At 67.7% G+C, this 57,671-nt stretch carries 40 protein-coding genes and 1 tRNA gene (1 of these 41 only partly in view); 11 read left to right on the top strand and 30 right to left on the bottom strand.

The window, feature by feature from the left end; genetic code table 11:
- From AC07NG_RS01645 to fdhD, 5 genes are all read right to left on the bottom strand, one after another.
- A protein-coding gene (locus AC07NG_RS01645) for a GIN domain-containing protein (RefSeq protein ID WP_487289601.1) crosses the window boundary here: on the bottom strand, positions 1-729 show its 5' portion. Its footprint begins 114 nt before the window's first position; the window shows 729 of its 843 coding nt (coding positions 1-729); the start codon lies at positions 727-729; its stop codon lies off the left edge, out of view.
- A gap of 102 nt (positions 730-831) precedes the next feature.
- Positions 832-1,737 carry a transcriptional regulator gene (locus tag AC07NG_RS01640; RefSeq protein WP_494591745.1) on the bottom strand — a complete coding sequence of 302 codons (906 nt, stop codon included), beginning with the start codon at positions 1,735-1,737 and terminating at the stop codon, positions 832-834.
- A 45-nt stretch (positions 1,738-1,782) separates the two neighbouring features.
- Positions 1,783-2,952: a GNAT family N-acetyltransferase gene (locus AC07NG_RS01635; protein ID WP_494591743.1), complete on the bottom strand. Its 1,170-nt coding sequence runs from the start codon at positions 2,950-2,952 to the stop codon at positions 1,783-1,785.
- A 52-nt stretch (positions 2,953-3,004) separates the two neighbouring features.
- On the bottom strand, positions 3,005-5,314 hold the full coding sequence (locus AC07NG_RS01630; protein ID WP_494591741.1) for an FdhF/YdeP family oxidoreductase: 2,310 nt from the start codon (positions 5,312-5,314) through the stop codon (positions 3,005-3,007).
- The gene (gene fdhD / locus AC07NG_RS01625; RefSeq protein WP_494591739.1) at positions 5,314-6,129 is read right to left on the bottom strand and encodes a formate dehydrogenase accessory sulfurtransferase FdhD; all 816 of its coding nucleotides are present in this window, start codon (positions 6,127-6,129) and stop codon (positions 5,314-5,316) included. Before fdhD ends, AC07NG_RS01630 begins: the two co-directional genes overlap by 1 nt.
- A gap of 357 nt (positions 6,130-6,486) precedes the next feature.
- On the opposite strand from fdhD, the gene AC07NG_RS01620 reads away from it, so the two are divergent.
- Positions 6,487-9,345, top strand: coding sequence for a TonB-dependent receptor domain-containing protein (locus AC07NG_RS01620; RefSeq protein WP_494591737.1), 2,859 nt, complete (start codon positions 6,487-6,489; stop codon positions 9,343-9,345).
- Between the two features lie 1,014 nt (positions 9,346-10,359).
- Here AC07NG_RS01620 and tuf read toward each other — a convergent pair.
- From tuf to rpsL, 4 genes are all read right to left on the bottom strand, one after another.
- Entirely contained in the window at positions 10,360-11,550 is a 1,191-nt protein-coding gene (gene tuf, locus AC07NG_RS01615; protein ID WP_101719590.1) for an elongation factor Tu, read from the bottom strand.
- A gap of 118 nt (positions 11,551-11,668) precedes the next feature.
- The gene (fusA, locus tag AC07NG_RS01610) at positions 11,669-13,747 is read right to left on the bottom strand and encodes an elongation factor G (RefSeq protein ID WP_110121625.1); all 2,079 of its coding nucleotides are present in this window, start codon (positions 13,745-13,747) and stop codon (positions 11,669-11,671) included.
- Positions 13,748-13,861: 114 nt separating this feature from the next.
- Positions 13,862-14,335 (bottom strand): 30S ribosomal protein S7, encoded by a 474-nt coding sequence (gene rpsG, locus AC07NG_RS01605; protein ID WP_007661568.1) that lies wholly within the window; start codon positions 14,333-14,335, stop codon positions 13,862-13,864.
- Positions 14,336-14,348: 13 nt separating this feature from the next.
- Positions 14,349-14,720: a 30S ribosomal protein S12 gene (gene rpsL, locus AC07NG_RS01600; protein ID WP_058350131.1), complete on the bottom strand. Its 372-nt coding sequence runs from the start codon at positions 14,718-14,720 to the stop codon at positions 14,349-14,351.
- Positions 14,721-15,063: 343 nt separating this feature from the next.
- Here rpsL and AC07NG_RS01595 point away from each other — a divergent pair, with 343 nt between their 5' ends.
- Positions 15,064-15,798 (top strand): hypothetical protein, encoded by a 735-nt coding sequence (locus tag AC07NG_RS01595; RefSeq protein ID WP_494591733.1) that lies wholly within the window; start codon positions 15,064-15,066, stop codon positions 15,796-15,798.
- Positions 15,799-15,815: 17 nt separating this feature from the next.
- Here AC07NG_RS01595 and AC07NG_RS01590 read toward each other — a convergent pair whose 3' ends face one another.
- The 5 genes from AC07NG_RS01590 to rpoB all read right to left on the bottom strand — a co-directional run bounded on the left by AC07NG_RS01590 (position 15,816) and on the right by rpoB (position 28,847).
- Positions 15,816-17,810: an alpha/beta hydrolase family protein gene (locus AC07NG_RS01590; RefSeq protein ID WP_494591731.1), complete on the bottom strand. Its 1,995-nt coding sequence runs from the start codon at positions 17,808-17,810 to the stop codon at positions 15,816-15,818.
- Positions 17,811-17,931: 121 nt separating this feature from the next.
- The gene (locus tag AC07NG_RS01585; RefSeq protein ID WP_494591729.1) at positions 17,932-19,728 is read right to left on the bottom strand and encodes a methyl-accepting chemotaxis protein; all 1,797 of its coding nucleotides are present in this window, start codon (positions 19,726-19,728) and stop codon (positions 17,932-17,934) included.
- A gap of 117 nt (positions 19,729-19,845) precedes the next feature.
- The gene (locus tag AC07NG_RS01580; protein WP_494591727.1) at positions 19,846-20,367 is read right to left on the bottom strand and encodes a hypothetical protein; all 522 of its coding nucleotides are present in this window, start codon (positions 20,365-20,367) and stop codon (positions 19,846-19,848) included.
- 119 nt (positions 20,368-20,486) lie between these two features.
- Complete coding sequence (gene rpoC / locus AC07NG_RS01575) at positions 20,487-24,677, bottom strand: DNA-directed RNA polymerase subunit beta' (protein WP_487292082.1); 4,191 nt, start codon at positions 24,675-24,677, stop codon at positions 20,487-20,489.
- Between the two features lie 99 nt (positions 24,678-24,776).
- Entirely contained in the window at positions 24,777-28,847 is a 4,071-nt protein-coding gene (rpoB, locus tag AC07NG_RS01570; RefSeq protein ID WP_494591725.1) for a DNA-directed RNA polymerase subunit beta, read from the bottom strand.
- A 354-nt stretch (positions 28,848-29,201) separates the two neighbouring features.
- Between rpoB and AC07NG_RS01565 the strand changes: the two genes are divergently transcribed.
- A complete protein-coding gene (locus AC07NG_RS01565; RefSeq protein WP_494591723.1) occupies positions 29,202-30,932 on the top strand; it encodes a tetratricopeptide repeat protein in 1,731 nt (576 codons plus the stop codon).
- Between the two features lie 66 nt (positions 30,933-30,998).
- The gene (locus AC07NG_RS01560; protein ID WP_492857391.1) at positions 30,999-31,529 is read left to right on the top strand and encodes a YcxB family protein; all 531 of its coding nucleotides are present in this window, start codon (positions 30,999-31,001) and stop codon (positions 31,527-31,529) included.
- 48 nt (positions 31,530-31,577) lie between these two features.
- On the opposite strand, the gene AC07NG_RS01555 is transcribed toward AC07NG_RS01560, so the two are convergent.
- The 9 genes from AC07NG_RS01555 to rplK form a co-directional block, all read right to left on the bottom strand.
- Complete coding sequence (locus AC07NG_RS01555) at positions 31,578-33,926, bottom strand: glycoside hydrolase family 31 protein (protein WP_494591721.1); 2,349 nt, start codon at positions 33,924-33,926, stop codon at positions 31,578-31,580.
- A gap of 327 nt (positions 33,927-34,253) precedes the next feature.
- Positions 34,254-34,634: a 50S ribosomal protein L7/L12 gene (gene rplL / locus AC07NG_RS01550; protein ID WP_487292085.1), complete on the bottom strand. Its 381-nt coding sequence runs from the start codon at positions 34,632-34,634 to the stop codon at positions 34,254-34,256.
- Positions 34,635-34,680: 46 nt separating this feature from the next.
- Positions 34,681-35,199, bottom strand: a complete 519-nt coding sequence (gene rplJ, locus AC07NG_RS01545) for a 50S ribosomal protein L10 (RefSeq protein WP_110117853.1) — start codon at positions 35,197-35,199, stop codon at positions 34,681-34,683.
- A 329-nt stretch (positions 35,200-35,528) separates the two neighbouring features.
- Positions 35,529-35,870 carry a hypothetical protein gene (locus tag AC07NG_RS01540; RefSeq protein WP_494591719.1) on the bottom strand — a complete coding sequence of 114 codons (342 nt, stop codon included), beginning with the start codon at positions 35,868-35,870 and terminating at the stop codon, positions 35,529-35,531.
- An 8-nt stretch (positions 35,871-35,878) separates the two neighbouring features.
- Complete coding sequence (locus AC07NG_RS01535) at positions 35,879-37,099, bottom strand: TIGR03862 family flavoprotein (protein ID WP_494591717.1); 1,221 nt, start codon at positions 37,097-37,099, stop codon at positions 35,879-35,881.
- On the bottom strand, positions 37,096-37,491 hold the full coding sequence (locus AC07NG_RS01530) for a type II toxin-antitoxin system VapC family toxin (RefSeq protein ID WP_494591836.1): 396 nt from the start codon (positions 37,489-37,491) through the stop codon (positions 37,096-37,098). The genes AC07NG_RS01535 and AC07NG_RS01530 overlap by 4 nt, the downstream gene beginning before the upstream one ends.
- Positions 37,491-37,730, bottom strand: coding sequence for a type II toxin-antitoxin system VapB family antitoxin (locus AC07NG_RS01525; RefSeq protein WP_494591716.1), 240 nt, complete (start codon positions 37,728-37,730; stop codon positions 37,491-37,493). Before AC07NG_RS01525 ends, AC07NG_RS01530 begins: the two co-directional genes overlap by 1 nt.
- A 139-nt stretch (positions 37,731-37,869) precedes the next feature.
- Positions 37,870-38,559: a 50S ribosomal protein L1 gene (gene rplA, locus AC07NG_RS01520; RefSeq protein ID WP_110117857.1), complete on the bottom strand. Its 690-nt coding sequence runs from the start codon at positions 38,557-38,559 to the stop codon at positions 37,870-37,872.
- Between the two features lie 4 nt (positions 38,560-38,563).
- A complete protein-coding gene (gene rplK, locus AC07NG_RS01515) occupies positions 38,564-38,995 on the bottom strand; it encodes a 50S ribosomal protein L11 (RefSeq protein ID WP_007661528.1) in 432 nt (143 codons plus the stop codon).
- Between the two features lie 501 nt (positions 38,996-39,496).
- Here rplK and AC07NG_RS01510 point away from each other — a divergent pair.
- Both AC07NG_RS01510 and ggt read left to right on the top strand, forming a co-directional pair.
- Positions 39,497-42,352, top strand: a complete 2,856-nt coding sequence (locus AC07NG_RS01510) for a TonB-dependent receptor domain-containing protein (protein WP_492857397.1) — start codon at positions 39,497-39,499, stop codon at positions 42,350-42,352.
- A gap of 184 nt (positions 42,353-42,536) precedes the next feature.
- On the top strand, positions 42,537-44,204 hold the full coding sequence (gene ggt / locus AC07NG_RS01505; RefSeq protein WP_494591712.1) for a gamma-glutamyltransferase: 1,668 nt from the start codon (positions 42,537-42,539) through the stop codon (positions 44,202-44,204).
- 153 nt (positions 44,205-44,357) lie between these two features.
- On the opposite strand, the gene nusG is transcribed toward ggt, so the two are convergent.
- From nusG to AC07NG_RS01490, 3 genes are all read right to left on the bottom strand, one after another.
- Entirely contained in the window at positions 44,358-44,915 is a 558-nt protein-coding gene (gene nusG, locus AC07NG_RS01500) for a transcription termination/antitermination protein NusG (RefSeq protein ID WP_110117861.1), read from the bottom strand.
- 14 nt (positions 44,916-44,929) lie between these two features.
- Positions 44,930-45,244, bottom strand: a complete 315-nt coding sequence (gene secE / locus AC07NG_RS01495) for a preprotein translocase subunit SecE (RefSeq protein ID WP_110117862.1) — start codon at positions 45,242-45,244, stop codon at positions 44,930-44,932.
- Between the two features lie 63 nt (positions 45,245-45,307).
- Positions 45,308-45,383: transfer RNA gene (locus AC07NG_RS01490), tRNA-Trp, on the bottom strand.
- A gap of 257 nt (positions 45,384-45,640) precedes the next feature.
- Between AC07NG_RS01490 and AC07NG_RS01485 the strand changes: the two genes are divergently transcribed.
- Positions 45,641-45,814 carry a hypothetical protein gene (locus AC07NG_RS01485; RefSeq protein ID WP_492857399.1) on the top strand — a complete coding sequence of 58 codons (174 nt, stop codon included), beginning with the start codon at positions 45,641-45,643 and terminating at the stop codon, positions 45,812-45,814.
- A 41-nt stretch (positions 45,815-45,855) separates the two neighbouring features.
- Here AC07NG_RS01485 and AC07NG_RS01480 read toward each other — a convergent pair whose 3' ends face one another.
- Positions 45,856-46,233, bottom strand: coding sequence for a hypothetical protein (locus AC07NG_RS01480; RefSeq protein ID WP_487292092.1), 378 nt, complete (start codon positions 46,231-46,233; stop codon positions 45,856-45,858).
- A 304-nt stretch (positions 46,234-46,537) separates the two neighbouring features.
- Between AC07NG_RS01480 and AC07NG_RS01475 the strand changes: the two genes are divergently transcribed.
- On the top strand, positions 46,538-47,371 hold the full coding sequence (locus AC07NG_RS01475; RefSeq protein ID WP_492857400.1) for a ferredoxin--NADP reductase: 834 nt from the start codon (positions 46,538-46,540) through the stop codon (positions 47,369-47,371).
- A gap of 60 nt (positions 47,372-47,431) precedes the next feature.
- On the opposite strand, the gene AC07NG_RS01470 is transcribed toward AC07NG_RS01475, so the two are convergent.
- Positions 47,432-48,577 (bottom strand): serine hydrolase domain-containing protein, encoded by a 1,146-nt coding sequence (locus AC07NG_RS01470; protein ID WP_494591708.1) that lies wholly within the window; start codon positions 48,575-48,577, stop codon positions 47,432-47,434.
- Between the two features lie 98 nt (positions 48,578-48,675).
- Positions 48,676-49,893, bottom strand: coding sequence for an MFS transporter (locus tag AC07NG_RS01465; protein WP_494591706.1), 1,218 nt, complete (start codon positions 49,891-49,893; stop codon positions 48,676-48,678).
- Positions 49,894-49,985: 92 nt separating this feature from the next.
- Here AC07NG_RS01465 and AC07NG_RS01460 point away from each other — a divergent pair, with 92 nt between their 5' ends.
- From AC07NG_RS01460 to AC07NG_RS01450, 3 genes are all read left to right on the top strand, one after another.
- The gene (locus tag AC07NG_RS01460; protein ID WP_492857403.1) at positions 49,986-50,780 is read left to right on the top strand and encodes an AraC family transcriptional regulator; all 795 of its coding nucleotides are present in this window, start codon (positions 49,986-49,988) and stop codon (positions 50,778-50,780) included.
- Positions 50,781-50,835: 55 nt separating this feature from the next.
- Positions 50,836-52,050, top strand: coding sequence for a molybdopterin molybdotransferase MoeA (locus tag AC07NG_RS01455; RefSeq protein ID WP_494591703.1), 1,215 nt, complete (start codon positions 50,836-50,838; stop codon positions 52,048-52,050).
- Between the two features lie 87 nt (positions 52,051-52,137).
- A complete protein-coding gene (locus AC07NG_RS01450) occupies positions 52,138-54,012 on the top strand; it encodes a polysaccharide biosynthesis protein (RefSeq protein WP_494591701.1) in 1,875 nt (624 codons plus the stop codon).
- A 176-nt stretch (positions 54,013-54,188) separates the two neighbouring features.
- On the opposite strand, the gene AC07NG_RS01445 is transcribed toward AC07NG_RS01450, so the two are convergent.
- Positions 54,189-57,539, bottom strand: coding sequence for an error-prone DNA polymerase (locus AC07NG_RS01445; protein WP_494591834.1), 3,351 nt, complete (start codon positions 57,537-57,539; stop codon positions 54,189-54,191).
- Between the last annotated feature and the right edge of the window lie 132 nt (positions 57,540-57,671).

The following is a 57,671-nucleotide window of genomic DNA, read 5'->3' as shown; positions in this document are numbered from 1 at the left end:
CTCGCCGCCGAAATTGACGTCGCCCGAGCCCATGATGCTGACGTCGAGGTCGCGGGCCCGGCCTTGAGTGATCTTGACCCCGCCCGAGCCGGCGATGCTGACGTCGATGTCGCCGCCGCGGATCGCCGCGGCCTTCACGTCGCCCGAACCGGCGATCGCCACTTCCAGCTCGCGCACTTCCTGCAGGCTGATGTCGCCGGACCCGGCCAGGCTGATCTCGACGCGGTCGGCGTTGCCGGCCTTGGTGTCGCCCGATCCCGCCAGGCTGATCTCAAGCTTGCCCTTGGTGTTGGCCACCGTCCAATCGCCGCAACCGGCGTTGGCCAGCTCGACGCTGTCGCTGCGGCCGATGCTGCCGTAGACCGCGCCGGAAGCCCCGACCGAGACGTTCTGCGGCACGCGCACGACCACCTGCGGGATGTCGGCCCACTTCACGACGCCGAGGTTGCGCACCTTCACCGAGGCGGCGTCTCCCGAGCCGTTGCAGCTCTGGATGCGCTTGAGGTGCAGGTTCCCGTCGATGATCGTCTGGCCGCCGACGACGCGGACCTCCAGCGGCAGCGACGAATTGCGGGTCAAGAACTCGACCTTCACGTCGCTGCGGGCTTCGGGAATGACCACGACGCGGGCGACGGCGTCCTTGATCTTCACATTGGCTTCGGAGGCCGAAGCGGTTCCGGCCAGGGCCAGGACGGCCGCACCGGCGGCCAGGCTGAAGAGTGCGCGCATCTGTTTGTCCCCTCGGATGGCGTTGCGTTGAGGGAACGCTAGTCGGCGAGACCCGCCAGGACGACTTAAATCGAGGTCATGACGCGGTTGTCACGTACCCGATCAAGCCGCCTTCTGGGCGTCGCCGATCTCGAAGGTGCGCTCGAAGGCCTTGATCCGGTCCTCGACCAGCCGCAGGCGCTTGAGGCCCAGCGAGGCCGCCCAGAGGCCGGCCCGGGCCGCCATAGGCGTCTTGTCCATGGCCGCCACCGTCAAGCCCCAACGGCGCAGCACGCCGTTGGCGTAGTGCGCGCCGTTGGTCAGGCGCGAGCCCCAGGTCTGGTAGTCCACCGACAGCGAGACGTTGAACGTGCCGAGGTTCTCGATCCGGTGCGGCGCGTGCAGCGGCCAGGCGGCGGCCGTGCCGGGCTCGAGGTCGTAGACCACGGCCCCGGCGTCCATGTCGCGGCGATAGGGCAGGTCCTCGGTCTGCTGCTTGAGCAGGATGTTCTCCATGCCCTGCTGGGGCATGTGGGCCTCGTCGGGCGGATAGATCCAGATCCGCTTGCGGCCACGCAGGTGGAACAGGATGACGCCGGGCGCGTCGGCGTGGAACGGCACCTTGGCGCCGGGGGCCGACATGATCAGCTGGCCGTTCAGCTGGACGGGCGAGAAGCCCCTCGCCTCGCCGGCGATCTCCGCGAAGGCCTGGTTCATCAGCGGGGTAAGGGCCGGATACCAGGCCTCGGCTCGGCGCAGCTGCACCCAGATGCGACCTTCCTTGACCCCGGCCAGCACCTCTCGGCCCGGCAGGCGGCCGCGGGCGCCGGTGCGCATGGTCGCCTGGCCCTCGGCGTCGAAGTCGAACAGGTTGATGTCGTAGAGCTCGGCCGGATAGGCGTCGAGCAGGCGCGCCAGGGCGTCATCGTCGAACAGGCCGGTTTCGGCGAGGTTGTGGCGGAAGGTGACGGGGGCCTTGCGGAAGCTCTGGATCTGGTCGGACGACCAGGGCGCGACGAGACGGGTCATTGGCGTTCCTCCCTCACTTCTAATCCGGGGCGCGATCGCCGCGCCCTAGTCGGCCAGCAGGCCGAGGCTCACTCCAAGTCCGATGACGCCGATGCCGGCGCCCAGCCCCGCCCCCACCTTCGGATGGCGACGACCCAGGCCGGTGACGAAACTGGCGCCGCCCTTGACCTGGCCGATCAGGCCGGGCTCGCAGGCGGCGATGCGGTCAAGACGGCGCGCCAGGCGCTTGCCGACCTCGTCGATGCGATCGACGCCAGGCGCGCCCTTCAGGTGCGCCATCAGCGACGGCCGGACGGCGATCGCGCCCTCCAGCACCGTCTCCATCGGATCGGCGAAGTCTTCCTTGTAGGCTTCCTCGCTGGGACCGAAGTCCACGCGGACGACGCCGCGCTCGGCCGCGACGCGCAGGGTCTCCAGCGTCATCAGCGCGCCCGGCGAGTAGCGGGCGAAGGCCGGGTCGTAGATCGGGAACCACAGGTGATGGCGATCGCCGGCGGTCAGGCCCAGTTCGGCGGCGACGATCGTCCCGCCCGCTCGCAGCACCGCCAACCGCAGGCCGAAGTCGGGCGCGTCGTGCTCGGCCAGGCGCAGCAGCAGGTCCTGGGTCCAGCCACAGGCAAAGATGTCGTGCTGATGGGTGCGGCGGATCTGCTCGCGCTTCTGGGCGACCAGCCAGGCCAGCAGATCCGGAGCCGGGCGCTCGAAGGTGAAGACCGTCTCGCCGTGGTCGCGCTCCAGCGCGCGGGCCCGCCGGCGCTTGTCCTTCAGGAAGGCGGCGCTGCGGCTGGCCTGGTAGGCCTCGAAGCCGCCCGAAAGGTCGGCGGCCATGGCGTGACGCACCGACAGCTCGCCGGCCGGCTCGCGGGTGACCAGGCCGCTGACCCGCATGCGTTCGGCGCCCAACAGGGCCAGCACCGTGGAAAGCTCGACATCAGGCTCGGCGACCAGGCCGTGGAAGTCGCTCATCGGCGCGCCCAGCGGCTGCAGCAGCGAGCCGCGCCGTTGGAACGGCAGGAAGCCGACGATGCGACCGCCGCGCTCCAGCACCGCGATCCGCGCGCCCGGGGCGCAGTCAGCGGCCGTCTCTATATAGCGAAGATCGAAATAGGGTCCGCCCAGCAGCGGATCGGCGGCGCGCAGGGCGTTCCAGCGCGCGCGCTCGGCCACGCCGAGATCGGCGGCCTCGATGACCCGCGCCTGCAGTGCTCTGTCCACCGCCCTGCTCCCTCGTCCTTGCGGACAACGCCGGACGGTGGAGACGGCCCGGTCAGCCGCCGTGCAGCGAAAGCCGCACCGGCGCCGACTTGTAGGCCGGCGTACCACTTCGCCGGTCGTGATCCTCCAGCGCTACCAGAGCATTGGTTTCCGGATAGTATGCGGCGACGCACCCGCGCGGAATTTTTCTAGCGACGGCCGTAAAGGATCGAACGACTCTCGCTCCGGTTTCATCGAAGGCGGCGGCCAGATCGATGGCGTCTCCCTCGCGGATTCCGCGCTCGGCCAGGTCGTCGGGGTGGACGAAGACCACGTCGCGCCGCCCGAAGACGCCTCGGTAGCGGTCGTTCTCGCCATAGATGGTGGTGTTGTACTGGTCGTGGCTGCGCAGGGTGGTCAACAGCAGGACGGAGGCGTCGCCCTTGCGCGGATCATCGAGCCCCGGATGGGTCAGGAAGTTGGCCTTGCCCGAGGGGGTGTTCCACTTCCGCTCGGCGTGCGGCAGCGGCAGGCGGAAACCGCCGGGCTGGCGGACGCGGGTGTTGTAGTCGGTGAAGGCGGTCGGAAAGACCCGTTCGATCAGGTCGCGGATGCGGTCGTAATCGGCGACCTGGCCTTCCCAGTCGACCGGATCCGCCTCGCCCAGAGCCAAACGGGCGATCCCGGCGACGATGGCCGGCTCGGACATCAGGTGCTCAGAGGCCGGCGGGTTCAGACCGCGCGAGGCGTGGACCATCGACATCGAGTCCTCGACCGTCACCGACTGGCGCACGCCGCCCTGCACGTCCATCTCGGTTCGACCCAGGCACGGCAGCAGCAGCACCTCGGGTCCGACCAGCAGGTGCGTACGGTTGGGCTTGGTGGCGATGTGGACGGCAAGGTCGACCTTGCGCATGGCCGCGTGGCTGCGCAGCGGATCGGGCGCGGCGACGGCGAAGTTGCCGCCCAGGCCGATGAACACCTTGATATCGCCCGCTTCCATGGCCTCGATGGCCTCGACCACGGTGTGGCCGTGATCGCGCGGCGGAGTGAAGCCGAACACTTGGCCCAGGCTGTCGAGCAGCGCCGCCGACGGCTTCTCCCAGATGCCGACCGTGCGGTCGCCCTGGACGTTGGAATGGCCCCGCAGCGGGCAGATCCCCGCCCCCGGCCGACCCATGTTGCCACGCAGCAGCAGCAGGTTGACCAGCTGCTGCACGGTGCTGGACGAGTTGCGGTGCTGGGTCAGGCCCATGCCGTAGCAGAGGATCACGGCGCTGGACCGCGCATAGATGGCGGCGGCTTCCTCGAGCTCGGCGCGCGACAGGCCGCCGACGGCGACGATCTCGTCCCAGGATGCGGCGTCCAGCTGGGCGACCAGGGCCTCGAAGCCGGCCGTGTGCTCGGCGATGAAGTCGTCGTCGAGGATCGCCGGCTCGCCGGCCTCGCGCGCGGCGCGGTCGAAGGCCAGCACGGCCTTCATCAGCCCCTGCAGCACGGCCGCATCGCCGCCGACGTTCACTTGATAATAGCGCGAGGCGATCGGGGTCGAGGACAGGGTCGCCATCTCGACCGGATCCTGCGGCGAGGCGAACCGCTCCAGGGCCCGCTCGACCAGCGGGTTGAAGGCCATGATCGTCGCGCCGCGCCGCGAGGCTTCGCGCAGGGTGGCCATCATCCGCGGGTGGTTGGTGCCGGGGTTGTGGCCAAAGCACAGGATCAGGTCGGCGTGGTCGAAATCCTCTAGGCTGACCGAGCCCTTGCCCATGCCCAGCGAGTCCGGCAGGCCGACGCTGGTCGGCTCGTGGCACATGTTGGAGCAGTCGGGGAAATTGTTGGTCCCGACCTTGCGGCCCAGGAGCTGGAACAGGAACGCCGCCTCGTTGCTGGCCCGGCCCGAGGCGTAGAACTCGGCCTGGTGCGGATTGTCCATGGCTTGCAGCGCCGCGCCGGCGCGGGCGAAGGCCTCGCCCCATTCGATCGGCAGGTAGCGGTCGCTGGCCGGATCATAGGCCATGGGATGGGTCAGGCGACCCAGGTCCTCGATGGCGTGGTCGCTCCAGGTCAAAAGCTCGCTGACCGTATGAGCGGCGAAGACCTCGGGCGTAGCGCGTTTGCTGGTCGCCTCCCAGGCCACGGCCTTGGCCCCGTTCTCGCAGAACTCGAACGACGAGGTGTGCTTGGGATCGGGCCAGGCGCAGCCGGGACAATCGAAGCCCTCGGGCTGGTTGGCCCGCATCAGGGTCTTGCCGCCCTCGACCACGGTTTCCTGGTCGGCCAGGGCGCCGGCCACGGCCTTAAGCGCGCCCCAGCCGCCGGCCGGGCCGCCATAGGGCTTCACGCCCGGGATCTTGGCGCCGGGATTGTTGGCGTCGTCGGCCATCACGCTTGCTCCAGAACCGCCTCGACCAGGCGGTCGGGACGGGAAAACACCATGTGGCCGTCGGCGCGGGCCAGGGCCACCAGGGTCAGGCCGGACTCCTCGGCCCGGCTCACGGCCAGGTCGGTCGGCGCGGACACCGCCACGATCATGCCCGCCCCCATGCGCACGGCCTTCTCGACCATCTCGAACGAGCAACGGCTGGTCACCAGCACGAAACCGGCCCCGGCGTCGCGGCCTTCGCGCGCCATGACCCCGGCCAGCTTGTCCAGCGCGTTGTGACGGCCGACATCTTCACGCAGCAGCACGACCCGGCCTTCGGCGTCGCAGAAGGCCGCCGCATGGGTGGCGCGGGTGCTGCGGCCCAGGGCTTGAGCCTCTTCCAGATTCGCCAGGGCGGCCGTCACGGCCTGGTGGGCGACGCGAACGCCCTCCCCCGCCGGCGGCAGCGGCCGGACGGCGTCGGCCAGGCGCTGGACGCCGCACAGGCCACAGCTCGACCGGCCTTCCAGGTTGCGCGGACGGGCCTTGCGGCGCGCCGCACCTTCGACCAGGCGGATGTCGACCAGCACGCCCAGCGCGTCCGGCTTGACCTCGACGGACAGGATGTCTCCAGGCCGGGCGACGCCTTCGGTGATGGTGAAGCCCCGCGCCAGGTCCTCGACCTCGGTGGGCGTGGCCATCAGCACGGTGTGGGGACGACCGTCGAACGACAGGCCCACGGCCGTCTCGTCCGGCGTCCAGCGGTCGATGCGCGCGGCCCGCCCGGACGCGCGCCATTCGAGAGCGGGGCGAAGGCGGGCGGAAGCATCGGACATGGGCGAAAGACTACCGTTTAGGCGCCGGCGCCGCCATGACGAAACGCGGACACGGGGTGTGGCCTTCCCGCCACGCGCGCCAACATTGCCACAAGATATCACCAGACCGAGAGAACGCCGGTTTGTTTCAGATAGGGAGGCATAGATTGCCGCAAATATTCCAATGACATCCAGTATACGTCGGTATGCGACTGAACCCTACTTTAGTTTATTCGATATTGTAATTCGTATACATTTTACAGAACCTTCATCTCACAATTGAGAAACAAAAGGCCCCCATCCCTCCCCTTACGGCGGAATTTTATTTCGCCATCACGACCATTGCGGCGACGCTTTGGCGAATACTGGGGACTATGAATGGCTAGAAATACCTATCTGCTGAGCGCGTCCGCGCTCGTCATCGCCATGACGGCAGCGCCCGCGTTGGCGCAGGCCCAGACGAAAGACGAACCGGCCGCCGTCGAAGAAGTCGTCGTCACGGGCTCGCGCATCGCGCGCCGCGACTACGTGTCGAACAGCCCGATCATGACCATGGATCAGGCCGCGATCGAGAAGACCGGTTCGGTCACCGTCGACACCCTGCTGAACCAGATGCCGCAGTTCGTGCCGGCCGTGTCGTCGACCTCGAACAACCCGTCGAACGGCGGTCAGGCCAACATCGACCTGCGCGGCCTGGGGAGCCAGCGCACGATGGTCCTGCTCGACGGCCACCGCGTGGTTCCGTCCAACTCGGACGGCACCGTCGACATCAACATCATCCCGCAGACCCTGATCCAGAACATCGAGGTCATCACCGGCGGCGCCTCGGCGACCTACGGTTCGGACTCGCTGTCGGGCGTGGTCAACTTCAAGCTCAACAAGAACTTCACCGGCCTGATGTTCGACTCCCAATACGGCGAGACCGAACGCGGCGACGGCAAGGAAAGCTCGCTGGCCTTCGCCGCCGGCGGCAAGTTCGCCGATGACCGCGGCCACGCCGTCCTGTCGGTCGGCTACACCCAGCGCGGCGAAGTGTTCAACTCCGCTCGCGACTTCGCCAAGGTCTCGGGCGCCTCGTCGACCACCCCGTACGGCCGCTACGACGCCACCGGCACCAACCTGCCGACCCAGGCCGCCATCGACGCCGTGTTCGCCAAGTACGGCTATACCGCCGGCACCGTGAAGGCGAGCGCCAACCTCGGCTTCAACGACGACGGCACGCTGTTCTACAACGGCGTCAACTACACCGGCTCGACCGCGATCGACTATTCGACGATCCCGGTGAACGGCACCTACAACACCGGCGCGCTGAACCTGATGCAGCTGCCGCTGACCCGCTACTCGGTCTACAGCGCCGCCGAGTACGAAGTGAACGAACACGCCGAGTTCTACGGCTCGTTCGCCTTCACCCACTACGACTCGCGCACCCAGCTGGCCCCGTCGCCGGCCGCCAGCTCGACCGGCTTCTCCGTGCCGGTCACCAACCCGTTCATCCCGGACGACCTGTCGACCATCCTGGCCAGCCGCGCGGACCCGACCGCCGACTTCCTGCTGCGCAAGCGCTTCACCGACGTCGGCGCGCGGATCTCGCAGACGACCTTCAACGTCTTCCAGATCGCCGGCGGCGTTCGCGGCGAGACCGGCTTCAAGGACTGGACGTACGACGCCTACGCCTCGTTCGGCCGCTCGGAGCAGAACGAGATCCAGTCGGGCAACGTCAGCCACTCGGCGGTCCAGACCCTGCTCGACGCGGCCGACGGCGGGGCCAGCATCTGCACCGGCGGCTATGACCCGTTCGGCAACAACGCCCTGACCGACTCGTGCCGCAGCTACATCTCGCGCACGACCAAGAACTGGACCGCCGCCGACCAGCGCGTCGTCGAGTTCAACGTCCAGGGCGGCCTGTTCAACCTGCCGGCCGGTGAAGTCCGCGCCGCCGTGGGCGTCGACTACAAGTTCGACAGCTTCCAGTACGTGCCCGACAGCCTGCTCTCGACCGGCGACGTCGTGGGATTCAACGCCGCCGACGCCATCGACGCCTCGACCGACGTCTATGAACTGTACGGCGAAGCCTTGGTGCCGATCCTGAAGGACCTGCCCTTCGTCAAGGAACTGAACCTGTCGCTCGGCTACCGCCTGTCGGACTACGAGACGGTCGGCAGCGTCGGCGCCTACAAGATCGACGGCGACTGGGAGGTCTTCGACGGCTTCCGTCTGCGCGGCGGCTACCAGCGCGCCGTCCGGGCCCCGTCGATCGGCGAACTGTACTCGCCGCAGAACCAGGGCTACCCGGCGATCGACGAGGATCCCTGCGCGATCGACAGCTCGGCCCGCACCGGCTCCAACGCCGCCAGCGTCCGCACCCAGTGCCTGGCGCAGGGCGTGCCGTCGGCGATCATCGACAGCTACACCTACGCCAACGGCCAGATCAACGCCCTCAGCGGCGGCAATCCGGACCTGCAGGAAGAGACCAGCAACACCTTCAGCGTCGGCACCGTCTGGACCCCGCGCCTGGAGAGCCCGCTGTTCGAAAAGCTGTCGCTGTCGGTCGACTTCTACTCGATCGACATCAAGGACGCGATCGGCACCATCGACGCCTCGACCGTGCTGGAGAAGTGCTACAACGGCGACGCCAACGCCTCGTACTACTGCAGCCTGTTCACGCGTAACACCTCGACCGGCGAAATCGACACGATGACGCTGACGAACCTGAACCTGGCCGAGTTCAAGACCTCGGGCGTGGACTTCCAGGTCGACTGGGGCTTCGGTCTCGGCGCCGTCGGCCTCGACGACAAGTACGGCTCGATCAAGCTGAACGTGGTCGGCACCTGGCTCAACACCTTCAAGATCCAGAGCCTGCCGGGCGAGGAGTTCGAAGAGCTGAAGGGCACGATCGGCAACACCTCGATCAGCTCGGTCGCCGTGGCCCACCCCGAGTGGAAGCACGCCACCACCCTGACCTACGCCATCGGTCCGGTGGATCTGGGCGTCCGCTGGCGCTACATCGGCGAAATGACCGACGCCGCGGTGGCCACCCAGAAGATCAAGGCCGTCAACTACTTCGACCTGAACGGCACCTGGCGCGTGACGGACACCTACTCCATCCGGGGCGGCGTCACCAACCTGGCCGACAAGGATCCGCCGACCTTCACCTCCTACGTCCAGGCCAACACCGATCCGTCGACCTACGACGTGCTCGGCCGCCGCTTCTACGTGGCGATCAAGGCCAAGTTCTAAGCCTGACGGCTTAGACCAGAACCTAGGTTGAAAACTGGGGCGGCGGGTTCGAAAGGACCCGCCGCCTTTTTCTTTGGGCGCCGCGCGGACGCGCGGCCCCCTCAGTCGCTCCGCGACAGCTCCCCCAGAGGGGGAGCATCCGAGGCGTCAAGATCCTCCCCCCTGGGGGAGGTGGCCCGGAGGGCCGGAGGGGGAAAGCACGGCGGTTCGTCCTCGCGCTTTCGCTACGAGTTGATCGGAGAGGGCGCGGGGCGTCCGGGCCTCGCCCGGAGCTGTGAGTTTGAATACCGTTTCGACGAAGCTCCGACGCCCCGCGCGATCGTTCTTGACCTCAGGCCGGGGCGCGCGGGCCTTTTCCGCCCTTCACCCCCTTCGGCGTGTGCCTTCCCCGGAACCGGGCTGTAAGCTTCGCTAGCCATCGCGTGCAGACAGAAGGCGCCGGAGCGGACCCTCGGACGGGCGGGAGCCTATTACAGGCAAGCTCCCGATGGATGGGTTTACGTCCCCCATCCTCATTTAAGCCTTCAGGCCCGGCTCTCGCCGCTCCTTCAGCCCCGCTCGATCGCATCGCCGTCGCACGCTTCGGGCCGGATCCTTGCGCCCTCTCCCCGCGACGGGACAGCTCTGATTATGCAGCGGGTTTCAGCGCGTCTGATCCAGAGCGCTGAGAAATTTGTAAGGGACTGGATTGGTTGGGGTCTCGGGCGCGGTCGCCGGGGATCGAGGGCGCTCTGTCCCCGTCAGCGATCCTTCTCCCCTTGCGGGAGAAGGTGGCGGCCGAAGGCCGACGGATGAGGGGTCTCTCAGACTTGAGACGCTCCGCCCGGCCTGACCGCTGCACGCGGCTTTGAGATCTGAGAGACCCCTCACCCGACCTGCTTCGCAGACCACCCTCTCCCGCAAGGGGAGAGGGATCAGGCGGCAGGGCTCCCCCTTCAGGGATCAGGCAAAAGAAAAGGCCCCGGAGTTTCCTCCGGGGCCTTCGCTTTGTCAGCCGAAGCTAAGAAGCGTCGATTACTCGACGATCTTGGCGACGACGCCGGCGCCGACGGTGCGGCCGCCTTCACGGATGGCGAAGCGGAGCTTCTCTTCCATGGCGATCGGGGTGATCAGCTCGACGTCCAGCTCGGCGTTGTCGCCCGGCATGATCATTTCCACGCCTTCGCGCAGCTTGATGATCCCGGTCACGTCCGTGGTGCGGAAGTAGAACTGCGGGCGGTAGTTGGTGAAGAACGGGGTGTGACGACCGCCTTCTTCCTTGGTGAGGATGTAGGCCTCGGCCACGAACTTGGTGTGCGGGGTGATCGAACCCGGCTTGCACAGCACCTGGCCGCGCTCGACGTCTTCGCGCTTGGTGCCGCGCAGCAGCACGCCCACGTTGTCGCCGGCCTGACCTTGGTCGAGCAGCTTGCGGAACATTTCGACGCCCGTGCAGGTCGTCTTCTGGACCGGACGGATGCCGACGATTTCGACTTCTTCACCGACCTTCACGATGCCGCGCTCGACGCGACCGGTCACCACGGTGCCGCGGCCCGAGATCGAGAACACGTCTTCGACCGGCATCAGGAAGGCCTGATCGATCGGGCGTTCCGGCTGCGGGATGTAGGCGTCGACCGAAGCCATCAGCTCGAGGATCTTCTCTTCGCCGATGTTGGCGTCGCGGTTTTCCACGGCGGCCAGGGCCGAACCCTTGGTGATCGGGATGTCGTCGCCCGGGAACTGGTACGAGCTCAGCAGCTCGCGCACTTCCATTTCGACGAGCTCGAGCAGCTCTTCGTCGTCGACCATGTCGACCTTGTTCATGAACACGACCAGGGCCGGCACGCCGACCTGACGGGCCAGCAGGATGTGCTCGCGGGTCTGCGGCATCGGGCCGTCGGCGGCCGAAACCACCAGGATCGCGCCGTCCATCTGCGCCGCGCCCGTGATCATGTTCTTCACGTAGTCGGCGTGGCCGGGGCAGTCGACGTGAGCGTAGTGACGGTTGGCCGTCTCATACTCGACGTGAGCCGTGTTGATCGTGATGCCGCGGGCCTTTTCTTCCGGCGCGGCGTCGATGTCGGCGTAGTTCTTGGCGGTCGCGCCGCCCGACTTCGCCAGCGTGATCGTGATCGCGGCCGTCAGCGTCGTCTTGCCATGGTCAACGTGACCGATGGTGCCGATGTTGCAGTGCGGCTTATTACGTTCGAACTTTTCCTTGGCCATCTTCTTAGCTCCAGGACCCCAGAGGGGCCGTTGGTTGAACTTCTGGGGTTTGGGCGGGCGGATCCCAAAAGGACCCGCCCTACTCTTCCGCTAAACGTGTCGTCCGGGGACGAAACGCTTAGGCGTACTTCTTGATCACTTCGTCGGCGACGTGCTGCGGCACCGGCTCGTAGTGATCGTAGACCATGCTGAACTGGGCGCGGCCTTGCGACATGCCCCGCAGGGTGTTCACGTAACCGAACATGTTGGCCAGCGGAACGAAGGCGTTCACGACCGTCGCGTTGCCGCGCATGTCTTGACCCTGGATCATGCCGCGACGGCTGTTCAGGTCGCCGATGACCGAACCCAGGTACTCTTCCGGGGTCACGACCTCGACCTTCATGATCGGCTCGAGCAGCTTGGGGCTGCCCTTTTCGCGCAGTTCCTTGAAGGCGGCGCGCGAGGCGATTTCGAAGGCCAGGACCGACGAGTCGACGTCGTGGTACTTGCCGTCCGTCAGGGTCGCCTTGAAGTCGATCAGCGGGAAGCCGGCCAGCAGGCCGTTGTCCTTGACCGATTCCAGGCCCTTCTGGACGCCCGGGATGTATTCCTTCGGCACGGCGCCGCCGACGATGGCGCTTTCGAAGATGAAGCCCGAACCCGGCTCGCCCGGCTCGAAGGTGATCATGACGCGGGCGAACTGGCCCGTACCACCGGTCTGCTTCTTGTGGGTGTAGTCGATGTCGACCTTGCGGCCCAGCGATTCACGATAGGCAACCTGCGGCGCGCCGATGTTGGCTTCGACCTTGTAGGTCCGCTTCAGGATGTCGATCTTGATGTCCAGGTGCAGTTCGCCCATGCCCTTCAGGATCGTCTGGCCGCTTTCGAAGTCGGTCGAGACGGTGAAGGACGGATCTTCGGCGGCCAGCTTCTGCAGGGCGACGCCCAGCTTCTCCTGGTCGGCCTTCGACTTGGGCTCGACGGCGATCTCGATGACGGGCGCCGGGAATTCCATGCGCTCCAGGATCACCGGCGACTTCAGCGGATCGCACAGGGTGTCGCCCGTGCGGGTGTCCTTGAGGCCGGCCAGGGCGACGATGTCGCCGGCGTAGGCTTCCTTGATGTCTTCGCGGTTGTTGGAGTGCATGAGCAGCATGCGGCCGACCCGCTCGCGCTTGTCGCGCGTCGAGTTCAGCAGGCTCATGCCGGTTTCCATCTTGCCCGAGTACAGGCGGCAGAAGGTCAGCGAACCGACGAAGGGGTCGTCCATGATCTTGAACGCCAGAACCGACAGGGGCTCTTCGTCCGAGGCCTTGCGGGTGATTTCTTCTTCGGTCTTGAAGTCGATGCCCTTGGTCGGCGGGATGTCCAGCGGCGACGGCAGGTAGTCGACGACGGCGTCCAGCAGGGGCTGCACGCCCTTGTTCTTGAAGGCCGAGCCGCAGAGGATCGGGTAGAACGCGCCGTTCAGCACGGCCTTGCGGATGCACTTCTTGATGGTTTCTTCCGAGGGCTCTTCGCCGCCCAGATAGGCTTCCATCGCGTCGTCATCGAGCTCGACGGCGTTCTCGACCAGATAGGCGCGGGCTTCCACGGCCTTGTCCAGCAGGTCGGCCGGGATTTCTTCGTCGCGGTAGGTCGCGCCCAGGCCGTCGTTGTCCCAGACCACGGCCTTCATGCGGACCAGGTCCACGAGGCCCTTCAGGTTCGATTCCGAACCGATCGGGAATTGGATCGGCACGGCCTTGGCGCCGAGGCGGTCGCGGATCGACTCGACCGACTTGTCGAAGTCGGCGCCGATCTTGTCCATCTTGTTGACGAACACGATACGCGGCACGCGGTACTTGTCGGCCTGGCGCCAGACGGTTTCGGTCTGCGGCTCGACGCCGGCGTTACCGTCCAGCACCGTCACGGCGCCGTCGAGAACGCGCAGCGAGCGCTCGACTTCGATGGTGAAGTCGACGTGCCCGGGGGTGTCGATGATGTTGAGGCGCTTGTCGTTCCAGAAAGCGGTCGTCGCGGCCGACGTGATGGTGATGCCGCGCTCTTGCTCCTGCTCCATCCAGTCCATGGTCGCGGCGCCGTCGTGGACTTCGCCGATCTTGTGCGACTTACCGGTGTAATACAGGATCCGCTCGGTCGTCGTCGTCTTGCCCGCGTCGATGTGGGCCATGATGCCGAAGTTGCGGTAGTCTTCGATTTTATGCGTGCGGGGCATAGCGATCGCTCTGCGAAACGGGACGGCCCTGACGGACACGACCGGGATTTAAACGTGCGGCGCGGGCGGTTTATCGCAAACCGCCCGCGCCTGAAAGAGTGCTGGTAAGAAAGCTTACCAGCGGTAGTGCGAGAAGGCCCGGTTGGCTTCAGCCATCTTGTGGGTGTCTTCGCGCTTCTTCACCGCGGTGCCGCGGTTGTTGGAAGCGTCGAGGAGCTCACCAGCCAGCTTTTCGGTCATGGTGTTTTCGCCGCGCTTGCGAGCGGCGGTCACCAGCCAACGGATGGCCAGGGCGCGACGACGGTCCGGACGGACTTCCACGGGCACCTGATAGGTGGCGCCGCCGACGCGGCGCGACCGGACTTCGATCGCCGGGGCGACGTTGTCCAGGGCGGAGTGGAAGGTCTCAAGCGGACCTTGGTCCTTGCGCTTGTTTTCCAGGATGTCGAAAGCACCATAGATGATGTTTTCAGCGACGGCTTTTTTGCCCTCGTACATCACGTAGTTCATGAACTTCGTGACGATCAGGTCCCCAAACTTGGGATCCGGCAGGACTTGGCGTTTCTCGGCGCGACGGCGGCGGGACATCTTCTTCTATTCCTTACTTCGGACGCTTGGCGCCGTAGAGCGAACGACGCTGCTTACGATCCTTGACACCTTGGGTGTCGAGGACGCCGCGCAGGATGTGGTAGCGGACGCCGGGCAAGTCCTTGACGCGGCCGCCGCGGATGAGCACCACCGAGTGCTCCTGCAGGTTGTGGCCTTCGCCCGGGATGTAGCACACGGCTTCGATGCCGGTGGTCAGACGGACCTTGGCGACCTTACGCAGAGCCGAGTTCGGCTTCTTCGGGGTCGTCGTGTAGACGCGGGTGCAGACGCCGCGACGTTGGGGGCAGCCCTTCAGGGCGGGCACCTTGTTCCGGACCGGCTTCGGAGAGCGCGGCTTGCGGATGAGCTGGTTGACGGTAGGCATTAAGTCTCTGCTCTGATGGAAGCGTGTGCCTTTCGGCCGAGGCGCTTCAGGGTCCTTGTTGTTCTTCTTTCCGGCTTCAAGGCTCCGGTTGGAGACCCGATAAACACGAAACTCGCCGGGACGCGGAAAGCGTTCCGGCGGGCCTGCCGTCGGTTTATGGACGGACGCTCATCAGGACGGGCGCAAGACCCACCTCGAAAAGAGCGCGGAACCTACTCGCGAAGGCGCTCCACGTCAATCGCCGGCTTCCGCGTCGGTTAATGGAGCGTTTAGAGGGCCACGCTTTCGCCATAGGCGATCGCCAGCCTCGCTTCACAACCCGCCCTTGTTCGCCGAGTCATTCGTGGTCCAAGCCGCCGCGCCGTCCATAACACGCCTGCTGGATCAACGGAGCGAACCCAGGCGCGACAAGCGGTTCTGGGCGCTGGCCGGCGGGTCGGCGGCGCTGCACCTGCTGGTCCTGGCCTGGCTGGCCCTGCCGGTGCGGGCGGTGTTCCCCGACCTGGACGCGGTCTCGACGGTGACCATCGACCTGGTCAGTCCAACCCCGCGCGAGCGGCCCCGCGAGGCCGTCGAAACCCCGGCCGCGGCCGCCTCTTCCGCCCCCGCTTCGCCCCTGGCGAATCCGCGCGAGGCCCGACGGCCGGCCCCGGCGGGAATCGCCCCCTCCCCCTTCGTGGCGGCGCCGGCGACGGACGCGCGCGGACACGGGAACGCCGAGCATCCAGCGCCCCTGCCCGCCGCCCAGCCCGGCGGCGACGCCAGGACGGCCCTGCGCGGCAGCGGGACCGGCTGCGCCAACGCCCGCGCCGTCGGCCTCAACCGGCGCGAGGAGGAGCGCTGCGACGAGCGTTGGGGCGAGGCCGCGCGCAAGGCCCCGGAATACGCCGCCCCCATCGAGGCGGCCAAGCGCGCCGGCTTCGACCAGCAGGCCGCCCGGCAGGAGGCCGACAGGCGCTATCGGGAGTCGCCCATGGGCATGGGCGTCGACCATCGTAGCCGCGACGGCCTGGGCAAGATGAAGGAGATCCCCCTGGGCCTGCCGGGCACGGACGCCCTGGGCCGGCCCAGGAACTAGGCCAGGAACTAGCGCGATCAGCTGGCCGGCTTGACCGGCAGGTTCTGCGCCAGGAAGGCCTCGACCTCCTCCAGCATCTTCGTCCGCGTGGCCGAGGTTGAAAGGTAGTGGTCGTCGCCCTCCAGCACGACGCTGCGCACCGGGCGACCGGCGGCCGTCAGGGCGTCGCGCATGCGCTCGGACTGAGCCGGAGCGACGGTGGTGTCCTGGTCGCCCCAGACCAGCAGCACCGGCGGGGTGGCCTTGCTCACCTGACGGGCCGGCGAGACTGAGGTCAGGGCGGCGGGATCCTTGAAGGTCGTGCCCATCTGGCTGCGCCAGTAGCGCAGGCTGTCGGAGGCGCCGCCATAGGCGGTGACCGTCTCGCCCAGCATCTGCGGCAGGTCCGAGACGCCGTTGACCGACACCGCGCAGCGATAGGCGGTCGGGTTGAGCGTGGCGCCGGCCAGAGCCGAATAGCCGCCGAAGCTGGCCCCGACGATGCAGACGCGGGCCGGATCGACCACGCCGTCCTTGGCCAGCTGGGCGACGCCGTCCAGCAGGTCGGTCTGGATCTTGCCGCCCCACTCGCGCTCGCCGGCCTTCTCGAAGGTCTTGCCGAAGCCGGCCGAGCCGCGGAACTGCGGCTGCAGCACCGCATAGCCGCGCGTGGCCAGGAACTGCGCCCACCAGTCGAAGTCGTAGCCGTCGCGCGAGGCCGGGCCGCCGTGCGGCAGCACGATCAGCGGCAGCTTGCCGCCTTCGGGCGGCGCGCCCGGCGGCAGGGTCAGATAGGCCGGGATGTCCAGGCCGTCGCGGGCCTTGTAGGTCAGCCAGCGGGTCTGGCCCAGCGGCGCGTCCTTGAGCTCCGGATAGGCCTCGCCGAGGGGAGAGATCTCCTTGCGGGCCTTGTCGAACAGGTACCAGACGGGCGGCGAACCGGGCGAGGCGACGCGGGCCACGAAACGCACGCGATCGCGCGACCAGCCGGTCAGCGACACGTCCTGGCCCTTGAAGGCGCGGCTCAAGGCGCCGTGGACGGCGCCGACCTGCGGGTCGAGCCATTCGTAGCCCGGCCGCTCGCGGCCCGAGACGATCGCCACCGGCGTGGTCAGGGCCGGATCCCAGACCAGGCCGATGTCGGAGCCCTGGATCGGCTTGCCGCGCGGCTCGGTCGCGCCGTCGGCCAGGCGGATGCGCACGACCTGGCTGGCGCCATCGGGCGCCGCCTGCACCATGTAGACGGCGTCCTCGGCGTCGGAATAGCCGAGATAGGTGCGGATATCCTCCTCGCTGTCGGTGGCGACCAGCGTGCGCCAGTTCCTTTGGCCCTTGGCGCGCACCAGCAGCTTGAAGTCGTGCCGGAGCATGTCCTGGTCGATGCGCACGCGCGCTTCGCCGGCCCGGTCGACGTCCCAGGTGGTGGTGTCGGGCGAGCCGCGCTCGGCGATCTCGCCGCGGCCCTTGACCACGTCGGCGCGGAACAGGGTCTGGACCAGCGGATTGACCGCTTCCTTGCGGACCAGCCGGGTGCCGAGATTGCCTTCGGGCGTGGGGATGTAGTCGAGGCCCTGCACCAGGACCTTGGGCTTGTCGCCCTCGACGACGCCGAGCACGGGCTGGCTGATGGCGTAGGCCGAGGCGGTCTCGCCCTCGAGCAGGCTGCTGACGATCTTGCCCTTGGAGTCGACGACGAGATTGCGCTCGAACCGGTAGGCGTTGCGCGCCCCGACGCGCTTCCAGATGGCGGTGCGGACCAGGGCGTAGTCCTCGCCGACCCAGCGCACGCCGACAGTCTGGATGTCGCCCAGAGCGAGGACGGCTTCGCCCGCCTGGTCGATGGTCGCGAAGCGGACAGTGCGCGCGGCCGGCGCGCCGCCGAGGATGGCCAGCTTGTCGCCGGCCGGCGACATCGACACCATCTGCACGGCCGGCAGCCGGCCGAAGGCCGAGGCGGGCGGCGTCTGAGCGCTCGCGGTCTGTCCCAGGGCCGCCAGAACCGCGGCCACGCCCCACACCATACGCTTCGTCATACGCCCCAACGCCCCGACAGAGATCACTCGCCCCCGGCGACACGCGCGGGAGCGATCGCACTCAGAGCGAGTAGCCGGAGCGCCGTCAAGCGCAAGGTGAAGCTTTATCGCCGCGCGGCGCTCAACCAGCCCGGCGGAACGACGCCGAGGCCGGCGTGGTGCGGAAGCGGGCGACCAGGCCCGACAGTTCGTCCGCGGCCGAGACGAGGTTGCGGCTGTCGCCGGCCGAGCGGCTGATCAGGGCGGCGTTGCGCTGGGCGCCCTGGTCCATCTGGTTGACGGCGGTGTTGACCTGCGAGAGGCCCGCCGACTGTTCCTGGGCGCCGGCGGCGATCTCGCTGACAATGCCGTCGATGGCCTCGACCTGGGCGACGATCTTCTGCAGCGCCTCGCCGGTGCGGCCGACCAGCTTGACCCCGGCTTCGACCTGACGGGCGGAGTCGGCGATGTGGACCTTGATCTCCTTGGCGGCCTCGGCCGAGCGCTGGGCCAGGGCCCGCACTTCCTGGGCGACGACAGCGAAGCCCTTGCCGGCGTCGCCGGCGCGCGCCGCCTCGACCCCGGCGTTCAGGGCCAGAAGGTTGGTCTGGAAGGCGATCTCGTCGATCACGCCGACGATCTGGCCGACCTGGCGCGACGAGGCTTCGACGCCGCCGATGGCCGCGATGGTGTCCTGGACCACCGAGCGCGAACGGCCGGCCTCGGCCTGGGCTTCGCGGACGGCCTCGTGGGCCCCGCGGGCGCCCTCGGCGGTGCGGCGGACGGTGACGGTGACTTCGTCCAGGGCTGCGGCGGTCTCTTCCAGGCTGGCGGCCTGCTGCTCGGTGCGGTCGGAGATGTCGGACGAGGCGTCGGCGATATTGCCGGCCCCGGTGTTGAGGGCGCCGACGGCGTCGACCACGGCGCTCATGGCCGTCTCCAGGCGCTCGACGGCCTGGTTGAAGTCGCGGCGCAGGCCTTCGTAGTCGTGGGCGAAGGGCTGATCGAGGCGAACGGTCAGGTCGCCGTTCGACAGGCGCTCCAGGCCCTGGGCCAGACTGTCGACGACCACGCCCTGCTCACGAGCGGCGCGAGCGTCGCGGGCCTGGGCGGCGGCGCGCTCGGCCTCGCTCTGGTCGCGGTGAGTGGCGGCGTCGGCCTCGATGCGCTGCTTGGCCTCGGCGTCGTCGCGGAAGGCGTGGACGGCGTCGGCCATCAGGCCGATGTCGTCGCGGCGGCCGGCGAACAGCAGGGCCACCGACAGGTCGCCCTTCATCAGCCGGGCCATGGCCTCGCGCAGGGTCTTCAGCGGCGACAGCTGGCGGCGCACGGTCAGGACCGAGGCGACGCCGCCGGCCAGACCCAGCACCAGGCCGGCCGCGCCCAGCCAGCCGAGCTGGCGATAGACGGGACCGAAATAGTCGGCCTTGGGCACGCCGACGAACATCACGCCGATCACCTGGCCCGAGGCGTCCTTGATCGGATCGTAGGCGACGAAATAGGCGCGCTTGAGGATCTGGGTCTCGCCGCGATAGGCCTCGCCGCGACCGAGCACGGCGTCATAGACCGGCCCCTTGGCCAGGGTGGTGCCGACCGCGCGCGAGCCGTCGGGCTTCTCGACATTGGTGGTGATGCGGGTGTCGCCCATGAACACGGTGGCCACGCCCCCGGCCAGGGCCTTGACCCGGTCGACGCCGGCCAGGTCGCCGTTCAGGGCGTGGTCGCCGACGAACAGCTGGTCGCCCTCGCGGCGGAACGCCTGGCCCTGGCGGCCGATGACGTCCCAGGCCACGCGCATGCTGGTTTCCTGCTGGGCCACGGCCTGGCGTTTGGCGAAGCCGAGGGAGCTCCAGGCGACGACGCCCAGCAGGCCGGCCAGCAGGACGGCGAAGGCGGCGGCGATGGTCAGGCTGACCTTGGTGGAAATATCCGAGCGCATGGGGTCCGGGCGAAGGGAGGAATTTGCCCTATTCTCGCCCGACCCGACTGAAATTTCATTTAACGCGCTGAAATAACGCGAGTCTTTTTACATTCCCGCGTTCTATTCGAGGTTGCGTCAGGCGGCCGGCGTGGCCTTGGCCGTCGGGGTGGTCAGGGCGCCGTTGCAATAGCGCTTCCAGGCCCGCCAGTAGCGCGGATCCAGATGGGCGCAGCCGGCCTGGGTGATCGCCACCTCGGCGTCGTACCAGTCGGTCTTCGGCTCATCCATGTACTTCAAAACCAGGGCCGGGCACTGCTTGCGGGCCTTGGGCGAGAGGTTGTCGCCGGCGCGGTGGATGATGTAGCCGGCCGCGCCCGGCGTCTTGACCGCGATCATGCCGGTCCAGGCCTGTTCGGGTTCGGCGGCGTCGACGCACAGGGCCTTGCCGCGCTCGGACTGGCTGATCACCGGGTTGCGGAACATCACCATCTCGGGCCGCTCGAAGCTCTTGGAGATCTTGCTCGTTGTCTCGTCGACGAAGGCCTTGTCGGCGGCGGCGAAGTCGTCGGAGGGCTTGGGCTCGGGAACCGGCTTGGGCGCGCAGGCGGCCATGGACAGCGCCACGCACGCGGCGGCGACCCAAACACTGCGAACCATCGACGTCCCCCGACGCTGCGCCCGCCCCTGCCCTGGGGCTTACGGCAAAACAAAAGAGCGGCCGGGTTTCCCCGACCGCTCCTTGTCTAGCACAACCTGTAAGGTCGTCGACCCGCCGATTACTCGGCGTCGGAGAGCGCGATTTCCGCCGGCAGCGGCTCCATCGCTTCTTCGCGCTGCTGGGCCAGCTGCTCGTCGCGCTTGGCGGCGACGCGCTGCAGGCTGCGCAGGTAGGAACCCGTACCAGCGGGGATCAGGCGACCCACGATGACGTTCTCCTTCAGGCCTTCCAGGGTGTCGGTCTTGCCGTGCACCGAGGCTTCGGTCAGGACGCGGGTCGTTTCCTGGAACGACGCGGCCGAGATGAAGCTCTTGGTCTGCAGCGAGGCCTTGGTGATGCCGAGCAGCACCGGCTGGGTCACAGCCGGACGGCCGCCGCGGGCGATCGCCTTTTCCTGTTCCTTGTCGAAGTCCGGCTTATCGAGGTGGTCGCCCTTGATAAGGCCGGTGTCGCCGGGCTCGAGGATCTCGACCTTCTGCAGCATCTGACGAACGATCGTCTCGATGTGCTTGTCGTTGATCGGCACGCCCTGCAGACGATAGACCTCTTGGATCTCGTCGACGAGGAAGTTGGCCAGGGCCTCGACGCCCAGGATGCGCAGGATGTCGTGCGGATCCGGGTTGCCGTCGATGATGTACTCGCCGCGCGTGATGAAGTCGCCATCATGCACCGCGATGTGCTTGCCCTTCGGGATCAGGAACTCGACCGCTTCGCCCTGGTTGCCGTCTGCGTCGACTTCCGGGGTGATCTTGATGCGGCGCTTGTTCTTGTAATCCTTGCCGAATTCGACACGGCCGTCCATTTCCGCGATGACCGCGCAGTCCTTCGGACGGCGGGCTTCGAAGAGTTCGGCGACGCGCGGCAGACCACCGGTGATGTCCCGGGTCTTGGCGCCTTCGGTCGGGATACGGGCGATGACCTCACCCGGCTTCACTTCGTCGCCGTCGGCCACCGAGAGAATGGCGCCGACCGACAGGAGGTAGCGAGCCTCGCCGCCGTTCGACAGACGCTTGTACGAGCCGTCCTCGGCCAGCACGCCCATGGCCGGACGCAGGTCCGAACCGCGGGCCGACGCGCGCCAGTCGGCGATGACGCGCTGGGCGATGCCCGTCGCTTCGTCGACTTCTTCGCGGACCGAGAAGCCGTCCACCAGGTCTTCGGCGCGGATGCGGCCGCCGACTTCGGTGATGATCGGCGTGGTGTAGGGGTCCCAGTCGGCCAGGCGCTGGCCGCGCTTGACGGTGTCGCCGTCCTTGATCTTCAGGCGAGCGCCGTAAGGCGGCTTGTAGTTTTCGCGCTCCTTGCCGTCGACCAGCACGCTCACGGCCGTGTTGCGGCTCATGACGACCAGCTGGCCGTCCGATCCGATCACGGTGGCGCCGGTCACACGGACCACGCCGTCGTTGCTGCTTTCGAAGAACGACTGCTCGGCCACCTGGGCCGTGCCGCCGATGTGGAACGTACGCATGGTCAGCTGCGTGCCCGGCTCACCGATCGACTGGGCGGCGATGACGCCGACAGCTTCACCGATGTTGACCGGGGTGCCGCGGGCCAGATCGCGGCCGTAGCAGGCGCCGCAGACGCCGATCTTGGCTTCGCAGGTCAGGACCGAGCGGACCTTCACCGACTGGACAGCCGCCGCCTCGATGGCGTCGGCCATATTCTCGTCGATGTAGGTGTCGGCCGGAGCGACCAGCTCGCCGGTCGCCGGATCCTTGACGTCCTCGGCCGTGAAGCGGCCCAGGACGCGGGTGCCCAGCGAGACCAGCACGTCGCCGCCTTCGACCACGGCGCGCAGGGTGATGCCCTTCGTGGTGCCGCAGTCTTCCTCGACGATGATGCAGTCCTGCGCGACGTCGACCAGACGACGGGTCAGGTAACCCGAGTTGGCCGTCTTCAGCGCGGTGTCGGCCAGACCCTTACGGGCGCCGTGGGTGGAGTTGAAGTACTCCTGAACGGTCAGGCCTTCCTTGAAGTTCGAGACGATCGGGGTCTCGATGATCTCGCCGGAGGGCTTGGCCATCAGGCCGCGCATGCCGCCCAGCTGCTTCATCTGGGCTTGCGAACCACGGGCGCCGGAGTGGGCCATCATGTAGATGGCGTTGATTTCCTTCTCGCGGCCGTTCTCGTCCTTATGCTTGGTCTGCAGCTCGGCCATCATCTCGTCGGCGACGCGATCGGTGGCCTTGGCCCAGGCGTCGACGACCTTGTTGTACTTCTCACCCTTGGTGATCAGACCGTCGGCGTACTGCTGCTCATATTCCTCGGCCAGGGCGCGCGTCTCGGCGACGATCGCTTCCTTGCGCTTCGGAATGATGATGTCGTCCTTGCCGAACGAGATGCCGGCCTTGGCGGCTTCCTTGAAGCCCAGGCCCATGACCTGGTCGGCGAAGATCACCGTCGCCTTCTGACCGCAGTGGCGGTAGACGATGTCGATGAGGTTGCCGATTTCCTTCTTGGTCAGCGCCTTCTCGATCAGTCGGTGACCGATCGCGGGGTGGCGCGGCAGCAGGGCGGCGATCTTCATACGGCCCGGGGTGGTGTCGATCACGCGGCGGCGAGCCACGCCATCGGCTTCCACTTCGGTGAAGCGCGACTTGATCTTGGCGTGCAGCGACACGACGCCGGCGTCCATGGCCGCTTCGATTTCGCCCAGGTCCGAGAAGATCTTGCCTTCGCCCGGCTCACCTTCGCGAGCGACCGACAGGTAGTACAGACCCAGGACGATGTCCTGCGACGGCACGATGATCGGGCGACCGTTGGCGGGCGACAGGATGTTGTTGGTCGACATCATCAGGACGCGCGCTTCCAGCTGAGCTTCCAGGCTCAGCGGGACGTGCACGGCCATCTGGTCGCCGTCGAAGTCGGCGTTGAACGCGGCGCAGACCAGCGGGTGCAGCTGGATGGCCTTGCCCTCGATCAGCTTCGGCTCGAACGCCTGGATGCCCAGACGGTGAAGCGTCGGCGCGCGGTTCAGCAGCACCGGGTGCTCGCGGATCACCTCTTCGAGGATGTCCCACACCTGGGGCTGTTCGCGCTCGACCATGCGCTTGGACTGCTTGACGGTGCCCGACAGCCCCTTGGCGTCCAGGCGCGCATAGATGAACGGCTTGAACAGCTCGAGCGCCATCTTCTTGGGCAGGCCGCACTCGTGCAGCTTCAGGTCCGGACCCACGACGATGACCGAACGGCCCGAGTAGTCGACGCGCTTGCCGAGCAGGTTCTGACGGAAGCGGCCTTGCTTGCCCTTCAGCATGTCGGCCAGCGACTTCAGCGGGCGCTTGTTGGCGCCCGTGATGACGCGACCGCGACGGCCGTTGTCGAACAGGGCGTCGACCGACTCCTGCAGCATCCGCTTTTCGTTGCGGATGATGATGTCGGGCGCGCGCAGCTCGATCAGGCGCTTCAGACGGTTGTTACGGTTGATGACCCGGCGATAGAGGTCGTTCAGGTCCGACGTGGCGAAGCGGCCGCCGTCCAGCGGCACCAGCGGACGCAGTTCCGGCGGGATGACCGGAACGACCGTCAGCACCATCCACTCGGGACGGTTGCCCGACTCCTGGAAGGCTTCCAGGATCTTCAGGCGCTTGCTGAACTTCTTCTGCTTCATGTCCGACACGGTGCCGGCCAGTTCCTCGCGCAGACGCTCGGCCTCTTTTTCGAGGTCGATGGCCTTCAGCAGGTTCTGGACGGCCTCGGCGCCGATCTCGGCGGTGAAGCTGTCGTCGCCGTACTCGTCCTGAGCGCGGATGTAGTCATCTTCCGACAGCAGCTGGTGCTGCTTCAGCGGGGTCAGGCCCGGCTCGGTGATGATGTAGTATTCGAAGTACAGGACGCGCTCGATGTCCTTCAGCGGCATGTCGAGCATCATGGCGATGCGCGAGGGCAGCGACTTCAGGAACCAGATGTGAGCGACCGGCGAGGCCAGCTCGATGTGGCCCATGCGCTCACGGCGAACGCGGGCGAGGGTGACTTCCACGCCGCACTTTTCGCAGATGATGCCCTTGTACTTCATGCGCTTGTACTTGCCGCACAGGCATTCGTAGTCCTTGGTCGGGCCAAAGATACGGGCGCAGAACAGGCCGTCACGCTCGGGCTTGAACGTGCGGTAGTTAATGGTCTCGGGCTTCTTGATCTCGCCGAACGACCACGAGCGGATCTTTTCCGGCGAGGCGAGCGAGATGCGGATCTGGTCGAAGGTCGGCGTGGCCTGGACCGGATTGAAGATGTTCAGGACTTCCTGGTTCATCTTGGTTCCTTCTGCGGGACTACCCGCGAAAATTCTAAGTCAGAGAGCGGCTGATGGAGGGCCCCTCCCCCGCCTTCAGGCGGGAGAGGGAGATCCGGATCAGCTGTTCTCCAGCTCGACGTTCAGGCCGAGCGAGCGCATTTCCTTGACCAGCACGTTGAAGCTTTCCGGGATACCGGCTTCGAACGTGTCGTCGCCGCGGACGATGCTCTCGTAGACCTTGGTCCGGCCGGCCACGTCGTCGGACTTCACCGTCAGCATTTCCTGCAGGGTGTAGGCCGCGCCGTAGGCTTCCAGAGCCCACACTTCCATTTCCCCGAAGCGCTGACCGCCGAACTGGGCCTTGCCGCCCAGCGGCTGCTGGGTGACCAGCGAGTACGGACCGATCGAACGGGCGTGGATCTTGTCGTCGACCAGGTGGTGCAGCTTCAGCATGTAGATGTAGCCGACCGTGACCGGACGCTTGAACTGCTCGCCGGTGGTGCCGTCGAACAGGATCGACTGACCCGACGCGTTGACGCCGGCCATTTCGAGATGGCTCTCGATGTCCTCGATGCGGGCGCCGTCGAACACCGGGGTGGCGATCGGAACGCCCTTGCCCAGGTTCTTGGCCAGCTCGACCAGGTCTTCCTCGGTTTCCGGCAGCTCTTCGTCCGGGCCGTAGACATCACGCAGACGTTGGACCAGGGCGTCCTTCTGGCCGCCGTGCTGCCAGTCCTCGAGCAGACCGGTGATCTGCTTGCCGAGGTTGGCGCAGGCCCAGCCCAGGTGGGTTTCGAAGATCTGACCGACGTTCATGCGCGAAGGCACGCCCAGCGGGTTCAGCACGAGGTCCACGTGGGTGCCGTCGGCGAGGAACGGCATGTCCTCGATCGGCAGGATGCGCGAGATGACGCCCTTGTTGCCGTGACGGCCGGCCATCTTGTCGCCCGGCTGAAGCTTGCGCTTCACGGCCACGAAGACCTTGACCATCTTCATGACGCCCGGGGGCAGTTCGTCGCCGCGCTGCAGCTTGTCGACCTTGTCTTCGAAACGACGGTCGAGGCGCTTGCGGTTCTCGTCGAACAGACGGCGCAGGCTTTCCAGTTCGCCCATCGCCTTCTCGTCGTCGAGCGCGATCTGCCACCACAGGCCCGAGGCCACCGAAGCAAGACCCTCAGCGGTGATCTCGCCGCGCGACAGGCCCTTGGGGCCCGACAGCGCGTTCTTGCCGATCAGCAGGTCCTTCAGGCGACCCGAGATGTTGCGGTTCAGGATCGCGAACTCATCGTCGCGGTCCTTGCCCAGACGGTCGATTTCCGAGCGTTCGATCGCCAGGGCGCGTTCGTCCTTGTCGACGCCGTGACGGTTGAACACGCGCACGTCGACGATCGTGCCGGCGACGCCCGGGGGCAGGCGCAGGCTGGTGTCGCGGACGTCCGAAGCCTTCTCGCCGAAGATGGCGCGCAGCAGCTTTTCTTCCGGAGTCATCGGGCTTTCGCCCTTCGGCGTCACCTTGCCGACCAGGATGTCGCCCGGCTGGACTTCGGCGCCGATGGCCACGATGCCGGCTTCGTCGAGGTTGCGCAGGGCTTCCTCGCCGACGTTCGGGATGTCGCGGGTGATTTCTTCCGGACCGAGCTTGGTGTCGCGGGCCATGACTTCGAATTCCTCGATGTGGATCGAGGTGAAGACGTCGTCACGGACGATGCGCTCGGAGATCAGGATCGAGTCTTCGAAGTTGTAGCCGTTCCAGGGCATGAACGCGACGAGCGCGTTGCGGCCCAGGGCCAGTTCGCCCAGCTCCGTCGACGGACCGTCGGCGATGATGTCGCCGGCGCTGATCTTGTCGCCCACGCGGACCAGCGGACGCTGGTTGATGCAGGTCGACTGGTTCGAGCGCTGGAACTTCGACATCCGGTAGATGTCGACGCCCGAGCGGGCCGCGTCGGTCTCTTCGGTGGCGCGCACGACGATACGGGTGCCGTCGATCTGCTCGACGACGCCGGTGCGCTTGGCGATGACCACGGCGCCCGAGTCACGAGCCACGACCGCTTCCATGCCGGTGCCCACGAGCGGGGCGTCCGACTGGACGAGCGGCACGGCCTGACGCTGCATGTTCGAGCCCATGAGGGCGCGGTTGGCGTCGTCGTTTTCCAGGAACGGGATCAGGGCGGCGGCCACCGACACGACTTGGCGCGGCGACACGTCCATCAGGTCCACCGTCTCCTTTTGCAGGAGGGTCGGTTCGCCGTTGATGCGGCCCGGAACCAGGTCTTCGAGGATCTCGCCTTCGACCACCTTGATGTTCGACTGGGCGATGACGTGCTTGGATTCCTCCATCGCCGACATGTAGACGACTTCGTCCATCGGCTTGCCGTCCTTCACGCGACGGTACGGGCTCTCGATGAAGCCGTACTTGTTCACGCGGGCGTGGGTGGCGAGCGAGTTGATCAGACCGATGTTCGGGCCTTCCGGCGTTTCAATCGGGCAGATCCGGCCGTAGTGGGTCGGGTGAACGTCGCGGACTTCGAAGCCGGCGCGTTCGCGGGTCAGACCGCCCGGGCCGAGGGCCGAGAGACGACGCTTGTGGGTGATTTCCGACAGCGGGTTCGTCTGGTCCATGAACTGCGACAGCTGCGAAGAGCCGAAGAATTCACGCACCGCAGCGGCGGCGGGCTTCGCGTTGATCAGGTCATGCGGCATGACGGTGTCGATATCGACCGACGACATGCGTTCCTTGATCGCCCGTTCCATGCGGAGCAGGCCGACGCGGTATTGGTTTTCCAGCAGCTCGCCGACCGAACGCACCCGGCGGTTGCCGAGGTTGTCGATGTCGTCGATTTCGCCGCGGCCGTCGCGCAGGCCGACCAGCAGCTTCAGCACGGCCAGGACGTCTTCCTTACGCAGGACGCGGACTTCGTCCGAGACTTCCTGCTCGAGGCGCATGTTCATCTTCACGCGACCGACCGACGACAGGTCGTAGCGCTCGGCGTCGAAGAACAGCGACTTGAACATCGCTTCGGCGGCTTCAACCGTCGGCGGCTCGCCCGGACGCATGACGCGATAGATGTCGAACAGCGCGTCTTCGCGGACGGCGTTCTTGTCCACGCGCAGGGTGTTGCGCATGTAGGCGCCGACCGTGACGTGGTCGATGTCGAGCACGTCGATGGTGTCGAAGCCTTGGTCGGCCAGGGCCTGGATCGTCGGGACGTCCAACTCGTCGCCGGCTTCGGCGTAGATCTCGCCCGTCTCGAAGTTGACGGCGTCGCGGGCCAGGTAGCGGCCGGTCAGGGCTTCCGGACCGAGCAGCAGGGTCTTCAGGCCGGCGTCGGCGAACTTCTTGGCGTTGCGGGCGCTGATCTTGGTGCCGGCCGGAGCGATTTCCTCACCCGTGTCGGCGTCGACCAGGGCGACTTCCGGCTTCACGCCGCGCCAGCGCTCGGCCTTGTACGGGGTGGCCCAGCCGCCCGCGCGCTTTTCGAACGGGACGACGTCGTAGAACGTGGTCAGGATCTCTTCGCCGTCCATGCCCAGGGCATAGAGGAAGGTCGTGGCCGGCAGCTTGCGGCGACGGTCGATGCGGACGTAGACGATGTCCTTGGCGTCGAACTCGAAGTCGAGCCACGAGCCGCGGTACGGGATCACGCGGGCGGCGAACAGCAGCTTGCCCGAGGCGTGGGTCTTGCCCTTGTCGTGGTCGAAGAACACGCCCGGCGAGCGGTGCATCTGCGAGACGATGACGCGCTCGGTGCCGTTGACGATGAAGGTGCCCTTGTCGGTCATGAGCGGGATGTCGCCCATGTAGACGTCCTGCTCCTTGATGTCCTTGACGGACCGGGCGCCGGTTTCTTCTTCGGTTTCGAACACGATCAGGCGCAGCTTGACCTTCAGCGGCGCGGCGAAGGTCATGTCGCGCTGAATGCACTCTTCAACGTCGTACTTCGGCTCTTCGAACTCGTACGAGACGTATTCGAGCACGGCGCGCTCGTTGAAGTCCTTGATCGGGAACACCGACTTGAAGACCGCCTCGACGCCTTCGTCGCGACGCTGGCCCGGACGGACCTCGCGCTGAAGGAACTGCTCGTAGGAGGAGCGCTGAACCTCGATGAGGTTCGGCATCTGCACAGCTTCGGGGATGCGGCCGAACGACTTCCGGATCCGCTTCTTGCCGGTGAAGGATTGCGCCATGTTTTTTCCCTGCGGCGCGGACGGAATCCGCGCGTGAATTCGAATGCCTCGGCGTCCACCCTCGCCGCTCCCCTGGTCGGAGAGCGTCGGACGCTGGAATTCCCCTAGCGAGCGACCGGGACCGGAAGCTCGATGGGCGCCCCTTCGCGCGGATCGGAGGGCGGCTGATCGCGCCTCGGGGCGTTGAAGAGCGGACGTGCGTGGACGCACTCCGCCGAAATGTCTTCGTGAACGGGCGGATATAGGGGATCGAAACGCGGATGGAAAGGGGGAAATAGCGCCCCATTCGACGGCGTCGCTTCGTTTCAGCAGGGATACGCCCGCTCAGCCCCCTTCCGGGGACGAAGGATCGCCATGCCCGCCGCCGCCCAGCCGTCCCTCAAGCGCCCCTCCCCGCCCGACGCCTCCACCACCCTGGTCTCGCCGATGCAGCGGATCGCAGACCGGATCGACGAGGTTTCGCCGGTTCCGCGCAAGCTGATGATCGCCGCCAGTTCCGACCTGGCGGCCGGCGATTTCCAGGCCGCCGAGAAGAAGGCCATGGCCGCGGCCCCGCACGGCGGGCCGCTGGCCCTGCGGCTGCTGGGCCTGGTCTACGAGCGCGCCGGCCAGCTGCCCAAGGCCTTCACCGCCTATCAGGCCGCCCACAAGCTGTGGCCGGACGACGTCGACGGCGTACGCGACCTGGCGCGGCTGGCCCGGCGCCTTGGCCAGCCGGACATGGCGGCCGAACTGCTGCTGCGGGTGCGCGCCGCCGCCCCGGGCGACCTGGCCGACGCCCAGGACCTGGCCTCGGCCCTACGCGACCTCGACCGCTTCGACGACGCTCTCAAAGTGGTGCGCGAGGCCATGGCCCTGGCGCCGGAGGATCCGAACCTCTGGAGCCTGCTGGGCTCGATCGCCACCCAGCGCGGCGACGACGGGGACGCCCAGGTGTTCCACGACGAGGCCGCGCGCCTGGGTCCGCGCGAGGTGCCGGTGCTGGCCAACGCCGCCATCGCCCGCCTCGACGTCGGCGACGCGGCCGGCGCCCTGGCCGCCTGCGACGCGGCCCTGGCCGCCGCCCCGACCCCGCCCCAGGCCGCCTCGGTGCGCATGACCCGGGCCTTCGCCCAGCTGTGCCTGGGCGACCTGGCCGGCGGCTGGGCCGACTACGCCGCCCGGCTGGCGCTGGAACGCCGGGAATCCATGGCCTTCGACATTCCCGGCGAGCGCTGGACGCCGGCCCGGCCGCTGCGCGGCCTCTCCCTGCTGCTGGTCGGCGAGCAGGGCCTGGGCGACGAGGTGCTGTTCGGCTCGATGCTGCCCGACCTTCTGACCGCCCTTGGCCCCGCCGGCCGCCTGACCCTGGCGGTGGAGCCGCGCCTGGTTTCGCTGTTCGCCCGCGCCTTCCCCGGCGTGCGGGTGACGCCGCATGTCGGCACGAGCCTGGCCGGCCGGGTGACCCGCGGCGTCCCGGACGCCAACGAGCACGAGGCCTGGGCCCCAATGGGCGCTCTACTGCCGCTGCTGCGGCCGACGACCGACCGTTTCGCCCCGCGCGCCTTCCTGTCGCCCGATCCGGACCGGCTGGCGCACTGGCAGGATTGGCTGGCGAGCCTGGGTCCTGGCCGCAAGGTCGGCTTCATGTGGCGCAGCCGGCTGATGGGCGGGCTTCGCAACCGCCGCTTCGCCCCGTTCGAGGCCTGGACGCCGGTGCTGCGCACGCCGGGCGCGCTGTTCGTCAATCTTCAATACGGCGAGCCCGGGCCGGAGCTGGCCCGCGCCGCCGCGCAAGGGCTGGAGATCCACCAGCCGCCGGGCCTGGACCTGATGCAGGACCTGGAGGGCGTCACGGCCCTGACCTGCGCGCTCGACATGATGATCGGTCCGATGACCGCGACCAGCAACCTGGCCGCCGCCTGCGGCGTCGAAACCTGGATCCTCGCCTCCAACCCACTCTGGCCGTTGCTGGGGACGGGCGGCTGCCCCTGGTACCCCAACGTGCGGGCCTTTGCGCCGGAGGGGGCGGATGACTGGGGGCCGAGGCTGGAAGAAGTGGCGGGGGCGCTGGCGGAGCGGGTGGAAGAAGCACCGGCGGCCTGAGGCCGGCTTGGCCTCGAGCGGATTTCGGTTTAGCCCTGCAACCTTGGGTCAAGCTTGAGCGCCGGCATGCACACCGCCACCTACCAGTTCACCGCCGCCGATCTCGCCGACGCCCGAGGTTACGCCTATCGGAGCCTTCCGGGCGTGAAGGCCTTCCGAGCCGTGCCCTTCCTGATAACGGGCTACGCCCTGCTGATGATCGCCAGATATGCGCTCCAGGAGCGCTGGAGCGGCGTCATGCTTCACACGCCTCTGTTCTGCGTTGGCCTGGTGCTGCTGGCCTTGAGGTGGCTGGGCGATCGGTGGGTGCTGCCCCTGTCAGCGCGCCAACAGATCGCGCGGGACAAGAGCCTGCAGGACGAAACCGTCATTTCCTGGGGCCCCGAACAGATCACCTTCCAGAACATCCGCAGCCAGTCTCAATGGGCCTGGGGCGACTTCTATCGCTGGCAGGAGGCCCCTGGCGGCCTGCTCCTCTGGCGAAGCGACCGCCTCTACAGCTATGTCCCCAAGCGCGTCCTCACCGGGGACCAGATTGCGGAGCTTCGCGCCATCCTGACCGGCGCGTTGGGCGCGGCCGGCAAGCGCCGGAAATAGCGGTCCAAGAAAAAAGGGAGGACGTTTCCGCCCTCCCCTCTTCGTCTCTTACTTCACCACTTGGACCGCGGCCTGGGCTTGCGCCGCCAGGGCCTTGTCGCCGGTGGCGGTGAGCTTGCCGGCCTTGTCGTCCCAGCGCAGCTTGACCGTCTTGCCGACGCCCTTCTCGTAGGCGTTGGTGACGCCGTCGTCGTCATAGAGCGAGAACTCGGCGTCGCGGCCCGGCCAGACCTTCACGGCGCTGATGGCCTGGGGCTGGCTGGTGTTGAGGATCGGCGCGCCCATCGGCACGATCGAACCGGCGCGGACGAACAGCGGGATGGTGTCGATCGGGGCCTTCACGCGGATCGTCTGGCCGCCCGTGTACTTCTGGTTGGTCCAGTAGTCGTACCAGTCGGCGCCGGCCGGCAGGTAGACGTCGCGCTCGGTGACGCCCTGGTCGGTGACCGGGGCCACCAGGAAGGCCGGGCCGAACATGTACTGGTCGCCGATGTTGGCCACCTTCGGGTCGTTCGGGAAGTCCATGAACAGGCCGCGCATGAAGGGCGCGCCGGTGTCATAGGTCGTCTTGCCCATCGAGTAGAGGTACGGCATCAGCGCGTAGCGCAGGCGGACGTACTTGGTCAGGACGGTTTCGGCCTCCTTGCCGAACGACCACAGCTCGGTCTCCTTGCGCATGCCGTGCACGCGCAGCGTCGGGGTGAAGACGCCGTACTGGAACCAGCGGGTGAAGAGCTCGGGATAGTCGTTGTTCTGACCGACCACGGCGCGGGCGTCGGACGGGTCGAGCAGCGGCGGCTTGGTCGCCGTCGTGGTCTGCGGCAGCCACTGCCAGCCGCCGATGTCGTTGCCCCAGTACGCGAGACCCGAAGCGGTGAAGTTCAGGCCCGTCGGCACCTGGCGCTTGAGCACTTCCCAGGTCGGCGAGATGTCGGACGACCAGAACAGCGAGCCGTTGCGCTGGGCGCCGGTGTAGGCGGCGCGGGCCAGGATCAGGTTGCGCTTGTCGGGACGGTCGCGGCGCGAGCCGTCGGCGGCCAGCTGGGTGTGCATCAGCGGGAAGGCGTTGCGGACGCGGTCGCCCGTGCCGGCGTGGAAGTAGTAGCCCGACGGCACCAGGTCAGGCTCGGTCTCGTCCAGCCACAGCCAGTCGAAGCCCTGCGAGAGGATGTTGTCACGGATCTTGCCCCAGAACCAGTCGCGGGCCTCGGGGTTGGTGGTGTCGATCAGGGCGCCGGTGCGGTCGCTGCGGAACGGCAGGCCGTCGACGACCTTGCCGTCGGCGTCCTTCAGGAAATAGCCCTTGTCGGCCATGTAGTTGAAGTAGCGGCCTTCCTGCTCGAAGCGGGGCCACACGCTGATGATGGTCTGCACGCCGCGGTCATGCAGCGTCTTGTTCATGCCCTTGGGGTCGGGGAAAGCGGTCGGATCGATGTCGATCTGGCCCATCCGCGTCCAGTGGAACCAGTCGAGCACCATGATGTCGAGCGGCAGGCCGCGCTTCTGGTAGCCGTCGGCCACGGCCATGAACTCGGCTTGGGTCTCGTAGCGGGCCTTGGACTGGATGTAGCCGAAGGCGGCCTTGGGCGGCAGCGGGGTGACGCCGGTCAGGGCGCGGTAGCCGGCGTAGATCTCGTCGGTGGTCTTGCCGGTGATGACGAAGAACGACACCCGCTCGCCGACGTTGGACTGCCACAGGGTGCGGCCGTTGACGCCCGGATAGATCTTGGTGGCCGACGGGTTGTCCCAGAGGATGCCGTAGCCCTTGGACGTCACCAGGAAGGGCACGCAGACGGTCTCGCCGTGCGGGGCGTCGTAGTCGTGCTTGCAGTCGATGGTGCGGCCGCGCAGGTCGAGCGCGCCTTCCGACTCCTGGTTCTGGCCCAGGCCGTAGAAGTGCTCGTCGGCCGTGGTCGAGAAGGTCGCGCCGGCGCGGTAGGTCTTCTCGCCGCTGACGACGTGGGGCGACAGCTCCCAGCCGTTCATGTCGACCAGCGAGGTCCCGTCGGCCTTGCGCACCTTGATCGAGACCGGCGGCAGCGACGGGGCGAAATAGCGCTCCTGCAGGCTGGGCGCGCCGGGCCACGGCTGGGCGACGACTTCCAGCGACAGCTCCGAAGAGGTGAAGACGTCGGCGCCGGCCTTCTGGTCGTGACGCCAGCCCTTGTCGCTGGGCGCGCCGTTGATCCCGTAGCCGGGGGCGGCCTTGGCCAGGTCCTTGTCCTGGCTGATGGTCACGCGGATGACGTTGGGGGCGTAGGTCTCGACCGAGACATAGGAGCCGTTGCGGTCGACCGTGGTGGTCGGGGCCGCGACGGCGAGGCCGGCGGCCATGCTCAGGGCCAGGCCAGACGCCACGCCAAGGGCGCGTCGACGCGCTCCGTTCAGCCAAGCCATGCGATTTCCTCCACTAAGTTACCGCTATCATTTCCTGGTGCTGGCGTAGTGGCGGGCGCGGCGAAGGTCAAGGCAAGGGTGTGATTGATGGGAGGAATGGGCGGCGGTCCTTCTCCCCTTGCGGGAGAAGGTGGCGGCCGAAGGCCGTCGGATGAGGGGTCGCGCGGGCGGTTCTGAGAGACCCCTCACCCGACCTCGCTCCGCGAGGCCACCCTCTCCCGCAAGGGGAGAGGGGCTTAGAAACGAAAACGGGCCCGGAGGTTTCCCTCCGGGCCCGTCTCGTAAGGTCATGAAGACCAGATCCGCGTCAGGCGACGCGGAACCGGATTACTTCACTTGGACCTTGGCGCCGGCTTCGGTCAGCTTCTTGGCGACTTCGTCGGCCTGCTGCTTCGAAACGTTTTCGACGACGTTCTGCGGAACGCCTTCGACCAGGTCCTTGGCTTCCTTCAGGCCGAGGTCCGGACGGACGCCGCGGACTTCCTTGATGACGTTGATCTTCTTGTCGCCACCGTCCAGCAGGACGACGGTGAATTCGGTTTGCTCTTCAGCGGCTTCAACCGGAGCAGCCGGACCACCAGCGGCGGCGACGGCGACCGGAGCGGCGGCCGAGACGCCCCACTTTTCTTCCAGCAGCTTCGAGAGTTCAGCGGCTTCCAGCACCGACAGGGTGGACAGTTCTTCGACCAGCTTTTCGAGCTTCGACATGTGTCAGTTCCTTAGAGAGATTGGGATAGATTTGCGGGGATGACCGTTACGCGGCGTCTTTGGTCGCGTAGGCGTTGAAAACGCGAGCCAGCTGGGCAGCCGGGGCCTGCAGGACGCCAGCGATCTTGGTCGCCGGAGCCTGGATGAGGCCGATGAGCTTGCCACGCAGTTCGTCCAGCGACGGCAGGGTCGCCAGAGCACGCACGCCGGCTTCGTCGAGCACGTTGGTCTGGTCCAGAACGCCACCGACAATCTTGAGCTTGTCGTTTTCTTTGGCGAACTGCACCGCGATCTTCGCGGCCGAGACGGCGTCCGGGCCGAAGGCGATGGCGACCGGACCGGTGAAGAGCGTGTCGCCCTTTTCACCGAGCTTGCCGTCGAGAGCCTTCAGAGCCAGGGTGTTCTTCACAACCTTGATCGCGGCGCCTTCCTTGCGGAGGCGAAGACGAAGGTCGGTCATTTCCGCAACGGTCAGACCCGTATAGTGGGTCACGACGACAGCGCCGGCATCGGCGAAGACGCTTTTCAGCGACTCGATCGATTCCTGCTTTTGAGCGCGGTCCATTGCGGTCTCCTACTCAGTTGCAGGCGGCCGGACCATTCCGGCAGCCAGATGCTCGTCCCATGCGGAATTGCTCCCGCGCGCGAGTTGCATCAGCCTGTTCCAAGGAAAGTCGGCCGCGCACCTGACTCGGACTGACGTCACGAGGAAGGCGGTCTTGGCGTCTCTATCCCTGTCTCCCGACGGCGAGGAAGGGCTCTTCCTCGATTATGGCGCTGGTGACCCCGCGCCCCGCAGTTCTCAAACAGGTTCGCCGCCGAACCGGAGTCCAGCGGAGAGGCGGGCCGTATAGACGAAGAGTCGGCGGATATCAACAGGGAGAAGCGACTTCGCTAACGCGTCAGCCGCTTCAATCCATCCAGCGCGAGACCCGACAGCGGGGCGGCCGTGTCGATCACAAGCCGCGAGCCGACCTGGGGCGTCTCGTATCGTAGAGTGATTTCCAGTCGCTGATCGCCATCCAGCCTCAAGCGGCTCAATCCACCATAGCTGCCGTAGAACTGATCCTGTAGCTCGACGTAGTGGTCCTCGCCGAAGAAATCGATGGCGGTCTCGGTGCCGGCTTCCGGCAGGGAGATCAGAAGATAGCCCGCCTTGGATCCCTTCAGGTCGAACGCGATCTGGACGACGCCGTTCTCGATTGAAACCACTTCCCCGGAACTTCTCACGCGCATGGCTGCTCCTAGATCAATCGCGCCAGCGCCTGCTTGGCCGCTGCTACGCCCGAGGCGAAACAGGCCTGCAGCAGGTAGCCGCCGGTGGGGGCTTCCCAGTCCAGCATCTCGCCGGCCAGGAAGACGTCCGGCCGCGACCGCAGCGCCAGGCCATCGAGGCTGTCGAAGGTCACGCCGCCGGCGGCCGAGATCGCCCGGTCCAGCGGCCGGGCGGCCGTCAAGCGGATCGGCGCGGCCTTGATCGCCGCCGCCAGGACCGCGGGCTCGGACGGCAAATCCAGGCCATGGGCCTCGCGCAGCAGGTTCACCTCGACCGGCGACAGCTTCAGGGCCTTGCGCAGGTGGTTGGCCAGGGATTGGCCGCCGCGCGCGCCGGAGAGGCGCCGCTCCAGGGTCTCGGCCGGCAGGTCGGGACGCAAGTCGATGGTCAGCACCGCCGCGCTGTCGCGGGCAATGGCCTCGCGCGGGGCCGAGCCCAGGGCGTAGACCGCTCCGCCCTCGATCCCGTAGCCCGCGACCATGGCGTCGCCCCGCGCTTGGCGGCCGTCGCAGGTCAGGCGGACGTTCTTCAGCGGCTCGCCGGCGAAGCGGTCGCGGAAGATCTCGCTCCAAGAAACCTCGAACCCGCAGTTGGCCGGGGCGAAGGGCGCGACCTGAGCCCCCTGCCCTTCCAACGTCTTCGTCCATGCCGCGTCTGAGCCGAGCTTGGGCCAGCTGGCGCCGCCCAAGGCCAGGATCGTGGCGCGCGGCCGCCAGGCTTCGCGACCGTCCAGACCGTCGATCAGCAGGGCGCCGTCCCCGCTCCAGCCCGCCCAGGCCGACCGGGTTCGCAAGGAGACGCCCAGGCTCTCCAGGCGCGCCAGCCAGGCGCGCAGCAGCGGCGAGGCCTTCATCGCCTTGGGGAACACACGCCCGCTGGCGCCGACGAAGGTCTCCTGGCCGAGGTCCTTGGCCCAGGCGACCAAGTCGGCGGGCGTGAAGGCCTCGAGCATCGGCCGCAGCACCGCCTCGCGCGCGCCATAGCGGCCGGCGAAGCGCTCGAAGTCTTCGGAATGGGTGAGGTTCAGCCCGCCGCGGCCGGCCATCAGGAACTTGCGCCCGAAGGTCGGCATCTTCTCGAACACCACAACCGAGCGGCCGGCCTGCGCCAGGCGCTGGGCGGCGATCAGCCCGGCGGACCCGCCGCCGACCACGGCGACGTCGATGATCCTAGAAGCGTCAGACGTCACGCGGCCTCGATGTCGGTCAGGGAAAAGTCGCCGCCCTTGTAGAGCAGCGGCACGCCATGAACCTTGGCGCAGGCATAGGCGAAGCAGTCGCCCATGTTCAGCTTGGCGGGATGGACGCCCTTGCCGAAACGGGCGTGGGCTTCGAGCGCGACTGCTTGCTCGGCCTCACCAATGAGCACAATTCGCGCCTCGAAACTCGATTGAAGCCCGGAGACGATATCGACGGCGTCGGCGATGGGCCGCTTCGTTTCCCGCGCCACTGCGCGCACGGCCTCCCATGTCGAGATCGCGGACGTCAAAATAGTCTCTGCTTGGACCAACTTGGCCTTCAGGATCTCGCGCTCTGGCTCGTTCAGGAGAATGGCCGTCCAGGCGGACGCATCGACGAACATCAATCGCCGTTGATCATGTCGAAGAATTCCTTGTCGGCCTTAAGGCCAGTGCGCGGCCAGCTGTCGATCTCCGCCAGGATGGCTTCGACCTTCGCCAGCTTTTCCGCCTGCGCCTTCTCACGCGCGGCCAGGGCCTCGGTGGCGGCCAGCTTCACGGCCTCGGTGATGCCCACGTGCGCCTTCTCGGCCAGCTGGCGGACCAGGGCGTCGGTTTCGGGGTCGCGGATATGAAAGGCCATGGATCACCTCCATCTAGCCTGAGGATAACATCGGCTAGCCGGCCTCACAACGAACCCCAACGAAACGAGGCCCCAAACGCAAGACGGGCGCTGGATCGCTCCAGCGCCCGTCTCCGAAGTCAAAGGCTTCGATCGGCGGTTAGGCGGTGATCGAGGCGATGTCGACCTTCACGCCCGGACCCATCGTCGAGGACAGGCCGACCTTCTTGACGAAGACGCCCTTGGCGCCCGACGGCTTGGCCTTGTTCAGGGCGTCGATCAGAGCCTTGACGTTGACCAGCAGGGCTTCGTCGGTGAACGAGGCCTTGCCGATGCCGGCGTGAACGATACCGGCCTTTTCGACGCGGAACTCGACGGCGCCGCCCTTGGCGTCCTTCACGGCTTGGCCGACGTTCGGGGTCACGGTGCCGACCTTCGGGTTCGGCATCAGGCCGCGCGGGCCCAGCACCTTACCGAGACGACCGACCAGGGCCATCATGTCCGGGGTGGCGATGACGCGATCGAAGTCCATGAAGCCGTTCTGGATCTTTTCGACCAGGTCTTCGGCGCCAACCACTTCGGCGCCGGCCGCGGTGGCTTCGGCGGCCTTGGCGTCCTTGGCGAAGACGGCGACGCGGACGTCACGGCCGGTGCCCGACGGCAGCTGAACGACGCCACGGACCTGCTGGTCGGCGTGACGCGGATCGACGCCGAGGTTCACCGAGATTTCGATGGTCTCGTCGAACTTGGCCTTGGCGTTGGCCTTGACCAGGGCGATGGCGTCGGCGACGGCCAGGGTGGCGTCACGGTCGCCGGTCCAGGCCTTGATGCGCTTGGGTTGCTTAGCCATTGGATTAGGCCTCCACGATCTTCAGGCCCATGGCCTTGGCGGAGCCTTCGATGATCTTGGCGGCAGCCTCGAGATCGTTGGCGTTCAGATCCTTCATCTTCTTTTCGGCGATTTCGCGCAGTTGGGTGCGCGTCACTTCGCCGACGGTCTCACGACCGGTCAGCTTCGCGCCGGACTTCAGGCCGGTGATCTGCTTCAGGTAGTGGGTCGCCGGGGGCGTCTTGGTGACGAAGGTGAACGACTTGTCCTGGTAGACCGTGATGACGGTCGGCAGGGGGGTGCCCTTTTCGACGTTCTCGGTGCGCGCGTTGAACTCCTTACAGAAGCCCATGATGTTGACGCCGCGCTGACCCAGAGCCGGGCCGATGGGGGGCGAAGGCGTGGCCGAGCCAGCCTTCACCTGGAGCTTGATGTAGCCCAGGATCTTCTTAGCCATACTATCCTCTCATGAGGGCCGGAGCCCTCGCTGGTGAGCCGTGGTGCGGGCTTGGCGGCCCTTCCACGGATTTGGCTCGTCATATTCGAGCGAATAACGACGAACACGCCCCGGGACGGGGTCCTGGAGCGAGGCGGCGCATTTAGCAGGCGCGTCGAACGGAGTCCAGCGCGGCGGCCCCGTATACGATCTTCCCCGCCCTGTTGCCGCCATGCCACGCCGGTTTCGGCCACGCCGGGGCCGCAATTCAACCGGAGCGACCCGCCGATAAACAAGAACGACACTACATCGTCACATATTCATCAATCCATGCCAATAACGGCGCAATGTGAGCACGCCCGTTCCCAGCACAACGATATCGGGCAACATATTCGCCCCATTCCATGAATTTCCGCCGAAATTCAGAAAAGAAACGACGCCATTCGTCTTCCGTATCGCGAACCTTGTTTCGCAGAACGCCGTCATCGCGACAAGCGATTTGGCGAATACTGGGGACTATGAATGGCTAGAAACACCTATCTTCTGAGCGCGTCGGCGCTCGTCATCGCCGTGACCGCAGCGCCGATCCTGGCGCAGGCCCAGACGAACGACGAGCCGGCCGCCGTCGAGGAAGTCGTCGTCACCGGTTCGCGCATCGCGCGCCGCGACTACGTCTCCAACAGCCCGATCATGACCATGGGCCAGGAGCAGATCGAGAAGACCGGTTCGGTCACGGTCGACACCCTGCTCAACCAGATGCCCCAGTTCGTGCCGTCGGTGTCGTCGACCTCGAACAACCCGTCGAACGGCGGCCAGGCCAACATCGACCTGCGCGGCCTCGGCACCGCCCGCACCATGGTGCTGATCGACGGCCACCGCGTCGTTCCGTCGAACTCGGACGGCACGGTCGACGTCAACATCGTCCCCGCGGCCCTGATCCAGAACATCGAAGTGATCTCGGGCGGCGCCTCGGCGACCTACGGCTCGGACGCCATGGCCGGCGTCGTCAACTTCAAGCTCAACAACAAGTTCGAAGGCCTGATGGTCGACGGCCAGTACGGCCTGACCCAGCGCGGCGACGGCAAGGAAGGCACGCTGAGCGTCACCGGCGGCACCAAGTTCGCCGACGGCCGCGGCCACGTCACCGCCTCGTTCGGCTACACCAAGCGCGGCGCCGTGTTCAACTCGGCCCGCGACTTCTCGAAGGTCAGCGGCCTGTCGAGCACCACGCCCTACGGCAGCTACGTCGTCGACGCCACCAACGCGCCGTCGCAAAGCGCCGTCGACTCGGTGTTCGCCCAGTACGGCGTCTCGACCGGCACGGTCAGCAGCGCGAGCTCGCGCTACGGCTTCAACAACGACGGCACGCTGTTCACCAACGGCGTCAACTACACCGGCTCGACCGCGCTCGACAGCTCGACCCTGACCTCGAGCAACTACTACAACACCGGCGCGCTGAACCTGCTGCAGCTGCCGATGAGCCGCTACTCGTTCTACACGGCCGGCACCTTCGAGCTGACCGACAACATCGAGCTCTACGGCTCGGTCAACTACAGCCACTACCGCTCGCGCACCCAGCTGGCCCCGTCCCCGGGCACCGGCTTCACCGTGCCGGTGACCAACCCGTTCATCACCGACGACCTGGCCACCCTGCTGGCCAGCCGCGCCGATCCGGACGCCGACTTCACCCTGAACAAGCGCTTCACCGACGTCGGTCCGCGCATCTCGACCACCACCTTCGACGTCGTCCAGGCGGCTGGCGGCGCCCGTGGCCAGACCGGGATCAAGGACTGGAGCTACGACGTCTACACCTCGTTTGGTCAGTCCAAGCAGAAGGAAAAGCAGTCGGGCAACGTCAGCCGCTCGGCGGTCGAGGAACTGCTCGACGCCTCGGACGGCGGCGCCAGCCTCTGCGAGGGCGGCTACGACCCGTTCGGCAACAACGAGATCTCGTCCGAGTGCAAGTCGTACATCTCGCGCACGACCCACAACACCACGACGGCCCAGCAGGCGATCGTCGAAGCCAACTTCAGCGGCGGCCTCTTCGACCTGCCGGCCGGCGAACTGCGCGGCGCCTTCGGCGCGGACTACAAGTGGGACAGCTACAAGTACTCGCCTGACGCCCTGCTGCTCAGTGGCGACGTCGTCGGCTTCAACGCCGCCGGCGCGGTCGACGCTTCGACCCACGTCTCGGAAGTCTATGGCGAACTGCTCGTGCCGGTCCTGAAGGACCTGCCGTTCATCAAGTCGATGAACCTCGACCTCGGCTACCGCTACTCGAACTACGCCACGGTCGGCGGCGTCGACGCCTACAAGATCGACGGCGACTGGGAAATCGTCGACGGCTTCCGCCTGCGCGGCGGCTACAACCGCGCCGTCCGGGCCCCGAGCCTGGGCGAGCTGTACTCGCCGCAGAACCAGGGCTTCTACTCGCTGAGCGAAGACCCCTGCTCGGCCGACAGCAGCTACCGCACCAACAGCGCCACCGCCGCCACCGTGCGTAGCACCTGCCTGGCGCAAGGCGTGCCGTCGTCGATCATCGACAGCTACAGCTACAGCAGCAGCCAGGTCGAAGGCACCAGCGGCGGCAACCCCGACCTGACCGAGGAAACCGCCGACACCTACAACTTCGGCTTCGTCTGGACCCCGCGCTTCGAGAACCCGCTGTTCGAGAAGTTCTCGGTCTCGGTCGACTACTATTCGATCGACGTGAAGAACGCGATCGGCACCATCGACGTCTCGACGGCGCTGGAGAAATGCTACACGGGCGGCAGCAGCGCCAGCTACTACTGCAACCTGTTCACCCGCTCGAGCACCACGGGTGAAATCACCAACGTCACCCTGACCAACCTGAACCTGGCCGAGTACAAGACCTCGGGCGTCGACTTCCAGCTCGACTGGGGCTTCGGCCTCGGCGCGGTGGGCCTCGACGACAGCCTGGGCTCGATCAAGATCAACGTGGTGGGCAACTACCTCGAGAGCTTCAAGATCCAGAGCCTGCCGGGCGAAGCGTTCGAAGAGCTGAAGGGCACGATCGGCAACACCCAGATCAGCGGCACCGCCGTCTCGCACCCCGAATGGAAGTACGCCACCTCGGTGGACTACGCCTTCGGCCCGTTCTCGGTCGGCGCGCGCTGGCGGCATATCGGCGACATGGTCGACGCCTACTATCCGGACGAGAAGATCGGCGCCGTCGACTACTTCGACCTGAACGGCAGCTGGGCTATCAACGACACCTACTCGCTGCGCGGCGGGGTCACCAACCTCACCGACAAGCAGCCGCCGTACTTCTCCTCCTACGTCCAGGCCAACACCGACCCGTCGACCTACGACGTGCTCGGCCGCCGCTTCTACGTGGGCTTCAAGGCGAAGTTCTAAGAACGGCCTGATCTAGGCTGAACTTGGGGGCGGATCTCTTCGGGGATCCGCCCTTTTTCTTTGGGAGGCGACGCCGGGGTCCACGCATCGCGTGCTGGTGACAAGCCTGGCGAATGCTCTAGCCTCCTGGCGGGATCACAGGGGGAAACCGATCGTGCATCTGCTCACCAGGATCGGGCTCGTCTTGGCGACGGTCCTCGCCCTCGCGGCGCCGCCAAGCCTCGCCGCGGCCAAGCCCCGGCCCGTCGCGGCTCGGGCTCTGACCGCCGGAGCCGTCGCTTCGCCCGACAGCTACGGAGCCCTGGCCGCCGAGGAAATCCTGCGCAAGGGCGGCAACGCGGTCGATGCGGCCGTGGCCACGGCCTTCGCCCTGGCGGTGACCTATCCGGAGGCCGGCAACCTGGGCGGCGGCGGGTTCATGACTCTCTATGTCGACGGCAAGCCCTACTTCCTCGACTACCGCGAGACCGCCCCGGCCGGGGCCGCCGCCGGCATGTACCTGAACGCCGAGGGCGAGGCGGTGGCCGCCCGCAGCCAGTTCGGAAACCTGGCGGTCGGAACACCCGGCACGGTGCGCGGCATGGCCATGGCCCACAAGCGGTTTGGCCGGCTGTCGTGGGCGCAGGTGCTGGCCCCGGCGATCCGCTACGCCCACGAGGGCTTCCTGGTCACGCCGCAGCTGATCGGCAATCTCGAGGACGCTGAAGGATCGTTCGTCGGCGTCACCAATTTCCACGCCCGGTTCGGCGGTCTGAAGGCCGGCGCGACATTCCGCCAGCCCGAGTTGGCCGCCACCCTGGAGCGCATCGCCAAAGGCGGAGACGCCGAGTTCTACACGGGCAAGACCGCCGACCTGCTGGTCGCCCAGATGGCGCGGGGCCCGGAGAAGGGGCTGATCACCAAGGCCGACCTGGCCGCCTACAAGGCCGTCTGGCGCGAGCCGATCCAGGCCGACTGGCGCGGCTTTCGCGTGATCACCGCCCCGCCGCCCAGCTCCGGCGGCATCGCCCTGCTGCAACTGCTGATGATGAAGCAGGACGCCGCCCCGCTGTTCGCGGGCGTGGCGCTGAACAGCCCGCAGTACGTCCACCTGGTCGCCGAGATGGAAAAGCGGGTGTTCGCCGACCGGGCCGAATATCTGGGCGACCCGGACTTCTGGAAGGTTCCGGTCTCGAACCTGATCGACCCCGCCTATGTCGCCCGCCGCGCGCGGGAGATCGATCCGGCCAAGCCCTCGCCCACGCCCTTGGTCAAGCCGGGGCTGGAAAAGCCCCAGACCACCCACTTCTCGATCGTGGACCGCTGGGGCAACGCCGTCTCCAACACCTATACGCTGAACGGCTGGTTCGGCTCGGGCGTCGTGGTCGAGGGTGCGGGCTTCCTGCTCAACGACGAGATGGACGACTTCTCGGCCAAGCCAGGCGCGCCCAACATGTTCGGCGTGGTGGGCGGCGACGCCAACGCCGTTGCGCCCGGCAAGCGGCCGCTGTCGTCGATGACCCCGACCATCCTGACGCGCGACGGCAAGGTGGCCATGGTGATCGGCACGCCGGGGGGCTCGAGGATCTTCACCTCGGTGTTCCAGGTGCTGGCCAACGTCTACGACTACGGGCTGCCGCTTGGCGAGGCGCAGAAGCAACTGCGCTTCCACCATCAGCTTCTGCCCGAGAACGTGATCTTCTCCGAACCCTACGAACCCTTTCCCGCCGAGCTGACAAAGGCCCTGGAGGCGCGGGGCTACAAGATCGAGACAGGGTTCGTCGGCGACATCGAGGCCATCCAGGTCATCGACGGCGCGCCGGTTCCGGCGGCGGATCCGCGGGCCCGCGGCGTTGGCAAGGTGGTTCCATAGAAGAGGTACAGGGTCGCGCGCCTCTTGGCCTCCGGACGGCGTGTCGCGCTCTCTTCGGCGCGTCCGTTTCCGGTCGAACGCCCTCCCCGGACAACAAAAAACCCCGCGTCGGCCGACGTGGGGTTCTTCGTATTGGCGCTGATCCGAAAGGGATCAGGCGATCTTTTCGACCTGGCTGTATTCCAGCTCGACCGGGGTGGCGCGGCCGAAGATCGAGACGGTGACCCGCAGGCGGGCCTTCTCTTCGTCGACCTGCTCGACCGAGCCGTTGAAGCTGGCGAACGGGCCGTCGATGACGCGGACGTTCTCGCCGACTTCGTACAGCACGACGGTCTTCGGCTTCTCGACGCCCTCTTCGATGGCGCCGACGATGCGCTGGACTTCCTTTTCGGAGACCGGCGTCGGCTTGGAGCCGCTGCCCAGGAAGCCCGTGACCTTCGGGGTGTTCTTGATCAGGTGATAGGCTTCGTCCGAGAGGTTCATCTTCACCAGGACGTAGCCCGGGAAGAACTTGCGCTCGGCGTTGACCTTGCGGCCACGGCGGATCTCGACGACGTCCTCGGTGGGCACCAGGATCTCGGAGAAGCTGTCTTCCAGGCCCTGGGCCTTGGCTTGCTCACGGATGCTCTCGGCCACCTTCTTCTCGAAGTTCGAGTAGGCGTGGACGATGTACCACTTGTGGTTCGGGTTCGAGGCGGTTTCGGTGCTCATGGTCTTCTTATGACTTATCCGGCCGCGAACTTCAGCAGCAGATTGGCGCCGGCCCCGAGGAGCCAGTCGACCAGGAGGAAGAACAGCGAGGCGACGATCACCATGATGAAGACCATCACCGAGGTGATCCAGGTCTCCTTGCGGGTCGTCCAGGTGATCTTGCGGGCCTCGGCGCGCACTTCACGGAAGAACTGCACCGGGTTGAAGGGCTTCTTGGGCGCCGCCGCGGCGGCGGCGGACGGAGCCTGACCGGCAGGGGCCAGCGCCGCAGCCGTACGGGCGGCGCGGTTCTTGATCGCTGACGGGCTGGATCCCGGTTTCCTGGCCATGGTTTCAGAGGCTCGCGTATCTGACAGGCCGGACCGAACGCCGGGCCGGCCGATGACATATAGTGGCAGGAGTGGAGGGACTCGAACCCCCGGCCCTCGGTTTTGGAGACCGATGCTCTACCAGCTGAGCTACACTCCTGCAGAAACTCCGGTCCTTGAAGTACCGGACCGCAGCCTAGGCGACGGTTCGGCCGGAGGGCCGCGAGCGGCGCCGCCGACGCTTCCCAGCGCCAGAGCGGCGTCGTGTAGCAGGGTCGTTTGCGCCGGGCAAGCGGATCAGGTCGCGTCAACCGCGCGTTATTGCGGAAGTCCCGGGTCTGACGGCGCCTTTTCACAGGTTTCTTGGCCCGGACACCCCTTTGACGCGCCAATGACGCGCCTGAGAAAGGATCCGCGATGGCCGAAATCGCCGGCGAACGCCCCTCCAACCATGAAGTCGAGCATGAGAATCAGCGGCCGAATCCCGGTGGCGACGGCAAGCCGCCTCGTCCGGCCACGGAACCCGTGGGCGCCGAGGACAGTGTGACCACGCCGAAGACGCGCACGGATCCAGGCTCCGGCGAAGGCTGAAGCGCAACCTCGCCGGAGCCGAACCCGTGGGTCGGCTTTCGTCAGCCGGCCTTCTTGGCCTCCGTCTCGCTCGCGGCGCTCGGCGCGGCCGCGGCGCATTGGACGTTCAGGTAGGACCATTTGACGTCGGTCAGCTCACGACCGCATTCGGTGTTCTTGCCTTGGTCACGTCCGCGCAGCGAAACGCCGACCCCCTTTCCGGGGTCTGGCGCCGGACTGGCGCTGGAGACGTCGTAATAGCCGCCGTTGGGGCCGCGCACGACGAGGCACTTGGTGTTTTCGACCGGCCGCACGCAGCCGCTCGCCGTCACCGACTTGCCTTCCAGAGTGACTTGCTGAGCCTTGGCGGCCTTGGTTTGGGCGCCGCCTTCACAACCCGCTACGCCTAACGCTAACAGACTGGCCGCCGCGGCGGCCATAACGAACCTCACCCGCATACGTTCCTCCGTATCGTTGGCTCCGCGAACGAAGCAAAAGGAACTCTGCGCCCCGTTTCGGCGACCGGCAATCACATTTTTGACACAGTCTGAAAAAGCGAACAGCGCTATTTTGAACGGTTCGTAGAATTTTTTCTCAAAGCCCCTTCAGACAGCAAAAGTTGACATCCGCTCTCAACTTCTCACATGAGACGCAGGTCGCCTTCAGGGCCGGAGCGACACCCGACTTTTCTTATGCGCGCTGCTGTTATTCAGACGGGCGCGAACAGGATCGAAACCACAGACCATGACGGCCGAGACCGCTACCGCCGCCCCTGCTCCCGCCAAGGAGTCCCCGCACAACCTCGAGACCGTTCTCTGGGTCAAGCACTGGACCGACCGGCTCTTCAGCTTCGCCATCACCCGTCCGGCCAGCTTCCGCTTCCGTTCGGGCGAGTTCGTGATGATCGGCCTGCCCCCCCGCGAGGAGCTGGGCGAGAAGAAGCCGATCCTGCGCGCCTATTCGATCGGCTCGCCCTCGTTCGCCGAGGAGCTGGAGTTCTTCTCGATCAAGGTTCCGGACGGCCCGCTGACCTCGCGCCTGCAGCAGATCAAGGCCGGCGACCAGGTCCTGCTCGGCAAGAAGCCGACCGGCACCCTGGTGCTGGACGCGGTGAAGCCGGGCAAGCGCCTGTTCCTGTTCGGCACCGGTACGGGCCTGGCGCCCTGGCTGTCGGTCGCCCGCGATCCGGACGCCTACAGCCGCTTCGAGAAGGTGATCGTCGCCCACGGCGTGCGCGAAGTGCAGGAACTGGCCTATCGCGACCTCTTCACCAGCGAGATCCACGACGATCCGCTGGTCGGCGACGAGGCCAAGGCCCAGCTCGTCTACTACCCGACCGTCACCCGCGAGCCGTTCGAGCGCCAGGGCCGGTTCACCGACCTGATCGAGAGCGGCAAGCTGTTCAGCGATCTGGGCCTGGAAGGCGGCAAGTTCGATCCCGAGCACGACCGCGCCATGCTGTGCGGCTCGATGGCCATGATCAAGGACACCGCCGCCCTGCTGGAGGCCCACGGCCTGGTCGAGGGCTCCAACGCCGAGCCCGGCGACTTCGTCATCGAGCGCGCCTTCGTCGGCTGATCCGGCGAGACCCTCGAAAGAATGAAAAGGCCAGCCGCGAGGTTGGCCTTTTTCTTTTGGCTAGGCCGTCCCGGTCGCCGCCCGCAGGGTCGGCTCGAAGGCGCCGACCGCGCCGTTGTCGGTATTGGTCAGCAGCACCACGTCCACCTGCTTCTCGGGGAAGTGCAGGACGATGCTGTTGAAGCCCGGCAGGCCGCCGCTGTGCCAGATCACCGGCGTGTCGAAGATGCGGGCGACTTCCAGGCCATAGCCGTAGTCAGCCTGCTGCACGAAGGCCGGCGGCTTGCCGGGGTTCATGCCCTTGGGGGTGAAGTGGGCCGAGCCGACGGGCACGCCGTCCGTAGTCCGTGCGGCCTGGGTCATGCGCTTGACGCCCGCTGGCGAGACGACCTTGCCGCCGAACAGGGCCTGGTTCCAGGCCAGCATGTCGCCAACCGTCGAGCGCAACCCGCCCTCGGCGACGGGCAGACCGCCGTCAGCGACCTTGCGGAAAGCCTTGGGCGCGCCGCCGTCCAGGCTGTAGCCGATCGCGCGACGCGGCACGGCGTCGGCATAGGCGTCGAGGGCGGTCGCGGTCAGACCGGCGCGGGCCAGGACGTTCTTGGCCAGGAAGTCGCCGTAGCTCCGCCCCGACACGCGCTCGATGATCGCGCCGAGCAGCACGTAGTTGCTGTTGGAATAGCCCCACAGCGCGCCCGGCTCGAAGTCGTAGAGCGGCGCCAGCCGGGCCATCAGCCGCCAGCGTTCGGGATCATGCCGCCAGTCGCTTCCCGCGTCGGCCGGCAGGCCGCCCAGGACGTAGTCGTGGATCCCCGCCGTGTGGGTCAGCAGCTGCTCGACGGTCGGCACGCGCCCGCCGGGCGAGGCCGGAAACCCGGGGAAGAACCGATCCACCGGCTCATCCAGCGCCAGGGCGCCGCGCTCGCTCAGCAGCACGACGGCCGCTGCGGTGAACTGCTTGGTGCAGGAGGCGATGCGGAAGACGGTGTCGGGGACGACCGGCGTCGCCGCTTCGATGTCCGCGACGCCGAGACCGAAGACGGCCGGCGGACTTCCGAACCGCCGCACGCCCAGGCCGAAGCCGGCGGTCCGGCCGTCCATCACGCTCCTGGCGGCGATGACCCGCAAGCGCTGCGCCAGATCATCCTTGGCCGGCCCGGCCTTGGCGCCGCTGGCGCAGACCGCCGCCGATGCGACCAGGAGCATCGCTTCGCGTCGCGTCTTCGTCATCGCTTCCCCCCAGATCGCGTAACGTCGTGCGGCAAGCTATGCGGGCGCCGGCGGCGGCGCAATTCGCCAAGCGCTCAGGTCTTCCTCGGATTGGGCAGGAAGGCGGCCAGCAGGCCCAGCACCGGCAGGACGGCGCAGAGCTTGTAGACCGTCTCGACGCCCTTCCAGTCGGCCACCTCGCCCAGCACCGCAGCCCCCAGGCCGCCCATGCCGAACGAGAAGCCGAAGAACAGGCCCGAGATCATGCCGATGCGGCCGGGGGCGAGTTCCTGGGCCAGGACGACGATGGCCGGGAAGGCCGAGGCCAGCAGCAGGCCGATGATCACCACCAGCGGTCCGGTCCAGAACAGGCTGGCGTAGGGCAGGACCAGGGTGAAGGGCAGCACGCCCAGGATCGAGATCCAGATCACCGCCTTGCGGCCGAAGCGGTCGCCCACCGGGCCGCCGGCGATCGTGCCCACGGCCACCGCCGCCAGGAAAGCGAAGAGGTGCATCTGGGCGTTCCCGACCGACAGGTGGAAGCGCTCCATCAGGTAGAAGGTGAAGTAGCTGGTCAGGCTGGCCATGTAGACGTACTTCGAGAAGATCAGCGCCAGCAGGATGGCGATGCCCTTGGCGGCCGCGCCCTTGGGCAGGTCGATCGAGACCTTGCGGCCGCTGCTTGCGGCAAGGCGCGCCAGGCCGTGATGCCGGGCCCAGACGGCCACGTTCCACAGCACCGCTCCCGACAGCAGCGCCAGCAGGGCGAAGACGCCCAGGCTGGACTGGCCCCAGCGCACCACGACCAGGGCCGCGGCCAGCGGACCCAGGGCCTGGCCGGCGTTGCCGCCGACCTGGAACAGCGACTGGGCCAGGCCCGGCCGCTCGCCCGCCGCCATCCGCGCCACCCGCGAGGATTCCGGGTGGAACACCGACGAGCCGACGCCCAGCAGGCACGCGCCCAGCAGCACCAGCCCGTAGACGTGGGCGATCGACAGCACCACCAGCCCCGCCAGCGAGAACAGGGTCCCGGCCGGCAGCACCATCGGATTGTGTCGGCGGTCGGCATAGAGCCCGACCAGCGGCTGCAGGATCGAGGCGGTGATCTGGTAGGCCAGGGTGACGAGGCCGATCTCGCCAAAGCTGAGGTGCAGGTCGGTCTTGAGGTTGGGATAGATGGCCGGCAGCAGCGACTGCATCATGTCGTTGAGCAGGTGGCAGCCGCTCACCGCCAGGATCACGCCGAACACGGTGGTCTGGGCCTTGTTGGCGGCTGGTTCTGCGATGGCGGATCGGATCGCTGTATCGGTCATTGAAGCTCTTCCCGTGAAGGTTCGACCGCGATAGGACCTGTGAAGGCGTCCCGCATTCCGCAGCGGGACTTTCACTTTCGCGAGTGGGACAGATGGCCAAGCCCTGGATCCATCCCGCCGACTACGACCACGCGCTGCGGCCGGTGGTCGCCACCGGCAACGAATACCCGCCCTCCTTCGAGCTGGACTGGCACCAGCACGGGCGCGGCCAGCTGCTCTACGCCGCCGCCGGCGTCGCCGTGGTCAGCACCCCGCACGGCGCCTGGATCGCGCCGCCGGAGCGCGCGGTCTGGACGCCGGCGGGCACGCCGCATTCGGTGCGGATGGTCGGGGCGGTCAGCACCCGCAGCGTGCTGCTGAATGATCGGGCCTCGGCGGTGCTGGGCGATCGCGGACGGGTGATCGGCGTCGCGCCGCTGCTGCGCCATCTGCTGATCGCCGCCTGCGACATCGCCGTGGACTATGACGAGGCCGGCCGTGACGGGATGGTCATGGACCTGCTGCTGGCCGAGCTGGCGCGGGCGCCGGTGATCCCGCTGGCCGTGCCCTTCCCCGCCGCCCCGGCCCTGGCCCGTCGCTGCCACGCCTTCCTCGAACGCCCGACGCCGCACGAGACCATCGACGACTGGTGCGGCGAACTGGGTCTCGGCCGCCGAGCCTTCACCCGCGCCTTTCGCCGCGAGACGGGCATGAGCTTCGGCGCGTGGCGACAGCAGGCCCTGCTGCTGGCCGCCCTGCCGCGTCTGGCGGCCGGAGAGCCGGTGACGACCATCGCGCTCGACCTCGGCTATGACAGCCCGGCGGCCTTCTCGACCATGTTCAAGCGCCTGCTGGGCATTCCGCCCAACCGCTACAAGCCCGGCGTCGCCACCCCAGGTTTCGATTGACCCGGCGGGCGCCGTGCGACAGCCATGCGGCGCTGCAGACAGAGACCGACGATCCGTGAGCCAAGCCCTGAAGAACCTGACCGTCGAGGAAGCCCGGAGCCGCATGCTGGACGGCGCCGCGCGCCTGGGCGTCGAGACCGTCGCCCTGCCCGATGCGATCGGCCGGGTGCTGGCGGCGCGGATCGTCGCCGACCGCCATCAGCCGCCTTTCGACGCCTCGGCCATGGACGGCTGGGCGATCCGCCGGTCCGACTACGGCGTCGTCGACGCCTTCGCGATCGTCGGCGAGAGCGCCGCCGGCCGGGCCTATGCTGCTGCCCTGGAAGCCGGCCAGGCGGTGCGGATCTTCACCGGCGCGCCTGTGCCGGCCCGGGCCGACCTCGTCGTCATCCAGGAAGAAGCGGCCCGAGAGGGCGACATCGTGCGCTTCGCGGCCGGAGATGATCCCAAGTCCAACATCCGCCCGGCCGGCGGCGACTTCCGGTACGGCGACCACCTGCTGGAGGCTGGGGCGCGGATCGATCCCTGGCGGCTGTCGCTGGCCGCCGCCGCCGGGCGCGACCGGCTGGAGGTCGCCCGTCGGCCGAAGGTGGCGATCCTGGCCACCGGCGACGAACTGGTTCCGCCGGGCGGCGCGCCCGCCCCCGACCAGATCTTCGAGTCCGGCTCGTTCAGCCTGGCGGCGCTGATCACGGCCTGGGGCGGCGAGGCGGTGAAGCTGGCCCCCGCCGCCGATTCCGTCGAGGCGATCGCCGACGCCGTGCGCGGCGCGGCCGTCGACCTGGTGGTGACCATCGGCGGCGCCTCGGTGGGCGACTACGACCTGGTCAAGCCGGCGATGACGCAGCTGGGCCTGGACCTGCGGGTGCAGACCATCGCCGTGCGGCCGGGCAAGCCGACCTGGTTCGGCTTTCTCGCGGACGGCCGCCGGGTGCTGGGACTGCCGGGCAATCCGGCCTCGGCCCTGGTCTGCGCCGAACTGTTCCTGCGTCCGCTGCTGGCGGCTCTGGCCGGCGCCGACGCCGCCCTGCTCTTCACGCCCGCCCGCCTGGCCGCGCCGCTGCCCGCCAACGGCCCGCGCGAGCACTGGATGCGGGCCGCCCGCGCCGTCGACACCGAGGGCCGGCTGGTGGTCACGCCCTTTCCCGACCAGGACTCGTCGCTGGTGGGCGTCTTCGCCCGGGCCGACGCCTTGGTGAGGCGCCCGGCCGGGTCCCCGCCGGCCGCCGCCGGCGACCTGGTGACCGTCCTGCCGCTCGCCCGCGCCTGAATCGACCCTGAATCGGCGACGAGGCGCGATGAGCGTGCTAAGCCGCACAGGTTGAACAGTTCCGACGCGTAGGGAGTTCGGGCATCGATGGGTCGCGCCGGCAAGATCGCAGCGCACGTGTTACTGGCCTTCCTGGCCCTGCTGATCGGACAGGTCCTGGCCGCGGGCCTCGACACCGACCGGCCCGGCTTGCTGGTCCACGCCGGCCTCTACGCCCTGTCGGCCCTGCTGGTGGAGCTGCTGTTCCAGCTGGAGCGCTCGCCCTGGCGCTTCGTGGCCGCCGCCGACCACCTGCGGATCGCCCGCTCGTCGGCGCTGACGGCCCTGACCTTCTCGCTGCTGGCGCACATCCTCCTGCCCAAGCTCGACGGCGGCGGCCGCACCATTCTGGCGGCCCTGGTCGTGCAGATCGGCCTGCTGGCCGCCCTGCGCGTCGGACGCCGCGCCCTGCACGACGGCGTGCTGGCCGACGCCCTGCTGCGCCTGCGCCCCGCGCCGGCCTCGCCCGGCCTGCCCCGCCTGCTGATCGTCGGCCAGGCGGCCGAGGCCGAAGCCTTCCTGCGCGCCCCCGACGGCCTGGCCCAGCGCTACGCCGTGGTCGGGGTGCTGACCCCCGAGGCCCGCGAGACCGGTGACGAGATCCGCGGGGTCTGCGTGCTGGGCGCGATCGGCCAGTTCGACCGGGTGATGCGCCAGCTGCGCGACGGCGGCCTGTCGCCGGCCGCGGTGCTGTTCCTGGCCGAAGCCCCGCTGGGCGCCTTCGGCGCCGAACGCCTGGGCCAGCTGAAGAGCCAGGGCGTGCGCCTGCTGCGCCGCCAGGGCGTGGTCGAGATGGGCGACGGCCCCACCAACGGCGCCCTGCGCGAGATCAGCCTAGAAGAACTGCTCAGCCGTCCGCCGGTGCGGCTCGATCCCGCGCCGGTGCAGGCCCTGGTCAGCGGCCGGCGGGTGCTGGTAACCGGCGCCGGCGGCAGCATCGGCTCGGAGCTGTGCCGGCAGATCGCCGCCAGCGGGGCGGCCCACCTGACCCTGGTCGACGCCTCGGAGGCCAACCTCTTCCTGATCGACCGCGAACTGGCCGAGGCCTGGCCGCAGTTGCCGCGCCGCGAAGCCCTGTGCGACGTGCGCGACGCCGATCGCGTCTCGCGGCTGATGGCGTCCGAGCAGCCCGACATCGTCTTCCACGCCGCCGCCCTCAAGCACGTGCCGATGGTCGAGAGCCATCCGTGCGAGGGCGTGCGCACCAATGTGCTGGGCACCCGCAACGTCGCGGTCGCGGCCAAGGCCGCCGGCGCGTCCCACTTCGCCCTGATCTCGACCGACAAGGCCGTGGCCCCGGCCAGCGTCATGGGCGCCACCAAGCGCGCGGCCGAGGCGCTGGCCCGCCAGTTCGGCGGCGGCGGCAAGATGCGGGTCGGCGTCGTGCGGTTCGGCAACGTGCTGGGCTCGGCCGGGTCGGTGGTGCCGGTGTTCCGCCACCAGATCGCCCGCGGCGGCCCGGTGACCCTGACCGACGCCGAGGTCGAACGCTATTTCATGACCATCCCCGAGGCGGTGTCGCTGGTGCTGCGGGCCGTCGCCCAATCGGCCGCCGAGAGCGCGCCGCCGGCCGGGGTGCTGACCCTGGAGATGGGCGAGCCGGTGAAGATCATCGACTTGGCCCGCCGGATGATCGAGCTGCAGGGCCTGGTTCCCGACAAGGACATCGAGATCCGCATCACCGGTCTGCGCCCCGGCGAGAAGCTCACCGAGGCCCTGGTCGACGTCAACGAGACCGCCGCGCCGAAAACCGACGGCGTGATCGAGGCGACGCCGCTCGTCCCGCCGCCGCGCATCGAGGACGCCGTGCTGGCGAGCCTGGAAGCCTCGGCTCTGGCCGGCGACGAGTTCGGCGTGCGGACGCAGCTGTTCGCGCTGGTCGAGCGCCTGCGGGCGACGACGGTGGAGACGGCGAAGGTTTGATCCTTCTCCCCTTGCGGTGCGAGTAGGCGAGGCAGACCTCCAATCCGTAAAACCCCCGCGAAAGCGGGGGCCCAGGTGTTTTATCGTCGAGCGCCTCGCGTTTCAGAAAAAGCCTGGGTCCCCGCTTTCGCGGGGATTTTACGGAGGAGGAGAGCAGGTCTGCCGTTTCCCCGTCCTCAATGAAAATCCCGGCTCCGCAGCAGCCGGCCCGACACCTTCTGCCTTACGCGAGGAGCCGGCGCGCCGGGTTCGTCGCGCAGGGTCGAGAGTTCGGCCGAGAGGTCGGTGAAGCCTTCGGCGACGATGTGGATGACGCCCTCGGCCGCCTGCACCCGGCCGTGCACGACCAGGAACGAGGCGGTCATCACCACGTTGCGGTCGGCCTCGAAGCGGTCCTTCCAGACGACGGCGTTGGCGACGCCGGTCTCGTCCTCCAGGGTCACGAACACCACGCCCTTGGCCGTGCCTGGCCGCTGGCGGATCAGGACGAGACCGCCGACCGACACCTTCTGGCCGTTGCGGAATTTCGGCAGCTGGTCGGCGGTGACCGCGCCCAGCTTCGTCAGCATCGGCCGGTAGAAGCCGCATGGGTGGGCCTTCAGGGACAGGCTGGTGGTGCGGTAGTCCTCGGCCACCTCCTGCGGCTTGCCCATGGCCGGCAGCGACACCTGGTCCTCGAACAGCGGCAGGCCGGCCAGAAGCGGGGCCTGGACCGGCGCCTTGTGCTCGCCCTTCAGCCCCTTGACCGCCCACAGGGCGTCACGGCGCGCGAGCCCCGTGGAGGCGAAGGCGTCGGCCTCGGCCAGCAGCTCCAGCGCCCGCTGCGGCACGCCGCCCTGCGCGAACTCCGCCGGCGTGCGGGCGCCCTCGTCGCGGGCCTTCATCAGGGCCTTGGCGTCGATCTCCTTCAGGCCCTTGATCTGGCGCAGGCCCAGACGCAGCGCCTTCCAGCGGGGGCGGGTTTTCTCGCAGGACACTTTCCGCGGATCTCCCTTCCCCCTTGATGGGGGAAGGGTCGGGGATGGGGGTGACTGCGGCGCCGGCCGCGCCAGAAACGCTTCGCGTTCACCCCCATCCGACCCGCTTCGCGGGCCACCTTCCCCCATCAAGGGGGAAGGGCGCGGTTCTAATGTACAGTCCCAGTCGCTGCGCATCACGTCCGGCGGCCGAACCTCGACCCCATGCTCGCGCGCGTCGCGCACCAGTTGCGACGGCTGGTAGAAGCCCATCGGCTGGGAGTTGATCAGGGCGGCGCAGAACACATCCGGCCAGGCCCATTTGATCCAGGCCGAGACGTAGACCAGCTTGGCGAAGCTGGCCGCGTGGCTTTCCGGAAAGCCGTAGTGGCCGAAGCCCTCGATCTGCTTGAAGCAGCGCTCGGCGAAATCGCGCTGATAGCCACGCCGCACCATGCCCTCGACGAACTTCTCGCGATATTCGGCCGGCGTGCCGAGGTTGCGGAAGGTGGCCATGGCCTTGCGCAGGCCGTCGGCCTCGTCGGGCGTGAACTTGGCCGCCTCGATGGCCAGGCTCATGGCCTGCTCCTGGAACAGCGGCACGCCGTAGGTGTTGCCGAGGATCTCCTCCAGCTCGTTTTCCGGGCCGTGTTCAGGCGAGGGCTTGGGCCAATCCACCTCCTCGATCTTGTTTCGCCGCTTTAGATAGGGATGGACCATGTCGCCCTGGATCGGCCCAGGCCGGACGATCGCCACCTCGATGACCAGGTCGTAGAACCGGCGCGGCTTCAGGCGCGGCAGCATCGACATCTGCGCCCGGCTCTCGACCTGGAAGACGCCGATGCTGTCGGCCACGCAGAGCATGTCGTAGACGCCGGCCACCTCCTTGGGCACGTCGGCCAGGTCGACGATCGGCTCGCCGTGATCGGCCCGCAGCATGCCGAAGGCCCGCTGGATCGCCGTCAGCATGCCCAGGGCCAGCACATCGACCTTCATCAGGCCGAGGCTGTCGATGTCGTCCTTGTCCCACTCGATGAAGGTGCGGTCCTTCATGGCGGCGTTGCCGATCGGAACGGTCTCGTCGAGCCGCCGCTTGGTCAGGACGAAGCCGCCGACGTGCTGCGACAGGTGGCGGGGAAAGCCCATCAGCTCGGTGGCCAGGGCCACGGCGCGGGCGATCTCCGGGGCCTTGGGATCGAGGCCCGCGTTGGTCAGGTGTTCCTCGGGCAAGCCGTCGCCCCAGCTGCCCCAGACCGTGCCCGCCAGCAGCGAGGTGACGTCCTCGGTCAGGCCCAGGGCCTTGCCGACGTCGCGGATGGCGCTGCGCGGGCGGTAGTGGATCACCGTGCCGCAGATGGCCGCATATTCCCGGCCATAGCGCTTGTAGACGTACTGCATCACCTCCTCGCGCCGCTCGTGCTCGAAGTCGACGTCGATGTCGGGCGGCTCGCCGCGGTTCTCGGAGATGAAGCGGGTGAACAGCAGGCGGTGCTCGGTGGGGTCGATGGCCGTCACCCCCAGGCAGTAGCAGACCGAGGAATTGGCGGCCGAGCCGCGCCCCTGGCACAGGATCCCCATCGACCGCGCCTCGCGCACGATGTCGTGCACGGTGATGAAGTAGTTGGGGTAGTCCATCTTGGCGATCAGCCGCAGCTCTTCGGTCAGCTGGGCCTGGACCTTCGGCGGCACGCCGCCGGGATAGCGCCAGGCCGCGCCCTGCCAGGTCAGGTCGGTCAGGTGCTGCATGGAGGTCTTGCCGGGCGGCACCGGTTCGTCGGGGTATTCTTCCTTGAGGTCGTCGAGGTCGAAGCCGATGCGCGCGACGATCTCGACCGTGCGGGCGATCGCCCTGGGCCAGCGCTCGAAAAGCCGCGCCATCTCGGCCGGGGTCTTGATGTGACGCTCGGCGTTGGCCTGCAGCCGGAAGCCGGCCTCCTGGATCGTGCAGTGCTCGCGCACGCAGGTGATGACGTCCTGCAGCGGCCGCCGCTCGGGGCCGTGATAGAGCACGTCGTTGGTGGCCACCATCGGCGCGCCGGCCGCTTCGCCCAGGGCGTCCAGACGGGCCAGGCGCTTGAGGTCCTGGGCGGCGTAGGCGCGGCTGGCGACCAGCCAGACACGGCCTCTCAGCGCGGCGGCGATGCGCTGGAGGTCGGCCTCGAAGGCGGCGTCCAGCTTCTCCGGCGGCACGACCAGCACCAGTTGCCCCTCGGCATGGGCGGCGAAATCGGTCCAGGAGAGGATGCACTCGCCCTTCCCCGCCCGCCGTTGGCCGAGCGTCAGCAGCCGCGTCAGCCGGGCGAAGGCCTCGCGGTCGGACGGGTAGCAGAGCAGGCTGGGCGTGCCATCGGCGAAGTCCAGCCGGCAGCCGGCCAGAGCTCGGACCTTCAGTTTCTTCGCGGCCGTCCAGGCGCGCACGACGCCCGCCAGGCTGTTGCGGTCGACCACCCCGACGGCGGCCAGGCCCAGGGCCTCGGCGGTCAGCATCAGCTCCTCGGCGCGGGAGGCCCCGTGCAGGAAGGAGAAGTTGGTGGTGGTCTGGAGCTCGGCGTAGGCGGTCATGGGGCGCAGGCCCCCTCAGGCGCTCCGCGACAGCTCCCTGCTCCTCCCCCGTGGAACGGGGGAGGTGGCGCGCTGCGGATACGCAGCGTGACGGAGGGGGCGAGTTCAGGCTCAGAGCCCAGTCTCGGGGGGGGGGGGGGG

This window comes from Caulobacter sp. GW821-FHT10C03 (assembly GCF_059415485.1).
Note: the sequence above shows the minus strand (reverse complement) of the source record. Positions and strands in the feature narration are given on the sequence as shown.

What these genes read in the sequence shown, in the direction of transcription:
- AC07NG_RS01640 (WP_494591745.1), bottom strand. Translation starts at nt 1,737, where the DNA reads ATGACCCGTCTCGTCGCGCCCTGGTCGTCCGACCAGATCCAGAGCTTC.
- AC07NG_RS01630 (WP_494591741.1), bottom strand. Translation starts at nt 5,314, where the DNA reads ATGGCCGACGACGCCAACAATCCCGGCGCCAAGATCCCGGGCGTGAAG.
- fdhD (WP_494591739.1), bottom strand. Translation starts at nt 6,129, where the DNA reads ATGTCCGATGCTTCCGCCCGCCTTCGCCCCGCTCTCGAATGGCGCGCG.
- AC07NG_RS01620 (WP_494591737.1), top strand. Translation starts at nt 6,487, where the DNA reads ATGGCTAGAAATACCTATCTGCTGAGCGCGTCCGCGCTCGTCATCGCC.
- tuf (WP_101719590.1), bottom strand. Translation starts at nt 11,550, where the DNA reads ATGGCCAAGGAAAAGTTCGAACGTAATAAGCCGCACTGCAACATCGGC.
- fusA (WP_110121625.1), bottom strand. Translation starts at nt 13,747, where the DNA reads ATGCCCCGCACGCATAAAATCGAAGACTACCGCAACTTCGGCATCATG.
- rpsG (WP_007661568.1), bottom strand. Translation starts at nt 14,335, where the DNA reads ATGTCCCGCCGCCGTCGCGCCGAGAAACGCCAAGTCCTGCCGGATCCC.
- rpsL (WP_058350131.1), bottom strand. Translation starts at nt 14,720, where the DNA reads ATGCCTACCGTCAACCAGCTCATCCGCAAGCCGCGCTCTCCGAAGCCG.
- AC07NG_RS01590 (WP_494591731.1), bottom strand. Translation starts at nt 17,810, where the DNA reads ATGACGAAGCGTATGGTGTGGGGCGTGGCCGCGGTTCTGGCGGCCCTG.
- AC07NG_RS01585 (WP_494591729.1), bottom strand. Translation starts at nt 19,728, where the DNA reads ATGCGCTCGGATATTTCCACCAAGGTCAGCCTGACCATCGCCGCCGCC.
- AC07NG_RS01580 (WP_494591727.1), bottom strand. Translation starts at nt 20,367, where the DNA reads ATGGTTCGCAGTGTTTGGGTCGCCGCCGCGTGCGTGGCGCTGTCCATG.
- rpoC (WP_487292082.1), bottom strand. Translation starts at nt 24,677, where the DNA reads ATGAACCAGGAAGTCCTGAACATCTTCAATCCGGTCCAGGCCACGCCG.
- rpoB (WP_494591725.1), bottom strand. Translation starts at nt 28,847, where the DNA reads ATGGCGCAATCCTTCACCGGCAAGAAGCGGATCCGGAAGTCGTTCGGC.
- AC07NG_RS01565 (WP_494591723.1), top strand. Translation starts at nt 29,202, where the DNA reads ATGCCCGCCGCCGCCCAGCCGTCCCTCAAGCGCCCCTCCCCGCCCGAC.
- AC07NG_RS01560 (WP_492857391.1), top strand. Translation starts at nt 30,999, where the DNA reads ATGCACACCGCCACCTACCAGTTCACCGCCGCCGATCTCGCCGACGCC.
- AC07NG_RS01555 (WP_494591721.1), bottom strand. Translation starts at nt 33,926, where the DNA reads ATGGCTTGGCTGAACGGAGCGCGTCGACGCGCCCTTGGCGTGGCGTCT.
- rplL (WP_487292085.1), bottom strand. Translation starts at nt 34,634, where the DNA reads ATGTCGAAGCTCGAAAAGCTGGTCGAAGAACTGTCCACCCTGTCGGTG.
- rplJ (WP_110117853.1), bottom strand. Translation starts at nt 35,199, where the DNA reads ATGGACCGCGCTCAAAAGCAGGAATCGATCGAGTCGCTGAAAAGCGTC.
- AC07NG_RS01540 (WP_494591719.1), bottom strand. Translation starts at nt 35,870, where the DNA reads ATGCGCGTGAGAAGTTCCGGGGAAGTGGTTTCAATCGAGAACGGCGTC.
- AC07NG_RS01530 (WP_494591836.1), bottom strand. Translation starts at nt 37,491, where the DNA reads ATGTTCGTCGATGCGTCCGCCTGGACGGCCATTCTCCTGAACGAGCCA.
- AC07NG_RS01525 (WP_494591716.1), bottom strand. Translation starts at nt 37,730, where the DNA reads ATGGCCTTTCATATCCGCGACCCCGAAACCGACGCCCTGGTCCGCCAG.
- rplA (WP_110117857.1), bottom strand. Translation starts at nt 38,559, where the DNA reads ATGGCTAAGCAACCCAAGCGCATCAAGGCCTGGACCGGCGACCGTGAC.
- rplK (WP_007661528.1), bottom strand. Translation starts at nt 38,995, where the DNA reads ATGGCTAAGAAGATCCTGGGCTACATCAAGCTCCAGGTGAAGGCTGGC.
- AC07NG_RS01510 (WP_492857397.1), top strand. Translation starts at nt 39,497, where the DNA reads ATGGCTAGAAACACCTATCTTCTGAGCGCGTCGGCGCTCGTCATCGCC.
- nusG (WP_110117861.1), bottom strand. Translation starts at nt 44,915, where the DNA reads ATGAGCACCGAAACCGCCTCGAACCCGAACCACAAGTGGTACATCGTC.
- secE (WP_110117862.1), bottom strand. Translation starts at nt 45,244, where the DNA reads ATGGCCAGGAAACCGGGATCCAGCCCGTCAGCGATCAAGAACCGCGCC.
- AC07NG_RS01485 (WP_492857399.1), top strand. Translation starts at nt 45,641, where the DNA reads ATGGCCGAAATCGCCGGCGAACGCCCCTCCAACCATGAAGTCGAGCAT.
- AC07NG_RS01480 (WP_487292092.1), bottom strand. Translation starts at nt 46,233, where the DNA reads ATGGCCGCCGCGGCGGCCAGTCTGTTAGCGTTAGGCGTAGCGGGTTGT.
- AC07NG_RS01475 (WP_492857400.1), top strand. Translation starts at nt 46,538, where the DNA reads ATGACGGCCGAGACCGCTACCGCCGCCCCTGCTCCCGCCAAGGAGTCC.
- AC07NG_RS01470 (WP_494591708.1), bottom strand. Translation starts at nt 48,577, where the DNA reads ATGCTCCTGGTCGCATCGGCGGCGGTCTGCGCCAGCGGCGCCAAGGCC.
- AC07NG_RS01465 (WP_494591706.1), bottom strand. Translation starts at nt 49,893, where the DNA reads ATGACCGATACAGCGATCCGATCCGCCATCGCAGAACCAGCCGCCAAC.
- AC07NG_RS01460 (WP_492857403.1), top strand. Translation starts at nt 49,986, where the DNA reads ATGGCCAAGCCCTGGATCCATCCCGCCGACTACGACCACGCGCTGCGG.
- AC07NG_RS01450 (WP_494591701.1), top strand. Translation starts at nt 52,138, where the DNA reads ATGGGTCGCGCCGGCAAGATCGCAGCGCACGTGTTACTGGCCTTCCTG.